Annotated in this window: 54 protein-coding genes and 1 pseudogene (2 of these 55 cut by a window edge); 23 read left to right on the top strand and 32 right to left on the bottom strand. The window is 65.8% G+C overall.

Annotated features, from left to right (window positions below):
* A protein-coding gene (locus tag V0Z78_RS00540; RefSeq protein ID WP_336342667.1) for a hypothetical protein crosses the window boundary here: on the bottom strand, positions 1–206 show its 5' portion. It extends 1,030 nt beyond the left edge of the window; 206 of the gene's 1,236 nt are visible here — the first part of the coding sequence; the start codon lies at positions 204–206; its stop codon lies beyond the left edge, outside the window.
* A gap of 323 nt (positions 207–529) precedes the next feature.
* On the opposite strand from V0Z78_RS00540, the gene V0Z78_RS00535 reads away from it, so the two are divergent.
* On the top strand, positions 530–1,810 hold the full coding sequence (locus V0Z78_RS00535; protein ID WP_336342666.1) for an O-acetylhomoserine aminocarboxypropyltransferase/cysteine synthase family protein: 1,281 nt from the start codon (positions 530–532) through the stop codon (positions 1,808–1,810).
* Positions 1,807–3,015: a homoserine O-acetyltransferase MetX gene (metX, locus tag V0Z78_RS00530; protein WP_336342665.1), complete on the top strand. Its 1,209-nt coding sequence runs from the start codon at positions 1,807–1,809 to the stop codon at positions 3,013–3,015. Before V0Z78_RS00535 ends, metX begins: the two co-directional genes overlap by 4 nt.
* Before the next feature lie 4 nt (positions 3,016–3,019).
* Here the strand turns inward: metX and V0Z78_RS00525 are convergent, their stop codons facing one another.
* The 5 genes from V0Z78_RS00525 to V0Z78_RS00505 form a co-directional block, all read right to left on the bottom strand.
* Complete coding sequence (locus tag V0Z78_RS00525; protein ID WP_336342664.1) at positions 3,020–3,178, bottom strand: hypothetical protein; 159 nt, start codon at positions 3,176–3,178, stop codon at positions 3,020–3,022.
* Positions 3,179–3,214: 36 nt separating this feature from the next.
* Positions 3,215–3,568 carry a hypothetical protein gene (locus V0Z78_RS00520; protein ID WP_336342663.1) on the bottom strand — a complete coding sequence of 118 codons (354 nt, stop codon included), beginning with the start codon at positions 3,566–3,568 and terminating at the stop codon, positions 3,215–3,217.
* Positions 3,569–3,652: 84 nt separating this feature from the next.
* The gene (gene serB, locus V0Z78_RS00515) at positions 3,653–4,333 is read right to left on the bottom strand and encodes a phosphoserine phosphatase SerB (RefSeq protein WP_336342662.1); all 681 of its coding nucleotides are present in this window, start codon (positions 4,331–4,333) and stop codon (positions 3,653–3,655) included.
* A 61-nt stretch (positions 4,334–4,394) separates the two neighbouring features.
* The gene (locus V0Z78_RS00510; RefSeq protein WP_336342661.1) at positions 4,395–4,769 is read right to left on the bottom strand and encodes a hypothetical protein; all 375 of its coding nucleotides are present in this window, start codon (positions 4,767–4,769) and stop codon (positions 4,395–4,397) included.
* A 97-nt stretch (positions 4,770–4,866) separates the two neighbouring features.
* A complete protein-coding gene (locus V0Z78_RS00505; protein WP_336342660.1) occupies positions 4,867–4,998 on the bottom strand; it encodes a hypothetical protein in 132 nt (43 codons plus the stop codon).
* A gap of 324 nt (positions 4,999–5,322) precedes the next feature.
* Between V0Z78_RS00505 and serA the strand changes: the two genes are divergently transcribed.
* A complete protein-coding gene (gene serA, locus V0Z78_RS00500) occupies positions 5,323–6,927 on the top strand; it encodes a phosphoglycerate dehydrogenase (RefSeq protein ID WP_336342659.1) in 1,605 nt (534 codons plus the stop codon).
* Positions 6,928–6,943: 16 nt separating this feature from the next.
* On the opposite strand, the gene thrC is transcribed toward serA, so the two are convergent.
* The 3 genes from thrC to V0Z78_RS00485 form a co-directional block, all read right to left on the bottom strand.
* Positions 6,944–8,200, bottom strand: coding sequence for a threonine synthase (gene thrC, locus V0Z78_RS00495; RefSeq protein ID WP_336342658.1), 1,257 nt, complete (start codon positions 8,198–8,200; stop codon positions 6,944–6,946).
* Positions 8,201–8,291: 91 nt separating this feature from the next.
* Positions 8,292–8,648, bottom strand: a complete 357-nt coding sequence (locus tag V0Z78_RS00490; protein ID WP_409338707.1) for a helix-turn-helix domain-containing protein — start codon at positions 8,646–8,648, stop codon at positions 8,292–8,294.
* 45 nt (positions 8,649–8,693) lie between these two features.
* Positions 8,694–8,945, bottom strand: a complete 252-nt coding sequence (locus tag V0Z78_RS00485; protein WP_336342656.1) for a hypothetical protein — start codon at positions 8,943–8,945, stop codon at positions 8,694–8,696.
* Between the two features lie 123 nt (positions 8,946–9,068).
* On the opposite strand from V0Z78_RS00485, the gene V0Z78_RS00480 reads away from it, so the two are divergent.
* Entirely contained in the window at positions 9,069–9,542 is a 474-nt protein-coding gene (locus V0Z78_RS00480) for a DUF6789 family protein (RefSeq protein ID WP_336342655.1), read from the top strand.
* Positions 9,543–9,788: 246 nt separating this feature from the next.
* On the top strand, positions 9,789–12,893 hold the full coding sequence (locus V0Z78_RS00475) for a nitric-oxide reductase large subunit (protein WP_336342654.1): 3,105 nt from the start codon (positions 9,789–9,791) through the stop codon (positions 12,891–12,893).
* Between the two features lie 76 nt (positions 12,894–12,969).
* Here V0Z78_RS00475 and argF read toward each other — a convergent pair whose 3' ends face one another.
* The 9 genes and pseudogenes from argF to V0Z78_RS00430 form a co-directional block, all read right to left on the bottom strand.
* Entirely contained in the window at positions 12,970–13,902 is a 933-nt protein-coding gene (argF, locus tag V0Z78_RS00470) for an ornithine carbamoyltransferase (RefSeq protein ID WP_336342653.1), read from the bottom strand.
* Positions 13,899–14,933, bottom strand: coding sequence for a [LysW]-lysine hydrolase (locus V0Z78_RS00465; protein WP_336342652.1), 1,035 nt, complete (start codon positions 14,931–14,933; stop codon positions 13,899–13,901). The genes argF and V0Z78_RS00465 overlap by 4 nt, the downstream gene beginning before the upstream one ends.
* Entirely contained in the window at positions 14,930–16,069 is a 1,140-nt protein-coding gene (locus tag V0Z78_RS00460) for an aspartate aminotransferase family protein (RefSeq protein WP_336342651.1), read from the bottom strand. Before V0Z78_RS00460 ends, V0Z78_RS00465 begins: the two co-directional genes overlap by 4 nt.
* Before the next feature lie 55 nt (positions 16,070–16,124).
* A pseudogene (locus V0Z78_RS00455) lies at positions 16,125–16,982 on the bottom strand (acetylglutamate/acetylaminoadipate kinase); the annotation flags it as partial.
* 61 nt (positions 16,983–17,043) lie between these two features.
* Positions 17,044–18,120 carry an N-acetyl-gamma-glutamyl-phosphate reductase gene (argC, locus tag V0Z78_RS00450; RefSeq protein ID WP_336342649.1) on the bottom strand — a complete coding sequence of 359 codons (1,077 nt, stop codon included), beginning with the start codon at positions 18,118–18,120 and terminating at the stop codon, positions 17,044–17,046.
* A complete protein-coding gene (gene lysX, locus V0Z78_RS00445) occupies positions 18,120–18,980 on the bottom strand; it encodes a lysine biosynthesis protein LysX (protein ID WP_336342648.1) in 861 nt (286 codons plus the stop codon). The genes argC and lysX overlap by 1 nt, the downstream gene beginning before the upstream one ends.
* Before the next feature lie 54 nt (positions 18,981–19,034).
* Positions 19,035–19,220, bottom strand: coding sequence for a lysine biosynthesis protein LysW (gene lysW, locus V0Z78_RS00440; RefSeq protein ID WP_332098624.1), 186 nt, complete (start codon positions 19,218–19,220; stop codon positions 19,035–19,037).
* 166 nt (positions 19,221–19,386) lie between these two features.
* On the bottom strand, positions 19,387–20,883 hold the full coding sequence (argH, locus tag V0Z78_RS00435; protein ID WP_336342647.1) for an argininosuccinate lyase: 1,497 nt from the start codon (positions 20,881–20,883) through the stop codon (positions 19,387–19,389).
* A 1-nt stretch (position 20,884) separates the two neighbouring features.
* On the bottom strand, positions 20,885–22,171 hold the full coding sequence (locus V0Z78_RS00430) for an argininosuccinate synthase (protein ID WP_336342646.1): 1,287 nt from the start codon (positions 22,169–22,171) through the stop codon (positions 20,885–20,887).
* Positions 22,172–22,509: 338 nt separating this feature from the next.
* Between V0Z78_RS00430 and V0Z78_RS00425 the strand changes: the two genes are divergently transcribed.
* Both V0Z78_RS00425 and V0Z78_RS00420 read left to right on the top strand, forming a co-directional pair.
* A complete protein-coding gene (locus tag V0Z78_RS00425; RefSeq protein ID WP_336342645.1) occupies positions 22,510–22,695 on the top strand; it encodes a DUF7554 family protein in 186 nt (61 codons plus the stop codon).
* Positions 22,695–23,204 (top strand): 2'-5' RNA ligase family protein, encoded by a 510-nt coding sequence (locus tag V0Z78_RS00420; protein WP_336342644.1) that lies wholly within the window; start codon positions 22,695–22,697, stop codon positions 23,202–23,204. Before V0Z78_RS00425 ends, V0Z78_RS00420 begins: the two co-directional genes overlap by 1 nt.
* On the opposite strand, the gene V0Z78_RS00415 is transcribed toward V0Z78_RS00420, so the two are convergent.
* Positions 23,201–25,360, bottom strand: coding sequence for an ATP-dependent DNA helicase (locus V0Z78_RS00415; protein WP_336342643.1), 2,160 nt, complete (start codon positions 25,358–25,360; stop codon positions 23,201–23,203). The genes V0Z78_RS00420 and V0Z78_RS00415 overlap by 4 nt on opposite strands.
* A 202-nt stretch (positions 25,361–25,562) precedes the next feature.
* On the bottom strand, positions 25,563–26,522 hold the full coding sequence (locus V0Z78_RS00410; RefSeq protein ID WP_336342642.1) for a cation diffusion facilitator family transporter: 960 nt from the start codon (positions 26,520–26,522) through the stop codon (positions 25,563–25,565).
* Between the two features lie 239 nt (positions 26,523–26,761).
* On the opposite strand from V0Z78_RS00410, the gene V0Z78_RS00405 reads away from it, so the two are divergent.
* On the top strand, positions 26,762–27,265 hold the full coding sequence (locus V0Z78_RS00405; RefSeq protein WP_336342641.1) for a metallophosphoesterase: 504 nt from the start codon (positions 26,762–26,764) through the stop codon (positions 27,263–27,265).
* A gap of 52 nt (positions 27,266–27,317) precedes the next feature.
* On the opposite strand, the gene V0Z78_RS00400 is transcribed toward V0Z78_RS00405, so the two are convergent.
* Complete coding sequence (locus V0Z78_RS00400) at positions 27,318–27,752, bottom strand: DUF2267 domain-containing protein (protein WP_336342640.1); 435 nt, start codon at positions 27,750–27,752, stop codon at positions 27,318–27,320.
* A 113-nt stretch (positions 27,753–27,865) separates the two neighbouring features.
* Between V0Z78_RS00400 and V0Z78_RS00395 the strand changes: the two genes are divergently transcribed.
* Positions 27,866–27,997: a DUF7859 family protein gene (locus tag V0Z78_RS00395; protein WP_336342639.1), complete on the top strand. Its 132-nt coding sequence runs from the start codon at positions 27,866–27,868 to the stop codon at positions 27,995–27,997.
* Here the strand turns inward: V0Z78_RS00395 and V0Z78_RS00390 are convergent.
* A complete protein-coding gene (locus V0Z78_RS00390) occupies positions 27,994–29,022 on the bottom strand; it encodes a threonine aldolase family protein (RefSeq protein ID WP_336342638.1) in 1,029 nt (342 codons plus the stop codon). The genes V0Z78_RS00395 and V0Z78_RS00390 overlap by 4 nt on opposite strands.
* Positions 29,023–29,108: 86 nt before the next feature.
* On the opposite strand from V0Z78_RS00390, the gene V0Z78_RS00385 reads away from it, so the two are divergent.
* Together V0Z78_RS00385 and V0Z78_RS00380 are read left to right on the top strand one after the other, a co-directional pair.
* Positions 29,109–30,197, top strand: coding sequence for an aminopeptidase (locus V0Z78_RS00385; protein WP_336342637.1), 1,089 nt, complete (start codon positions 29,109–29,111; stop codon positions 30,195–30,197).
* 508 nt (positions 30,198–30,705) lie between these two features.
* Entirely contained in the window at positions 30,706–31,845 is a 1,140-nt protein-coding gene (locus V0Z78_RS00380; protein ID WP_336342636.1) for a hypothetical protein, read from the top strand.
* Positions 31,846–32,028: 183 nt separating this feature from the next.
* Here the strand turns inward: V0Z78_RS00380 and V0Z78_RS00375 are convergent, their stop codons facing one another.
* Positions 32,029–32,436: a hypothetical protein gene (locus V0Z78_RS00375; protein ID WP_336342635.1), complete on the bottom strand. Its 408-nt coding sequence runs from the start codon at positions 32,434–32,436 to the stop codon at positions 32,029–32,031.
* A gap of 82 nt (positions 32,437–32,518) precedes the next feature.
* Here V0Z78_RS00375 and V0Z78_RS00370 point away from each other — a divergent pair, with 82 nt between their 5' ends.
* Entirely contained in the window at positions 32,519–33,367 is an 849-nt protein-coding gene (locus tag V0Z78_RS00370; RefSeq protein WP_336342634.1) for a ribose-phosphate diphosphokinase, read from the top strand.
* Here V0Z78_RS00370 and V0Z78_RS00365 read toward each other — a convergent pair.
* The 4 genes from V0Z78_RS00365 to V0Z78_RS00350 all read right to left on the bottom strand — a co-directional run bounded on the left by V0Z78_RS00365 (position 33,330) and on the right by V0Z78_RS00350 (position 39,581).
* On the bottom strand, positions 33,330–35,261 hold the full coding sequence (locus tag V0Z78_RS00365; protein WP_336342633.1) for a peptidase: 1,932 nt from the start codon (positions 35,259–35,261) through the stop codon (positions 33,330–33,332). The two genes, V0Z78_RS00370 and V0Z78_RS00365, sit on opposite strands and share 38 nt — an antisense overlap.
* A gap of 47 nt (positions 35,262–35,308) precedes the next feature.
* Positions 35,309–38,506: an isoleucine--tRNA ligase gene (gene ileS / locus V0Z78_RS00360; protein ID WP_336342632.1), complete on the bottom strand. Its 3,198-nt coding sequence runs from the start codon at positions 38,504–38,506 to the stop codon at positions 35,309–35,311.
* Positions 38,507–38,862: 356 nt separating this feature from the next.
* On the bottom strand, positions 38,863–39,093 hold the full coding sequence (locus tag V0Z78_RS00355) for a hypothetical protein (protein ID WP_336342631.1): 231 nt from the start codon (positions 39,091–39,093) through the stop codon (positions 38,863–38,865).
* The gene (locus tag V0Z78_RS00350) at positions 39,090–39,581 is read right to left on the bottom strand and encodes a redoxin domain-containing protein (protein WP_336342630.1); all 492 of its coding nucleotides are present in this window, start codon (positions 39,579–39,581) and stop codon (positions 39,090–39,092) included. The genes V0Z78_RS00355 and V0Z78_RS00350 overlap by 4 nt, the downstream gene beginning before the upstream one ends.
* A gap of 42 nt (positions 39,582–39,623) precedes the next feature.
* On the opposite strand from V0Z78_RS00350, the gene V0Z78_RS00345 reads away from it, so the two are divergent.
* The 4 genes from V0Z78_RS00345 to V0Z78_RS00330 all read left to right on the top strand — a co-directional run bounded on the left by V0Z78_RS00345 (position 39,624) and on the right by V0Z78_RS00330 (position 42,477).
* Complete coding sequence (locus tag V0Z78_RS00345) at positions 39,624–40,340, top strand: uracil-DNA glycosylase (RefSeq protein WP_409338706.1); 717 nt, start codon at positions 39,624–39,626, stop codon at positions 40,338–40,340.
* Between the two features lie 32 nt (positions 40,341–40,372).
* The gene (locus V0Z78_RS00340; protein WP_336342628.1) at positions 40,373–40,819 is read left to right on the top strand and encodes an HIT family protein; all 447 of its coding nucleotides are present in this window, start codon (positions 40,373–40,375) and stop codon (positions 40,817–40,819) included.
* 112 nt (positions 40,820–40,931) lie between these two features.
* Positions 40,932–41,468 carry a hypothetical protein gene (locus V0Z78_RS00335; protein WP_336342627.1) on the top strand — a complete coding sequence of 179 codons (537 nt, stop codon included), beginning with the start codon at positions 40,932–40,934 and terminating at the stop codon, positions 41,466–41,468.
* Positions 41,469–41,916: 448 nt separating this feature from the next.
* Positions 41,917–42,477 (top strand): hypothetical protein, encoded by a 561-nt coding sequence (locus V0Z78_RS00330; protein ID WP_336342626.1) that lies wholly within the window; start codon positions 41,917–41,919, stop codon positions 42,475–42,477.
* Positions 42,478–42,619: 142 nt separating this feature from the next.
* On the opposite strand, the gene V0Z78_RS00325 is transcribed toward V0Z78_RS00330, so the two are convergent.
* A complete protein-coding gene (locus V0Z78_RS00325; protein WP_336342625.1) occupies positions 42,620–43,783 on the bottom strand; it encodes a minichromosome maintenance protein MCM in 1,164 nt (387 codons plus the stop codon).
* 88 nt (positions 43,784–43,871) lie between these two features.
* Positions 43,872–45,974, bottom strand: a complete 2,103-nt coding sequence (locus V0Z78_RS00320) for a minichromosome maintenance protein MCM (RefSeq protein WP_336342624.1) — start codon at positions 45,972–45,974, stop codon at positions 43,872–43,874.
* Between the two features lie 325 nt (positions 45,975–46,299).
* Between V0Z78_RS00320 and thsB the strand changes: the two genes are divergently transcribed.
* On the top strand, positions 46,300–47,964 hold the full coding sequence (thsB, locus tag V0Z78_RS00315; RefSeq protein WP_409338655.1) for a thermosome subunit beta: 1,665 nt from the start codon (positions 46,300–46,302) through the stop codon (positions 47,962–47,964).
* A 207-nt stretch (positions 47,965–48,171) separates the two neighbouring features.
* Here thsB and V0Z78_RS00310 read toward each other — a convergent pair whose 3' ends face one another.
* Positions 48,172–48,822, bottom strand: coding sequence for a helix-turn-helix domain-containing protein (locus V0Z78_RS00310; protein WP_336342623.1), 651 nt, complete (start codon positions 48,820–48,822; stop codon positions 48,172–48,174).
* A gap of 205 nt (positions 48,823–49,027) precedes the next feature.
* Between V0Z78_RS00310 and V0Z78_RS00305 the strand changes: the two genes are divergently transcribed.
* From V0Z78_RS00305 to V0Z78_RS00290, 4 genes are all read left to right on the top strand, one after another.
* Positions 49,028–49,375 carry a hypothetical protein gene (locus V0Z78_RS00305; protein WP_336342622.1) on the top strand — a complete coding sequence of 116 codons (348 nt, stop codon included), beginning with the start codon at positions 49,028–49,030 and terminating at the stop codon, positions 49,373–49,375.
* A gap of 109 nt (positions 49,376–49,484) precedes the next feature.
* On the top strand, positions 49,485–49,913 hold the full coding sequence (locus tag V0Z78_RS00300) for a Rieske (2Fe-2S) protein (RefSeq protein ID WP_336342621.1): 429 nt from the start codon (positions 49,485–49,487) through the stop codon (positions 49,911–49,913).
* Between the two features lie 104 nt (positions 49,914–50,017).
* Complete coding sequence (locus tag V0Z78_RS00295) at positions 50,018–50,182, top strand: hypothetical protein (protein WP_336342620.1); 165 nt, start codon at positions 50,018–50,020, stop codon at positions 50,180–50,182.
* A gap of 73 nt (positions 50,183–50,255) precedes the next feature.
* A complete protein-coding gene (locus V0Z78_RS00290) occupies positions 50,256–51,245 on the top strand; it encodes an ornithine cyclodeaminase family protein (RefSeq protein ID WP_336345148.1) in 990 nt (329 codons plus the stop codon).
* Here V0Z78_RS00290 and V0Z78_RS00285 read toward each other — a convergent pair.
* Together V0Z78_RS00285 and leuS are read right to left on the bottom strand one after the other, a co-directional pair.
* A complete protein-coding gene (locus tag V0Z78_RS00285) occupies positions 51,238–51,450 on the bottom strand; it encodes a DUF7535 family protein (RefSeq protein ID WP_336342619.1) in 213 nt (70 codons plus the stop codon). The two genes, V0Z78_RS00290 and V0Z78_RS00285, sit on opposite strands and share 8 nt — an antisense overlap.
* A 44-nt stretch (positions 51,451–51,494) precedes the next feature.
* Positions 51,495–54,332, bottom strand: a complete 2,838-nt coding sequence (gene leuS / locus V0Z78_RS00280) for a leucine--tRNA ligase (protein ID WP_336342618.1) — start codon at positions 54,330–54,332, stop codon at positions 51,495–51,497.
* A gap of 226 nt (positions 54,333–54,558) precedes the next feature.
* Between leuS and V0Z78_RS00275 the strand changes: the two genes are divergently transcribed.
* Positions 54,559–55,710: an ABC transporter substrate-binding protein gene (locus tag V0Z78_RS00275; RefSeq protein WP_336342617.1), complete on the top strand. Its 1,152-nt coding sequence runs from the start codon at positions 54,559–54,561 to the stop codon at positions 55,708–55,710.
* Positions 55,707–55,860: the start of an ABC transporter permease gene (locus tag V0Z78_RS00270; protein ID WP_336342616.1), read on the top strand. Its footprint extends 680 nt past the window's final position; only the first 154 of its 834 coding nucleotides appear in the window; its start codon is at positions 55,707–55,709; its stop codon lies off the right edge, out of view. The genes V0Z78_RS00275 and V0Z78_RS00270 overlap by 4 nt, the downstream gene beginning before the upstream one ends.

Below are 55,860 nucleotides of genomic sequence, written 5' to 3'. Positions count from 1 at the left end.
GGGAGCGTCTCGCCGTCACAGTCGACCGACCGGGGAACGACCTCCTCGTCGTCGAGTTGCGTCTCGGCGACCTTTCGGTCGACGAAGACTACGACGCAGTCCTCGTCCGTCTTCCGTCCGTCCACTCGCTTCTTACCGACGCCGGTGCCGACGACGTGGGGTAGCGACTCGAGCCGGTCGCGAACCGATTCGGGGATCTCTACCATACCCTCCGTAGGGCGGAGCGGCCTTTAGTTCACAGTCACGAAAAGTTGATGTTTCGTTCATCGCGGCCCGTTTCGCCGTCGGGATCGGTGGACGGTCCGTCCCGGACCCTGGACGGCTCCAGCGGTACCGAGGGCTGTGAGTGGTAGTCTCGCCGGGGCAGGCCGAACGCCACGAGGTCGCCGACCGGAGCCATCGGCGGGCCCGGTTTGCTTGCTCGCCCTCGTCCGCTCGAGCTCCGGCCGTGTGTCAACGACGTCCGTCATGATGCGAATCTTGCCGTTATTGCTGGTTATAACTGAACGCGGTGATATGCGTCCTACACATGAGTGAGTGGGGACCGAGGACGCACAGCGTCCACGCCGGCGCACACGCCGATCCGACCACGAGAGCGCGTGCGACGCCGATCTACCAGACCACGTCGTACGCCTTCGAGAACGCGGACCACGCTGCCGACCTCTACGCGCTGAAGGCCGAGGGTGACATCTACTCGCGGATCAGCAACCCCACCGTTCGAGCCCTCGAGGAGCGCCTCGCCGCGCTCGAGGGCGGGGAGGAGGCCGTCGCCACCGCCTCGGGAATGGCGGCGTTCGACGCCGCGACGTTCCTGCTCGCCGCACCCGGCGACAACGTCGTCACCTCCTCGTCGATCTACGGCGGTACGACCGCCTACCTCAACCACGTCGCCGGCCGTCGCGGGATCGAGCCCCGGTTCGTCGACACGCTCGACTACGAGGAGTACGAGGAAACGATCGACGACGAGACGGCGTTCGTCCACTGCGAGACGATCGGCAACCCGTCGCTCGTCACGCCGGACCTCGAACGGATCGGCGAGATCGCCCACGCGAACGGCGTCCCGCTGTTCGTCGACAACACCTTCGCTACGCCCTACCTCTGTCGACCGCTCGAACGCGGCGCCGACCTGGTCTGGGAGTCGACGACCAAGTGGCTCCACGGCTCGGGAACGACGGTCGGCGGCGCGCTGATCGACGGCGGCAGCTTCGACTGGGAGGGCTACGAGGAGCTCTCGGGGCCGAACCCGGCCTACCACGACACCGATTTCAGTCGCGACTTCCCCGAGGCGCCCTTCGCCGCCGCGGTTCGGTTCCGATCGTTACGCGCGCTCGGCGCCCAACAGGCCCCCTTCGACGCCTGGCAGACCCTGCAGGGACTGGAGTCGTTCCCGCTGCGGATGGAGCGCCACTGCGAGAACGCCGCGATCGTCGCGGAGTACCTCGCCGAACACCCCGACGTGGCGTGGGTCACGTATCCGGGCCTCGAGAGCCACGAGACCCACGACCAGGCGAGGGAGTACCTCGACGGCGGCTTCGGCGGCATGATCGCGTTCGGCCTCGAGAACGGCTACGAGGGCGGAAAGCGCGTCTGCGAGGCGGTCGAACTGGTCAGCTTCCTCGCCAACATCGGTGACGCCAAGTCGCTGATCATCCACCCCGCCTCGACCACTCACGGACAGCTCTCCGAGGAGGAACGTCGCGCGAGCGGCGTCACGCCCGACCTGATCCGGCTGTCGGTCGGCATCGAGGACCCCGAGGACATCGTGGTCGACCTCGACCGGGCGATCGAGCACGCGACGGAGGCGGTATGACCGAGGCGGTCCGTGACGTCGCGGAGCTCGGCGAGTTCCGCTTCGAGTGTGGCGAGTCGATTCCGAATCTCGAGCTCGCCTACGAGACCTACGGCGAGTTCGACGGCGATAACGCGGTGCTGGTCTGTCACGCGCTCACCGGCAGCGCCCACCTCACCGGGCATCGCCGCGACGACACGGCCGGACAGGCCGCCGCGTGGTGGAGCGACATCGTCGGTCCGGGCAAGGCGATCGACACCGCCGACTACTACGTCGTCTGCGCGAACGTCCCGGGGTCGTGCTACGGCTCCTCGGGCCCGTCCAGCGAGAACCCCGAGACCGGCGAGCCCTACGGCACGGAGTTCCCGCCGGTGACCGTCGCCGACTGGACCCGCGCCCAGCGTCGGCTGCTCGACGAACTCGGCGTCGGCCGGCTCCACGCGGTCGTCGGCGGGTCGGTCGGCGGGATGAACGTCCTCGACTGGGCGATGCGCTACCCGGACGACGTCCGCCGGGTCGCGCCCGTCGCCACCGCCGCCCGGCTCGACGCGCAGTGTCTCGGTTTCGACGCCGTCGCCCGCCGGGCGATCACCACCGACCCGAACTGGCAGGGCGGCGACTACTACGGCGGCCCCGAGCCCGACGACGGCCTCGCGCTCGCGCGCCAACTCGGCCACATGATGTACCTCTCGAAGGCGTCGATGGCCCGGAAGTTCGACCGCCGCTCTGCGGGACGGGACGCCCACCGAGAGGCGTTCCCCGCCGACCCCGCCGCGGACTTCTTCCCGTACCGCGACGTCGAGTCGTACCTCGACTACCAGGCGCGGAAGTTCGTCGACCGGTTCGACGCCAACAGCTACCTCTACCTCACGCGGGCGATGGACAACTACGACCTCTCGGCGGGCCACGAGTCCGACGCCGACGCGCTCGCGGCGTTCGCGGGCGAGGCGCTCCTAATGAGTTTCACCGGCGACTGGCACTTCACCGTCGAACAGTCGGAAACCCTCGCACGGGCGTTTCGCGCGGGCGACGGCGACGTCGCCCACCACGTCGTCGAGTCGGACCACGGCCACGACGCCTTCCTCGTCGAGCCCGAGAAGGTCGGCCCGCCGCTCGCGGACTTCCTCGACGAGGGACTGGCGGGACGAGCGATCACCGACACCGCGGAGGACGACGGCGTGGACGTCGACTTCGCGCCGGTCCACGCGAGCCTCTTTCCCCGGTAGCGACTCAGTTCTCGGTCGGCTCGCCGGTCAGCTTCGACAGCTTCCCCTTGAGTGCCGCGTACGCGCCCATACCGGTCCCGGCGGCGAACGAGAGGATCGCCGTCAGGACGAGTAGTGCAAGATCGGGGTGACCGACGCCCGTGTGAAGCAGTGTAGGAGTCATGAACGGTAGAACCGACGGACGAGGGGGACTACTGCGTTACGGTTCGTACACGTATCGGCCGCCGACGTCGCGTCGGACGAGCCTACGCCGACACCATCGATGCAGGTCGTCGGCGAACAGCGCCGTGCGGCCCCGTCGGTTCGATACCGTTTCCGACGAGGGCGGCGAGCGCAACAGCCCGATCAGCAGCCACATCAGCGCCGCCGCCGACCCCACCGCCGAGAGACCCATACCAAGCGACGCGAACGTCGCGCCGTAGATGAGCCCGATCACCATCGAGGGCACGCTGGTCGCGAGCGGCACCCGTGCGTCGGAGTCGCGAAGCGTCGGCGCCAGGAAGACGATCGAGAGCGCGCTGCCGATCAGAAAGACGAGGTCCTGCCAGATCATACCCCCGTTCGCCGTCGAGCGGGCATATACTTTCATCCACAACAACTCGAAAATTTCGGGCGTCGGGCGAGCCACGGGGAAGGGTTACGCGAGGATTCCCCGATCCTCGAACAGCTTCCGGAGTTCCGCCATGTCCTCGACTACGTCGTCGCAGTGGGGCTCGACGGCGGGCTTCGGGAGGAAACCGACGGCGAGTCCCGCGACCTGCAGCATCGGGAGGTCGTTCGCGCCGTCGCCGACGGCGACGGTCTCGGCCATCACGATGCCCTGTGCGTCGGCCAAGTCCGCGAGCGCGTCGTCCTTGGTCCCCTCGATCAGCGGGCCCTCGACCGCGCCGGTCAGCGCTCGCGGACGTCGCCCGCTCGACTCCGAGGCCCCCTGGGCCTCGCTCTCCTCGAGGGGCAGGCGGTTCGCGATGATCGAGTCGACGGCCACGTCCTCGCGCTCGAGCGCCCGCTCGACGCCGCGCTTGAACCCGCCGGTGAGGACGGCGGTGTGGACGCCCGCCTCGTTGAGCGCCTCGATCAGTTCGGCCGTGCCCGGTCTGAGTCGGACCTCGCCGTAGGCGGCCTCCGCCTCCTCCTCGCCCAGTCCTTCCAGTAGCGAGGCCCGTTCGCGCAGGCTCTCGGCGTATCCGATCTCGTCGTTCATCGCGCGCTCGGTGATCTCGGCCATCTCGTCGGCGACGCCGAGGCGCTCGCCGAGCAGCACGGTCATCTCCGAATCCGAGAGCGTCCCGTCGAAGTCGAACGCGACAAGGGTCATTGGCCGGGGTTCGAACCCGGGGGGTTTGAAGGCTGCCCTCTCGGTCCGGATCTCGCCGGCGTCAGTGCCAGCGCGGCCGCATGGCGGTGACCGGCGCGAGCACGAGCTCGTGGGCCATGTACTGGCGGGCGAGGAACTCGGCGATCTCCCGAGAGGTCGGTCCGGCGGTGAGACTGAGATCGACCGGCTCGCCGTCGACGAGCGCGGGTTTGGCCTTCGCCGTCCACTCGTCCTCGTACTGGCGCTTGCAGACGACGAGCTGTCCGGTCTCCCCGTTGCGCCACTTCGTCCGATCGCGGGTGCGCTCGACGCGTCGCCACTCGCTCGGCTCCTCGTCCCGGTTTCCATCGCCGCTCGTAAACAGCCGACCGAGCCGGCCGAGCGTCCTGCTTACCACGTCGCTTCCGGGGATCGATCCCAACTTCGGGACGGCCATAGTAGCCACCAGCAGGTGCCTGAGACACTTGTCAGTTCCGCCCCGTCAGCTGGCGGACGGCTCCTCGCCGGCAACGGACCGGCGGCCGTCTCGCGGCTCACGCGTCGCGGACCAGCACGACGGCATACGTATCGCCCTCGCTTCGCAACGTCGACTCGACCGTCCACGGCGTCTCGAACGCTTCCAGCACCCGTTCACCCGCCGTCAGCAGGTCGATCCACGGACCCACGCAGCCGTCGTACTCGACGCGGAACCGCCGGTAGGCGAGTCCGGATCCGACCGGACGCGAGCGAGCTCCAGTCGTCGTACCCGGCGAAGTATCCCTCCAGGTGTGCCCCGTCCACCCGTCCGTCGTCACGGCGGTAGATCGGGTGCTCGACGAGCCGTTCCCTGTGGAAGTCCTCGACCATCCGACCGAAGGCGTCGGCCATACCGTCGAACTAGCGCTCCCGCGCCATCGATCCGTAACGAGCATCGGTACCGATTCCCGTCCCGAGGGGCCAGCGCTGCCGATGACACAAGCGTTAACCTCGACGGGTGGAACCTCTCGGACATGAGGATTCTGGTCACGGACCCCATCGCGGATGCGGGGCTCGAACGGCTGCGCGAGAGCGGCCACGAGGTCGTCACGGACTACGAGCTCGACGGCGACCCGCTCGTGGACGCGATCGGCGACGTCAACGGGCTGATCGTCCGATCGGGCACCCAAGTCACCGAGGAGGTCCTCGCGGCGGGCGAGGACCTGATCATCGTCGGCCGGGCGGGCATCGGCGTCGACAACATCGACATCGACGCCGCGACCGAACACGGCGTGATCGTCGCTAACGCCCCCGAGGGCAACGTCCGGGCCGCCGCCGAACACACCGTGGCGATGACGTTCGCGTCGGCGCGCTCGATCCCGCAGGCCCACGCCCGGCTCAAGGCCGGCGAGTGGGCGAAGGGCGACTTCCTCGGCACCGAGGTCAACGACAAGACGCTGGGGATCGTCGGTCTCGGCCGCGTCGGCCAGGAGGTCGCGAAACGCCTGCGCAGCTTGGGGATGGATCTCGTCGCCTACGATCCGTACATCTCCGAGGACCGCGCGGACCGGTTGGGTGCGGAGCTCGTCGAGTTCGAGGCGTGTCTCGACCGGGCGGACTTCCTCACCGTCCACACGCCGCTGACGCCCGAGACGGAGGACCTCATCAGCGACGACGAGCTCGCCCGGCTCGAGGGCGGCTACCTCGTCAACTGCGCTCGCGGTGGCGTCGTCGACGAGGCGGCGCTCGCACGCGCGGTCGAGGACGGCACGCTCGCGGGCGCGGCGATCGACGTCTTCGCGGAGGAGCCGGTCTCGCCCGACAACCCCCTGCTCGACGTCGAGGACGTGATCGTTACGCCGCATCTGGGCGCCTCGACCGAGGCCGCCCAGGAGAACGTCGCGGTCAGTACGGCGGAACAGGTGCTCGCGGCGTTCAACGAGGAGCCCGTACTGAACGCGCTGAACGCCCCCTCGATCGACGAGAGCGCCTTCCCCCGCGTGCGGCCGTACATCGAGATCGCAGAGACCGCGGGGACGATCGCCACCCAGCTGCTCGACGGGCGGATCGAGAGCGTCGACGTCCGCTACGAGGGCGAGATCGCCGAGGAGGAGATCGACCTCGTGACTGCGAGCGCGCTGAAGGGCGTCTTCTCGCCGCTCGAGTGGCAGGTCAACGCGGTCAACGCCCCGCAGATCGCGGAGGATCGCGGGGTCGAGGTGACCGAGACCAAGACCCACCAGTCCGAGGACTTCCGCAGTGCCATCACCGTCAGCGTCGGCGACGGCGAGGAGACCCTCGACGTGATGGGGACGCTGTTCGCCGGCGACGACCCCCGCATCGTTCGGATCGACGGCTTCCGGGTCGACGCCATCCCGCACGGCCACATGCTGATCTCGCGAAACTACGACGAGCCCGGCGTGATCGGGCTGGTGGCGACCACGCTCGGCGACAACGACGTCAACATCGCGGGGATGTTCAACGCCCGCGAGTCGATCGGCGGGGAGGCGATCACCGTCTACGACCTCGACGAGAAGGTTCCCGAGGAGGTGATCGATCGGCTCGAGGCCGACGAACGGATCATCGAGGCCCGATACATCACGCTCGACGGCGCCGACGCGGTACGGCGAACGCTGTAGCTCGGCCGACAGGTCCTCACTCCGCGAGGTGTTCCAGCACGGCGTCGGTGTCGCCGGCGACCGGCTCGGGGTCCGCGCCGGCCGCCGCCGCGGCGTCGGGGTCCTTCAGCAGGTGGCCGGTCGTGAGACAGACGACGTCCTCCTCGCTTCCGACGACGCCCTCCTCTCGGAGCTTTCGCAGACCTGCCACCGACGCCGCCGAGGCGGGCTCGACGCCGACGCCCTCCTCCGCGAGCGAGCGCTGGGCGTCGGTGATCTCCTCGTCGCTCACGGCGACGGCGGTGCCGCCGGTCTCGCGAATTCCGGGGAGGGCCTTCGGGGCGTTGACCGGGTTACCGATGCGGATCGCGGTCGCGCGGGTCTCGACCGTCTCCCAGCGCTCGACCGCTTCCCGATCGTCCTCGATCGCCTCGACCATCGGCGCGGCCCCCTCGGCCTGCACGCCCGTCAGCTTGGGAACCTGTTCGGTCTCCATCGCCCCCGCCGCGACGAGCTCGCGAAACGCCTTGAACAGCGCCGCGGTGTTGCCCGCGTTACCCACCGGCAGACAGATACGGTCGGGAAACCGGCCGTAGTCGTCCTCGAACGCCTCGAGGATCTCGAGGCCGATCGTCTTCTGGCCCTCGAGACGGAACGGGTTGAGCGAGTTGAGCAGGTACGCCTCGCCCCGGTTCGCCAGGTTCTGGACGATGTCGAGACACGTATCGAAGTTGTCGTCGACCTCGAGGATGCGCGCGCCGTGGAGGCTCGCCTGGGCGACCTTGCCGGCGGCCACCTTGCCCGCGGGCAACAGCACGAGCGTTTCCATGCCCGCACGCGCCCCGTAGGCAGCGAGCGCGGCGCTGGTGTTGCCCGTCGAGGCACAGGCGAGGCGCTCGACCCCCAGCCGGCGCGCGACGCCGACGCCGACGGTCATGCCCCGGTCCTTGAAGCTCCCCGTCGGGTTCATCCCCTCGTGTTTCACCCGCAGCGACTCGACGCCGAGTTCCTCCTCAAGCCGGGGCACCTCGTAGAGCGGGGTGTCGCCCTCGTCGATCGTCACCTCGCGCTCGACCGGGAGCGCGTCGGCGTAGCGCCAGACGCCCCGGCCCGAGAAGTCCGTGAAGTCGGGGAGATCGGCGTAACGAACCTCGAGCAGCCCGCCCGCGTCGCTCCGGTATCTGATCCCCTCGAACGGCGCGTACTGCTCGCCGGTCTCGATGCACTCGAGCCAGACGCCGTCCTCGGCGACCGCGGGCTCCTCGGGCGCCGGCGCGTCGAGTTCCATGCTCATCGTCGGGTGAGAGACGCCGGGCGGCCAAAAGGAAGCGGGTTCGCGACCGACTGCGCCTCGTGACCGCCGGCACGACTCGAGGAAACCGCGACTACCGTGCCGAGCCGAACTCGTCGATCCGCTCGTGGACCTGCGCGCTCCACTCCTCGACGGCCTCGTGCATCCGTTCTCTGGCCTCCGGCAGCGGGACGGCGGTGTACTGGTAGACGTAGCCGCCGGCATCGAGCAGGCGACGCTCGCGTTCCGCGAGCCCCTTCTCGACGAGCGTTCCGAGCGACCGGTTGACGTTGCTCCGGTCGCGCTCGAGGTCCTCCGCGAGTTCGGCGACGGTGCTCCCCGGCGCGTCGAGCAGCGCGAGGTAGGTTCGGCTCTCGTGCTTCTGGACGTCGAACACGCACTCCAGTACGTGTTGGAACTCCAGTTCGTCGGCGATCATGAGCTCCTCCATCCGTTCGTTCGGTGCCGGCATGTTCGTCCCTTCGGGCTGGAGCGACTAATCCTCGCTCCCCTCGGAGCGCACGTAGCCCTGACTCTCCAGACACGTCCGGATTCCCGACTCGGTGTCGTGGGTGTGGAGCGTCGTCGGCGTGTCGCAGTAGTAGACGTCGCCGCGGCGCCGGAGGGCGACCTGCTTCTCGGTGCCGACGACCTCGACGGTGATCAGGACCCGGCGACCAGAGTCGAGGGCGTCGACGACGTCGTCCGCGGTCAGCTCACCCGGCTTCGCGCGGATCGCTTCGACCATTGTCGGTGTCAGGACCGCGAGCGACATAAGCCGTCCCGTACGCTCGTATAGCCCTTCTGGTGTACTGCACGGGCGACGCACGAGTGACAAACCGGTTTATCGTGATACGTCGTATCAAACCACATGGTATCAGAGACCACCACACACGAACCCACAAGCACGGAATCACGGACCACGCTCGTTCCCTGGCAGGCCGGACTGGTCGGCGGGCTGGCCGGCGGCCTCGTCTTCGGCGCGATGCTGTCGGCGATGATGACGCCCGTGATCGAGGTGGCGATCCCCGCCCTGTACGGGATCGAGGGCCCCGCGGGGCTGGCCGGCTGGATCATCCACATGTCGAACAGCGCAGTCCTGGGCGTCGTCTTCGGAGGGCTCGCCGGTCGCGCCGGTCTCGAGGGAACGGGACGAGCCGCCGGGGCCGGCCTCGTCTACGGGGCCGTCCTCTGGGTCGTCCTCGCGGCGATCGTCATGCCGATCTGGCTCGGCGCCGTCGGCTTCCCCGGCGCGCCGCCGCTGCCGAACTTCAGTCCCATGAGCCTCGTGGGCCACGCGGTCTACGGACTCGTGCTCGGCGTCGTCTACGCGGCCGTCCGTTGAGCGTCCACGGATCGCGCAAGCGCCTTCACGCTCGTCGGACGCGCGGTCGAGAACCGTCGTCCGTCTCATCGCTTTGGTCGAAGACCTCCAACGAGACGTGCGACCGAAGAAGTGCCGCGGTGAGAATCGGGGATCGTGAGCGGAACGCGAACGGTCGACGGGAGCCTCGATCGACACTGGATTTAACAGGTGTGAACGAACACCACGATACTGTTCCGAGGAGACTACCGACAGGTGTGAGTTCCCATGGAAATCACGCACGCCCTTGCGGATACGGACCTCATCGACGAACGACGTCGGCGCGCGAGCGACTACGTGGCGGATCGTCTCGAGACCGGCGCTGAGGCCGTCGAAGACCTCTCGACGCGGGTTCGCGACGAGGTACGCGAACGCGCGTTCGGGCCCGATGACGGCGCCGTAGGCGCCCTCGTCGGCGATTTCGACGACCTGTTCGGGGAACTGATCGGGAGACGCTACCCCGAGCTCCGCGCGGACGGGCTCTCCGATCGTGCGTTCGAGGCGTTCCTGCGACGATACGATCTGGACGGAACTCGTCTGAACGACCGGACGCGCGAGGTGATTCGAGACGAGCTAGCCGCAGAGGACGTCGATCCGAATCGGTTGCTCGAACGGGTCGGTGACGAGCGTTCGAGGGACTCGGAACCGCGAGCCGACGTGGATCCTTCGATCGATCACGTCCTCAGCGACGTTCGGTCCCGACTCCGGGCGGAACTCGACGTCGAAGACGACCGGCCCCTCGGCCGAACGCTCGACGAGCTCCTCCAGCGGGACGCCGTGGAAGTCGCTCACGGAATCGAACGCGCTCTGGAGGAGGGGCTACCCCGTTCGAGGAGGAGGTTGACCGAGACGGGGAGCGAGAGTGCCGGTCGTTCGACCGCCGCGATGGCGCTCGCGGCGATGGCTCTCCTCTCGGAGAACGGGACGATCGAACGGTCCTTGGGTGGGATACTCCCGGAGCTAGCGTCCGCTCTGGCGGACGGAGCGGACGGAGGTCCGCCGATCGGACGCGTTCTCCTCGAACTGCTGTCCACTCTCCCACTGGAGACCGGAACGGGCGATCTCGACCTCGCGTCGCTTCGCTCCGCGCTGGACTCCGAGCGGACGGGAGCACGGGCGCTCGTCGTGCTGTTCGTCGCCAACCTCGTCGCGATGACGCTCGGGGCGTGGGCGTCCCGCGAGCGCGCCCCGCCGATTCCCGACGAGATCCGGGGGCCGAACGGGGAGCGGGTCGTCACCGCAGAGCAGGTGCGCGCGGGCAAGAAGGCGTTCCAGGCGAACGGCCTCATGAACCACGGGTCGATCCTCGGGAACGGATCGTACTTCGGGGTCGATCTCACCGCGGACGCCCTGGCGCTGAAGGCCGAGTTCATGCGCGAGTACTACGCCCGACGGCGCGGGGCCGAGTCCTTCGAGGCGCTCGACGCCGACGGGCGGGCCGCCGTCGAGGACCGCGTCGAACGGGAACTCGACGCCGACGCCCCCCGGGGATCGATCGCCCGGTATTCGGCGGCCGAGGTCTACGCCCACCGCCGGATCCGCGATCGGTACGTCGACCGGTACTACGGGGGCGCTCCCGAACGGGGGATTCCCCAGAACTTCGTCGAGTCGCCCGATCAGGCGGCACGGATCGCCGACTTCGCGCTCTGGACGGCGTGGATGTCCCACACCGACCGTCCGGGGTCCGATCACTCCTACACGAACGACTGGCCGTACGTGCCCGGAACCGGGAACCGGCCGACCGGTCAGGTGCTCGTCTGGAGCACGATCAGCGTCGTGTTGCTCGTCGCCGGCGGCGGCATCGGCGTGTGGGCCTACCACGCGTTCGACTTCGCCGAACCGGCGACCGAGGCGGTCGACGTGCCCTCGCCCGACGAGGTGTCGATCACGCCGAGCCAGTACGCCGCGGCGTGGTACGTCCCCGTCGCGGGCGCGCTGTTCGTCGTCCAGGCGCTCGTCGGAGCGCTGCTCGCCCACTACTACGTCGAGCGCACCGGCCTCTTCGGCATCGGCGACGCGCTCGGCATCGACGTCGTCTCGCTGGTGCCCTTCTCCGTCGGCCGCACCTGGCACGTCAACCTCGCGGTGCTCTGGATCACGACGCTGTGGCTCGCTGGCGGCCTCTTCCTTCCGGGACTGTTCGCAGAGCGGGACCCGCCCTGGCAGGCCGCGGGCGCGACCGCCCTTTTGGGAGCGCTCGTGATCGCGACGGTCGGCGCGTTCGCCGGCGTCTGGCTCGGAATCCAGGGCGCGTTCGGCACGCCCGAGGAGGGCGAACTCTGGTGGTGGCTCGGCTCAGAGGGCCTCGAGTACCTCGAGACCGGCCGGTTCTGGAAGCTGCTGTTGCTGGGCGCGCTCGGCGGCTGGACGGGTCTCGTCCTCCGTAGCGTCAGGCGATTGGACGAGACCCCGACCGGCCTGAGTCACTTCATGATGTACGCGGGTGGGTCGATCGCGCTCATGTTCGGCGCGAGCATGCTCTACACGCCGGAGACGAACATGGCAGTGACGGAGTTCTGGCGCTGGTGGGTCGTCCACATGTGGGTCGAGGGCGTCTTCGAGTTCTTCGTCACCGCCGTGATCTCGGTCGCGCTGGTGTCGATGGATCTCGTCGAGCGGGCCGACGCCGAGAAGGCGATCCTCTTCGAGGTGTTCACCATCATGGCGGCAGGAATCGTCGGCGTCTCGCATCACTACTGGTGGGTCGGGTTGCCCGACCTCTGGGTCCCGATCGGGACGACCTTCTCGACGCTCGAGTTCGTCCCCCTGGTGTTCGTCCTCTACCGGAGCCTCGGGGAGTACCGGTCGCTGAAGGCCCAGGGCGAGGCGTTCCCCTACACGCTGCCGCTCCTGTTCATCATCGGCAGTAGCGTCTGGAACTTCGTCGGCGGCGGCGTCCTGGGCTTTTTCGTCAATCTGCCGGTGATCAACTACTACGAACACGGGACCTACCTGACCGTCGCACACGCTCACACGGCGACGTTCGGAGCGTTCGGACTGCTCGCGCTCGGCCTCGGCGCCTACGTCCTGCGGATGGTCACGCCCGAGGCGGTCTGGAATCCGACCTGGTTCCGCGGGGCGTTCTGGCTCACTAACGCCGGGCTCACGATCATGACCGTCGCGTCGCTGCTCCCGGTCGGGTTCCTGCAGCTGCGGACCGCCTACACCGACGGCTACGACGCGGCTCGAAGCCTCGAGTTCTACGAGCAGTCGCACGTTCAGACGCTGCTGTGGACGCGAACGCTCGGTGACACGCCGATGATCCTCGGGGCGTTCGCGTTCACCCTCGGGGCGGTTCGCCACCTCTACGCGGCGCGACGCTCGGTCGCTTGACCGTAGTCGCGGTCCGCCGAACGGACCCCGAATCGCCTTCGGGGATCCCCGGATACGTATTCCTCGTTTCGACGCCTCACCGATCGAGCAGCCACGCGAGCAACGCCTTCTGGGCGTGGAGCCGGTTCTCCGCCTGGTCGAAGACGAGCGATCGCTCGCCCTCGAGCACGTCCTCGGAGATCTCCTCGCCGCGGTGGGCGGGTAGACAGTGCATCACCGCCGCGTCGGGCGCGTTCGTGAGTAGCCTCTCGTCGAGCCGAAAACCCTCGAAGTCTCCCAGCCGGAGGTCGCGTTCGTCCTCCTGGCCCATGCTGATCCAGACGTCGGTGTAGACGACGTCCGCCCCCTCGACCGCCGCTGCTGGGTCGGTAGTGATCGTCGGCGCGGTGCCCAGGTCGGCAGCTCGGTCGATCACGTCCTCGTCGATCCCGTAGCCCGAGGGCGTCGCGATCGTCAGGTCGATCCCCGCGAGCGCACAACCGATCGCGAACGACTGGCACACGTTGTTGCCGTCGCCGACCCACGCCGCCGAGACGCCGTCGAGCGCGTTCGACGAACTCCCGTCCGTCGTGGCGGCGTACTCGCGGATCGTCAGCAGGTCAGCGAGCGTCTGGCAGGGGTGGGCGTCGTCGGTCAGTCCGTTCACGACCGGGACGCTCGCGTAGCGCGCGAGCTCCTCGACGTTCTCGTGGCTGAACACGCGGGCGACGACGGCGTCGACGTAGCGCGAGAGGGTACGCGCGGTGTCCTTCAGCGGCTCGCCCCGACCCAGTTGGATGTCGTCCGCACCGAGGAAGATCGCGTGGCCGCCGAACTGCGTCATCCCCGTCTCGAAGGAGACGCGGGTTCGCGTGCTCGGCTTCTGGAAGAGCATTCCCAGCGTTCGCCGCTCCAGATCGGGATGCGGGACGCCTTCCCGTTGTTTCTCCTTGTACTCGACCGCCAGATCGAGCACCGTCTCCAGCTCGTTTGCGCTCAGGTCGTCGACGTCGAGGTAGTGTCGTGTCATGGTCTGATCCGTTCGCCCACCGCCTCCAGGACCGCGATCGAGCGGTCGAACTCCGCGAGGTTGAGACGTTCGTCGGGGGCGTGATCCAGGTCGGAGTCGCCCGGGCCATAGGTGACCATCGGGCACTCCCACGCCGACGCGTAGACGTTCATGTCGCTCGTTCCCGTCTTGCGAAGGAGGCGAGGGTCACCGCCCGTCTGGCGGATCGCGACCCGGAACGCTCGTGCGAGGTCGGTTCGCGGGCTCTCCATCACTGGCGGGATCGGCCGCCCCCAGTTCACCGTCCCCTCCTCCAGCCGGCCGTCCGCGATCTCTCGAACCTCGTCGGGCGTCGTGTCGGGAGGGATGCGGAACTGCCCGTCGAGCGTCGCGGAGACCGAGAGCCCGTCGGGGTCTGTCCCGCCCTCGATCTTGACCGGTTTCGTCGTGACTCGCTCGAACACCGGCCCCCACTCCTCGTCCTCGTCGGGTGCGAACGCCTCCTCGACCCGGTTCCACCACCGGACCGCGTGCTGGATGGCGTTGGGCTCCGGCCGGGAGGTGTGGCCCGACTCCGAGGTGGCGACGTACGTGCCCGAGAGCATGCCCCGGTAGCCCAGCGTGATTCCGTCCCAGCCGCTCGGCTCGCCGTTGACGAGTGCGTCGGGCGCCTCGCGCTCCTCGATGAGGTGCCACGCGCCCCGGGAGTCGGTCTCCTCGCGGACGACGCCGACGAAGCTCACACCCGTCTCGACGGCCGCGACCGCCATCGCCGCAAGCGGGCCGGTCGCGTCGACGCTGCCGCGGCCCCAGAGGACGCCGTCCTCGGTGCGGACGGGGATCTCTCCGGGAACGGTGTCGACGTGGGAGGTCAAGAGGAGACGGTCGTCGGCCGGGGCACGGACGTTGCCCACCTCGTCGAGCCACGCCTCCCGGTCGTGTTCCTCGAAGAAGGCGACGAGACGCTCGGCGGCCTCGCGCTCCTCGCCCGACGGCGAGTCGATCGAGACCAGATCGACCAGCAGCCCGCGTCCGACGCTCGCGTCGCTCATCGTTCGGCCGTCGTGCTCACGACGTCGCCGATCGCGCCGACGACCCGATCGACGTGCTCCTCCTCGATCACGAGCGGAGGCAGCAGTCGCAGGACCGACCGGCCCGCGGGCAGCGCGAGCACCCGGTGGTTCAACGCGAGCTCCTTCAGCAGTCGGTTCGACCCGCGTTTCACCTCGACGCCGGTCATCAGCCCGCGCCCGCGGACGTCGCGGATGGGCAGGTCCGCGGCCTCGAGCTCCTCGTGGAGGTACGTCCCCATCTCGGCCGCGTGTGTGGGCAGTTCCTCTTCGACGAGTACGTCGAGCGTCGCGTTCGCCGCCGCACAGACGACGGGATTTCCACTAAAGGTCGAACCGTGGGGCCCGGCGTTCTCCGCGATCCAGTCGCGACAGAGCGTCGCCCCCACCGGGAGGCCGCTCGCGAGCCCCTTCGCGCTCGTGAGGACGTCGGGCACTACGCCGTCGTGTTCGCACGCCCAGAACTCGCCGGTGCGTCCCAGCCCGGTCTGGATCTCGTCGAAGACGAGCGCCGCGCCGGTCTCGTCACACTGCTCGCGCGCGGCCTCGAGGTAGCCCTCCGGCGCGGGGTTGATCCCGCCCTCGCCCTGGATCGGCTCGACGATCACCGCCGCGGTCTCCTCGTCGACCGCCTCCGCGAGCGCCTCGCTGTCGCCGTACGGTACGGCTTCGAAGGCCCCCGCCAGGGGCTCGAACGGTTTCTTGTACTTCTGTTTCCAGGTCGCGGCGAGCGCGCCCATCGTCCGGCCGTGAAAGCCCCGGCGGGTAGCGACGATTTTCTTCCTACCCGTCGCGCTGCGGGCGAACTTCAGCGCCGCCTCGTTGGCCTCCGTCCCCGAGTTACAGAGCCAGACGTTTTCTATGCCATCCGGCGCGACCGCTGCCAGCTTCTCGTAGCAGGCGTCGCGGGCGTCGTTGGGATAGGAAGCCTGGACGAACATCAGCCGTTCCAACTGTGCCGTCGCGGCCTCGACGACGCGGGGGTGGCAGTGGCCGACCGCCGCCACCGCGTAGCTCGCGCCGAAGTCGAGGTACTCCGTCTCGTTGTCGGCGTAGAGATAGGGCCCCTCGCCGCGCTCGATGCGGATCGGCTTCTCGGAGAAGACGAACCCGCTCACGGCCGTCCACCCCCGAGCGTCGTTCGGTCGTCGCCCGCCGAGAGCGCGTCGTCGATCATGCCTCGACCTCCTCGCTCTCCTCGGCGAGCGCGCCCGGCGTAAAGCGGGTGCCGCGGCCGTCGAGCGCCGCGAGGATCGGCTCCTCGCCGTTCGCGTCCGAGACGATCACCTCGCGCGCGCCGCCCGAGAGCGCCTCCTTCGCGGCCATCACCTTCTTCGTCATGAACCCCTCCGCGGCGGCCTCGACTCGCTCGAGATCGGCGGGCGTCTCGGCCGCGTCGATCAGCGTCGACTCGTCGTCGGGGTCCTCGTAGACGCCCTCGACGTCGGTGAGCACCACGAGCGATGCACCCAGCGCGCCCGCGACCGCCGCCGCCGATCGGTCGGCGTCAGCGTTGACGGGAACGCCGTCGTCCGCGAGCATCGGCACGCTCACGACCGGCGTGTAGCCGTCGACGAGCAGCGTCTCCAGCAGGCCGGCGTTCACGTCCGTGATCTTTCCCGAGTGGTCGCCGCGCTTGATCCTCTTGCGGCCGTCCTCGACCACCCGAACCGCGGACTTTCGCGGACCGGTGAGGAGGCCGCCATCGACGCCCGAGAGTCCGAGGGCGTCGACGCCGACGCCCCGAAGCGCCGCGACCAGGTCGGTGTTCACCTGTCCCGCCATCGCCATCGTGAACGCATCCATCGTCGCCTCGTCGGTGAACCGACCCGTGACGCCGCCGGGCGTCGTGACGTACTCCGGTTCGGTACCGAGGCGTTCCAGAAGGTCATCGACCGCGGTCGAGCCGCCGTGGACGACGACGACCCGTTCGCCCTCCTCGGTCAGCCGTGCGACGTCCGCGAGCGCCCCCTCGGGGTTCACCGCTCGCGCGCCGCCGATCTTCACCACCACCGTCATGCCGCTGCCTCCTGCGATCTCATGGGATTGCTATCGAACGGAGGGAAATGAAGCTTCGTGAAGCCGATCCGGGTCATGGAGCGCCCACGGGGTGGAGTCCCTGGAACTCGAGGCCCGCGGTCTCCTCGAAGCCGAGCGCGACGTTGGCGGCGTGGACCGCTTGGCCCGCCGAGCCCTTCATCATGTTGTCGATCGCCGAGAAGACCACGAGCCTCCCGTTGGCCGGATCGAGCTCGAAACCGACGTCGCCGTAGTTGGTCCCGGCGACCGCCTTCGGTTCGGGGTAGCGGTAGACGCCGCTTCCGCCGGAAGCGATCCGCATGAACGGCTCCTCGGCGTAGCTTCCCCGATAGGCCTTCCAGAGCTCGCCCTTCGAGACCGGCTCGTTCGGGAAGACGTGACACGTGGCCGAGGCCCCGCGGATCATGTCGACCGCGTGGGCGGTGAACGACACCGAGAGTCCGAGCTCCTGCTCGATCTCCGCCTCGTGGCGGTGACCAGTCGGCGCGTACGGCCGGACGATCCCCGAACGTTCGGGGTGTGAGGAGGCCTCGCCGCCGCCGGCGCCCCCCTCCGAGGAGCCGACCTTCACGTCGACGACGACCTGCTCGCTCCCGTCGAGGATGCCGGCCTCGAACAGCGGATAGAGCCCGAGGATCGTCGCGGTCGCGTTACAGCCGCCCGCGGCGATCAGTTCCGCGCCGGGAAGTTCCTCGCGGGTGAGTTCGGGGAGGGCGTACACCGATTCCTCGAGGTGTTCGGGTGCGTCGTGGCCGTCGTACCACTGCTCGTACTGTTCTTTGCTATCGAGCCGGAAGTCCGCCGAGAGGTCGACGACCGTGTCGGCGGCGTCGCGGAAGGCGTCGATGCGCTCCATCGAGACGCCGTGGGGCGTCGCCGCGAACAGGACGTCGACCGATTCGAGCGCCGCGGGATCCGAGAAGCGAAGCTCGCTGCCTCGGAGGTTGGGGTGGACCGCTCCAATGGTCTTGTTCTCGTAGGACCGGCTGGTCGCCTGAGCCACCTCGAAGTTCGGGTGGCCCTCGAGCAGCCGCAGGAGCTCGCCCCCGGTGAAGCCGCTCCCGCCGATTACCGTGGCCGAGAGCGTCTCGCTCGACCGTGCGTCCGCGTCGGTCTCCCCCACCGCCATCAGGGCGTCACCTCGACGGGGACCTGGCCCTCGAGCCAGTCGACCACCGCCGCGGGGACGTCCCTGTCGACGACCTCGTTGAGCGCCTTGAACTCGACGGTGTGGTTCACCTCGTGGACGGTGTAGCCGTCCTCGGTCTCCATCAGGTCGATGCCGAGCAGGCCGCCGCCAACGGCGTCGCTCGCGCGCTCGACCAGATCCAGCGCGCGCTCGTCGGGCTCGAACTGCCGAGTCTCGGCGCCCTTCGCGGCGTTGGTGAGCCAGTGTTCCGAGGAGCGCGCCATCGCGGCGATCGGCTCGCCGTCCGCGGCGAGCACGCGGATGTCCCGATCGGGTTTGGCGACGAACTCCTGGATGTAGAACACCTTGTGCTCGTAGTGGCCGAGCGTCTCCTTGTGTTCGAGGATCGCCTCGGCCGCGCTTCGGGTCTCGATCTTCGCCATCAGCCGGCCCCACGAACCCATGACGGGCTTCAGTACGCAGGGGTAGCCGAACCGCTCGATGCTCTCGAGGGCGGCCTCGGTGGTGAACGCCACGTCCGTATCCGGCGTCGGCACGCCCGCGCTCGCGAGCGCGAGGCTGTTCTTCACCTTGTCGGCGCAGGTCTCGGCGGTCTCGGGGGCGTTGACGACCGGTAGCCCGTACGCCTCGCAGAAGCGCGTGACGTAGAGGCTGCGGCTGGTCGCCAGACACCGATCGAGCACGACGTCGACGTCATCGAAGACCGCCGGCGGCTCGTGGACGTTGAACTGCTGTTTTCGTACGTCGATCTTCGTGATCTCGTGGCCGCGCTCACGAAGCTCGTTCAACAGGAGCTTCTCGTCCTTACGAATCCGGGAGTAGAGAATGCCTACGTTCATGGGTTCCGGCTACCGGTCTGCTTTCCGCACTGTACGGTAACGACCGCGGCCACCTCACTCACCCCAGTCCTCTTCTAGCTCGGGCGCCTCCTCGAGCTCGACGGGGTCGGTGGAGACGACCTCGAGTTCGGCCCCGGTGACCGGGCTGTCGATTATCTCGCCGACCTCGACGTCGGCCGGGATCTCGATCTCTTCGCCGGTGAGCGGGTCCTCTGCCGTGATGGTGTCTTGGTTCGCCATCGTATCTCCCCATTCCACATCGGCCATCATAAACCCGTCGAATTTATCAAAATATTAATACATCTGCACCCCCTCCTAAGCGGGCCACAACCGGTTAAATCGCGTATCCCAACGAACGTGTCAAGCTCGGGTAGTGTGTTGATGCCCCGGACGGGGCGGTAGTCGTTCAGACAAACGTACGCACCTCCTCGGCGAGCGCGTCGTCCGCGCGGATGATCGCTCCCTCGAGCTCGTCGACCGCCTCTCCGTCGGCCGCGATTCCGCCTCGTACCGCCTCGAGCCGGTCGCGAACCGCGTCGGGGGCTGGTCCGCCGCGCGAGTCGCGGCTCGCGACGCTCTCGACGGGATCGAGCGCCTCCTCGATCGCCTTCCGGGAGACGTAGGCGTCGAGGGGCTCGTCGAGCAGTTCCTCCGCTGCGGCCTCGAGCGCCGCGTAGTCGCTGCCGGCCTCGGAGGCGCGGGCGACCAGTTCGTGGGCCGTCCTGAAGGGAAGTCCCTCCATCGCGAGCGCGTCCGCGACGCCCGTCGCCGTCGAGAAGCCCTCGGCCGCCGCCGCCGCCAGCGAGGACTCGTCCCACTCGGCGGTCGCGACCGCGCCGGCCGCGACGTCGGTCGCCTCGCTTACGGCGTCGACCGTCTCCCAGGCGTGGGGCGTCGCCCGCTGGAGGTCGCGGTTGTACGCACGCGGAAGCCCCTTCAGCGTCGAGAGCAGGCCGCTCGTTCCCGCGGACGCGTCGCCCGCGGTCGCACGCACCAGTTCGAGCGTGTCGGGGTTCTTCTTCTGGGGCATGATCGAGGAGGTCGAGGCGTAGTCGTCCGCGAGCTCGACGTGTCCCCTGTTGGCGAAGCCGATCAGGTCCTCCGCGAGTCCCGAGAGGGTGATCGCGAGGTTCGAGAGCGCTCCCGACGTCTCGAGGAGGAAGTCACGCGAGGAGACCGCGTCCATCGAGTTCCCGAGGACGCCGTCGGAGCCGTTCGACGCGTCCCCGTTCGTTCCGCTCGCGCGGGTGGCCCCGAACCCCAGAAGCGCTGCGGTCCGCTCGCGGTCGACGTCGAACGGCGTGCCCGCGAACGCGGCCGCCCCCAGGGGACAGCGATCGATTCGGCCGTACGCGTCGAGCAGTCGCTCCGTATCGCGCGCGACGGCCTGCTCGTAGGAGAGCAGGTAGTGGGCGACCGTCGTCGGCTGGGCCGGCTGGAGGTGGGTGTAGCCGGGCATGACGGTCTCGACGTGTTCGTTCGCCCGCTCGAGTAGCGTCTCGCGAAGGACGAGCGTCGCCCGAAGCGTCTCGAGGACGTCCTCGCGCAGCCGGTACCGGATGCAGGTCGCCACCTCGTCGTTTCGTGAGCGAGCGGTGTGCATCTTCCCGCCGACCGGTCCGATCCGCTCGATGACCGCGGTCTCGATCGACGCGTGGACGTCCTCGCCGTCGGGAAGCGCGTCGTAGCCCGCCTCCTCTACGCCGGAGAGCGCCGCGAGGATCTCGCCCGCCTCGTCGTCGGTGACGATCCCCCGCTCGGCGAGCATCACCACGTGTGCGCGATCGACGGCCAGATCGGCCTCGAAGATCCGCTCGTCGGCGTCCATCGAGGAGAGGAAGCCTCGGGCGGGGCCGCCGCTGAAGCGGTCGCGGCGCACGACGTCCGACGACTCCTCGTCCATCTCAGTTCTCCGTCTCGCTTCCGCCATCGGCGGCCGTCGGTACGTCCCTCGCCGCGACGTCCTCGGCGACCGCGTTCGAGAGGCGTTCCTGGAGGCCGTGGTACTTCGCGACGCCCGTGGCGTCCTCCTGGGCGATGCCGTCGACCGTCTCGGTGTTGAACGAGGCCGCGCTCGCCGAGTAGACGGCGTACTCGCTCTCGCGTCCGACCGGGCGGGCCGTCCCGCCCTCGAGCTTGATCGTCACCGTCCCGGTCACCTTCTCCTGGGTGGTATCGACGAAGCCGTCCAGCGCCTTCACGAGCGGCGCGAACAGCAGTCCCTCGTAGGCCTTCTCGGCCCACTCGTGGTCGACGCCCACCTTGAAGGAGCGCTCGTCCTTCGTGAGCACGAGGTCCTCGAGCGCCTCGTGGGCGTTGAGCAGCACCGTCGCCGCGGGGTGCTCGTAGTTCTCGCGGACTTTCAGTCCAAGCATGCGGTCCTCCATCAGGTCGGTGCGCCCGACGCCGTGGGCGCCCGCGACCTCGTTCAGCCGCTCGATCAGCTCCACGCTACCGAGTTCCTCACCAGCGTCGGACGCGTTCGCGTCCGACTGGCTCCCGGAGGCGTCGCTCCCGAGAACGTCGAGCGCGACCGGGACGCCCTCGTCGAACTCGATCTCGACGAGTTCGGTCTCGTTCGTCGGCTCGCTGGTCCAGTCGTAGATCTCCTCGGGCGGGACGTAGCTGGGCTCCTCGAGCTGGCCGCCCTCGACCGACCGGCTCCAGAGGTTCGTGTCGATCGACCAGACGCCCTCGTTGCCCGCTTCCACGGGTAGGTCCTTCTCGTCGGCGTACTCGATCTCCCACTCGCGGGTGAGGCCGAGTTCGCGCACGGGTGCGATGACCTCCATGTCCGAGCCGCGCCAGACGGCCTCGAAGCGCAGCTGGTCGTTGCCCTTGCCCGTACAGCCGTGGGCGAGCGCCGAACAGCCCTGTTCCTCCGCCACCTCGAGGATCGCCTGGGCGATCACGGGCCGGGCGAGCGCCGTTCCCAGCGGATAGCCCTGGTAGGTCGCGTTCGCCTTCACCGCGTCGAAACAGACGGAGGCGAACTCCTCCTTCGCGTCGACCACGTGGTTCTCCAGGCCGAGCGCCTCGGCGGTCTCCTCTGCCTCCCGGAACTCCTCCTCGGGTTGGCCGACGTCGACGGTGACGCCGATCACCTCGTCGTAGCCGTACTCCTCCTCGAGCAGCGGTACGCACACCGTCGTGTCGAGCCCGCCCGAGAACGCGAGTGCCACACGTTTCATTCTGGTTGGAGGAACCCGCTACGGGGACATAAATTCTTCTTTTTTAATCATGGAAAATACGCACAGAGGCGTCGCTAACCGGAGAAACAGGCGAATCGACTGGTGGATGAACATCGAGGGATCGGGGTGAGAGATGGGTATGGGCCTAGAAGAGGCCCGGTCGCGGTCGTCGGACGCGCGGCGCTGCGGGCCGCCGGGCGGCGGCGCTCGCGAGAACGAGAGCGTCGATGGACGCGAGCCGCCTCATTGGACGGTGAAACGATCGGTTCCTACTAAACACTTTTGACTCGCCAACGCTTCCCCGGAAGGTTTTTTACTTCAAATATTTACATGATATTATGTCACTAACGAACAGAACGGACGTCGAAACCCTCCTTCGGATCGTCCTCGTTCTGGTGCTCGTCCTGCTCGTCCTCGAACTCGTCGATAAGGTAGCGAGCTTCGCGTCGGGAGTGTTCAGTCGGTCGTTGATCGGCCTGCTGATCGTCGTGCTTATCCTGCTTTGGTACCTCGAGAGCCGGTAGTGCCGATCAGCCTCAACGTCCCGGTTCCGGGGCGGGTGAAGCGCCTCGCGAGCGAACTCGAACCCGACCTCTACGGGTTTGACCGCGTCCGCCGGCGCCACACGCTCGTGGTCAAACGCCTCGGCGAACGCACGCCGACCGAGTACGCCAGGCTCGTTCCCGAGGTCCGACGCGCGATCGAGGGGACGGCCCCCTTCGAGGTGCGGGTAACGGGAATCGAGACGTTCGAGCGACCGGCTCACGGTACCGAACCCGTCGTCTACCTCGCCGTCGAGGGTTCCGGACTGGAGACGCTCCACGACCGGCTCTGTGAGACGTTCGAGCCGGTCGAGGGGCTCGAGGGCGAGTCGTACGTCCCCCACGTCACGCTCGCCCGCGGAGGTTCGGCGGCGGCACGGGAACGGCTGTGCGAACGCGAGGTCGAGCCCGTTGTCTGGGCCGTGAACGGACTCGTCCTCTGGGACGCGACCCACGAGGAGTCCGCCGCTCGCTTCCCGTTGCCCGCTTAGTCCAGGCGGGGCTCGGGCGGGTCGCCGCCGTAAGCGTCGTGGTCGCCGTAGAAGTTGAGCATGGAGAACTGGAGCTTCTCGGGGGCGATGTCGATGAGTTCGCGGCGTTCCTCGGGGGGGAAGGCGCTCCGGACGCTGTACTTTCCCATCTCGCGTTCCGCGGTCTCCGTGTAGCGCTTGTCGACGAGCGCCCGAACGCCGAACTCCTCGGGCGAGCGGAGCACCCGCCCGAGCGCCTGTCGGGTCTTCCGGATCGTCGGGATCTCGACGGCGTACTCCCAGCCCGCATCCGCGTTCGAGTCGCCGTAGACCTGGTCGTAGGCGTCCTGGACCGCCTCCATCCGCTCGTCGAGGTGCGGGTAGGGGACGCCGACGACGAGGACGGTGTGAGCGTCGTCGGCGTCGAAGCTCACGCCCTCGGCGAGGGTACCCCACAGCGAGGTGAACAGCGCGGCATGCCCTTCGTCGACGAACTCGCGGCGGAGCTCCTCGGCGCGCGTCCCGGGTTCGTCGAGGAAACGCTCGGCCCGCGTCTCGATCCGGTCGTGGTACCGTTCGGCCTCGCGGTAGCTGGGGAAGAAGACGAGGGTGTTGCCCGGCGTCATGCGGATCGCGTCCTCGATGACGCGAGTGATCGTCCGCTGGACCGCCGGATCGTTCCGGTCGCTCGCGAACAGCGCGGGCGTCTCGACCGCGAACGTCCGTCTGTTCTCCTCGGGGAACTCGAGGTCGTAGGCCATCGTGATCGGCTCCTCGAGCCCGAGAACGTCCCCGAGCACGTCGAACGGCCGCAGCGTCGCGCTCATCAGCACGCTCGCGTGGACCTCCTCGAACAGCTCCCTCGCGACCTCGCGGGGAATGCAGGTGTAGAGCTCCGCGCGGCCGTACACCTCGTCGGTACCGGCATCTCGGCGGATCGAGGCGACGGGGTACTGGCCGAGCGCCGTCCCCTCCTCGAGCCACGACTCGACGAACGCGGCGGCCTGAAGCGTCCGACACTCGGCTCTCGTTTGCGCCTCGCCGTTGCGGTACGCCTCCTCGTACTGGTCGTCGAGCTCCTCGCCGAACTCCAGGGCCGCCTCCAGGTCGCGGTCGATCCCCCGGCCGGTGTACTCCTCGAGGAAGGCAAGCGTGAGGTCGTCGCGGCCCTCCTCGTTGGCGACGGGGACGTCCTCCCAGTTCTCGCCGATCCGTTCCTCCTCGCCGAACCCGAGGGCGTCCTCGTAGGTCGAGACGAGCGCTCCGCGGAACGCCGAGAGCACCGCGAAGGCGTCCTCGCCCCGCGGATCGTCGCTCTCCTCGCACTCGTCGAGCGCGCCGTCGAGCGTGTTCTCCGTCAGCGTCCGGGTGGCGTGATCGCGGGCGGCGTCCTCGACGTTGTGGGCCTCGTCGAAGACACAGATCACGTCCTTGGGGTCGCGATCCAGCCACCGGAAGAACTGCTTTCTGATCATCGGATCGAGCAGGTGGTGGTAGTTACAGACGACGAGGTCGACCCCCTCCATCCCTTCCTTCAGCAGCTCGTAGCCACAGAGCGTCTCGCGCTCGGCGTACTCGTAGACCTCGTCCGGCGTCCGGACGTCGGCGAAGAGCCACTCGTAGAACTCGTCGGTGTCCCTCGCGAGATTGTTGTAGTAGTGCTCGCAGGTGGGCTCCTCGCGGAGGTCGGCGACGTCCTCCTCGACGGACTCGAGCTCGTCCATCACGGCGCTTCGGGCCTCCGCCGCGCCCGACTCGCCGTCCTGGCTCGCCTCGAGGAGCTCGTCCTGTTTGCGTTCGAGTTGGGCCTTATCGACCTCCGAGTCGACCAGGTCGCGTGTCGTATCGCGAAGCACCTGACACTCCTCGTAGCCGACGTCGATGTGACACATCGAGGCCTTCCCCCGGAAGACGACCGCGCGGATGGGGTCCTCCCGGGTGATGGCGCGGGCCTCCTCGACGAACTGGCGCATCTGCTGGTGGACGTTCGTCGTGATCACGACCGTCTTGTCGGTCTCGCGGGCGTGCGCGAGCGCGGGCGCGAGCGCCGAGAGAGTCTTTCCCGTCCCACAGGCCCCCTCGAACAGCACGTCCTGGCCGCGGGCGAGCGCGTTTCCGATCCGCTCGATCGCCTCGCGCTGGTTGTCGTAGGGGGCGTCGTACGGAAAAAATCGCATGGACGCCGGGGTCGAAGCCGACTGAGTCACTACTCCTGACTTGCGCGCTTTCGGCTAAAAGCCTTCGTCCGCCCCGCCCGTCAGCCTCGCCGACGGGAACGGCTCCGAAAGCCGACGGGCTGCGGCGGAGGCCGCCCCGTTCGACGCAGGAACCCCGGCGGAGTGCAGCCGGTCGGCGGAGGCGGCTCCCCCGTGGCCGGGGTCAGACGGCGGACGCCGCTTCGGGTTCGATGTAGACTTTCCTCACCTGGGGTTCCCGCTCCTGTATCGCCGCCTCGATGGCGGAGATGCGCTGGTTGATCGTCTCGGCGTCGAGGTCCTCCTCGAAGGCGACGTCGACGGTGACGAGGATCCGCTCGACGCCGAAGTAGACCGTCCGGAAGTCCTTGAGCTCGCGGACGCCCTCCCAGTCGGCGACGAGCGACCGGAGCGGTCGCTCGTCCTCCTTCGGGAGGCTCTCGCCGACCAGCAGGCGCTTGTTCTGCCAGGCGAGCGCGAGCGCGAAGCCCATCAGCATGAGCCCGATGAGGAAGGAGGCGACGGCGTCGTAGACGGGGTTGCCGGTCACCCGCGAGAGGTAGACGCCGATCAGCGCGATGCCGGCCCCGCCCATCGCGATGGAGTCCTCCGTGAACGCGGTGAGCGTCGTCACGTCGCTGGTTTTCCGGAACGCCTCCCGGAGGCTCGTCCAGTCGTGCTTCTCCATCTGTTTCGAGAGCCCCTGGTAGGCCTTCCAGAGCGCCCAGACCTCGAAGACGATCGCCCCGATCAGTACGGCGTAGTTGACCCACACCGCCGGGATGGTGACGTTCAGGAGGGGGAGCGTGGCCGTCCCGGGCGTCACCGGGTGGGGGTGGACGATCGCCTGGTAGCCGTGTTTCGCCGACTCCCACCCCGCGATGCCGAACAGGAGGACGGCGACGAGAAACGCGTAGAAGAACTGTGACTTCCCGTAGCCGAAGGGGTGGGTCCGGTCGGCCTCCTGGCCGCTGTACCGGATGCCCAGGAGCAGAAACACCTGATTGCCCGTGTCGGAGACGGAGTGGTACGTCTCCGAGAGCATGGCAGCGCTGCCGGTGAGGGTGTAGCCGATGAACTTCAACACGGCGATCGCGCCGTTCGCGATCAGCGCGGCGATGACGACCGATTTGCTGCTTGCCATTACCCCAACACGGGACACCCGGAACGAAAGGAGTTCGGTATCCGGCCGTCACGCGTGTAGATCCGCCCTCGTAGTCGACGGCCGCCCGTAAGGCAGGACTAGGCGGCCGATCGTCGTATGACCCTCCGGACGTCCGTTCGCGGGAATCCGATGCCCTCGGGGACGACGTCGTCCGTAGTGCGGTTCCGTCCTAGCGCCGTGACGAAAGAGTGGTAGCCCGGGAGTGGCAACGTCGCCCCGTGATAGTCGTCTGTTCGGACACCCACAGCAACGGCAGCCACGAACTGACCGACCACATGCTCGATGCCATCAGCGAGGCGGACCGACTGATCCACGCCGGGGACTTCACGACCGTCTCGGCGCTCGAGGCGTTCCACGAGGAGGCCACGCGGCTCGAGGCCGTCTTCGGTAACGCCGACGATCCGTCCGTCCGCGACCGGCTGCCCCCCGCCCGGACCGTCGAGTGGGAGGGACTCCGCATCGCCGTGACCCACAGGCGCGACGGCGGGGGAACCGGCCTCGAGATGTTCGGGCGCGAACGCGGGGCCGACCTCGTGATCTCGGGCCACAGCCACCGCCCGTCGATCACTAGGGCTGACGACCTCGTCCTCCTGAATCCGGGGAGTCACGCACAGCCGCGGGGCAACCGGCCGGGATACGCGGAGCTCGAACCCGTCGAGGAGGGGGTCCGCTGTCGGCTACGCCAGCCCGACGGGACGCTCATCGAGGAGGCTACGCTGTAGTCGGGGCGACGAAAGGAGATCGAACGACGATACGCAGGGGAGCGACGACGCCTTACTCCTGGCCGGGGTGCTGTTCGACCTCCGCGAGTTCGAACAGGTCGTCGTAGTCGTTGGGGAGCTGATCGCGGATGTCCTCGATCTGGCCCTCGGTGACCGCCTCGTCGAGGACGTCGACCACGGCGCGGGCGTGCAGCGCCGCCGCCGAGAGGTCGTCGTCGTCGATGCCGTGTTCGTCGCCGAGGTTCTCGTCGCGTTCCGCGACCCGGGAGATGAACTCCTGGAACTCGAACGACTCGGTGGTGTCGGCGTGCTCCTCGAGGAACCGACCCAGCTCGTCGGGCAGCTGTGCCGCGAGGTTGGTCGCCTCGCCCTCCTGGATGCGCTCGCCGAGCGTCTGGAGGGTCGCTCTACTCGTGCTCAGCGCCGCACCACGGGAAGCCAGTTCGGCTCGATTCTGTACCTGACCGATGAAGGTGTCGTGATCCATGGCAACTCCGACTACCGCCGTGAACTCATAAGCGGTTACGGCAGCATTATCAAGCCCACTAACAACCTACGACGGTCGAAACCCTCTTGGCCTCCCCACGACACGTTCGGCGTATGCTCGTCGACCTCGACCCCGTCTACCTCGTTTTCATGGGGATCCTCCTGGTCTTCCTCGTCGGCTCGTATCTGTTCGTCAGGAAGGTACTGTCAGGGTTCCGACAGGGGTTCGAGGGCGGGCGCCGTTAGCCCGAGAGAACCGTCTCGACCGTCTCGATCGCCCGCTCGACGTCGTTGTCCGTAACGTCGCGGTGAGTGCAGAACCGGACGAGGTTCTCGTCGAACGGAACGCCGAGGACGCCCTCCGACTCGCAGACGTCGAGGAACTCCTCTGCGGTGTAGTCGGCTCCCCCCGTGCGGACGAGCACGACGTTCGTCTCGGGCTCCGGTGCCGAGAGCCCCTCGATCCCGTCGAGTCCCGCCGCCAGTCGGCTGGCGTTCTCGTGGTCCTCCGTGAGTCTGGCGCGGTTCTCCTCCTCGAGCGCGAGGAGTCCGGGTGCGCCGATCACGCCCGCCTGGCGCATCCCGCCACCGAGGAGTTTCCGGTTCCTGCGGGCGCGCTCGACGAACGCCTCGCTCCCGACGAGCATCGAACCGACCGGCGCGCCGAGCCCCTTCGAGAGCGAGAACATCGCCGAGTCGACCGGTTCGACGATCCGTGAGGCTGGGACGTCGAGGGCGGCCGCGGCGTTGAACAGCCGCGCCCCGTCGAGGTGGACCGGGACGTCGAGTTCGTGGGCCGCCTCCGCCGTCGCCTCGATCGTCTCCGGCGCGATCGCCGCGCCACCCTTGCTGTTGTGGGTGTTCTCGAGACAGAGCAGTCCCGTTCCGGGTCGGTGGAGGTCCTCCGCGACGTGGCCCTCGCGGACCTGTTCCGCAGTTATGACGCCGCGGCCGTCGCCGTCGACCGTCCGGACCTGGAGGCCCGAGAGCTGGGCCATCCCGCCCAGCTCCCACTTGACGACGTGGCTCTCGCGTTCACAGAGCACCTCCTGGCCGTGCTCGGTGTGGGTGCGCACCGCGACCTGGTTCGCCATCGTTCCCGTCGGGTGAAAGAGCGCGGCCTCCTTCCCGAGGAGCTCGGCCGCCCGGGTCTCGAGTTCGTTCACCGTGGGGTCCTCGCGGTAGACGTCGTCGCCCACCTCGGCGTTCGCGCTCGCCTCGCGCATCCGGTCGTCGGGTCTCGTTACCGTGTCGCTGCGCAGATCGATCATGAGCGCGGTAGCGCGGCGGCCGTCAAAGAGGTGGTGGATCCTCGCCATCCGCAAGCGGTTTGGACGGCGGCTTCCGATCCTCGGGTATGGATCCGCGAATTCGGGAGCACGCCGAGACCGTCGTCGACCACTCCACCGACGTCCAGGAGGGCGACAACGTCGTCATCAGCGCGCCGGCGGTCGCGAGCGACCTGGCGGTGGCGCTCCACGAGGTGATCGGCGATCGCGGCGCGAACCCGATCTATCTGAACGCCGACGACCGCGCCAAACGGGCGTTCCTCCGCTCGCGCGAGGAGTTCGACACGCCGAGCCACGAGCGGGCGCTGATGGAGCAGACCGACGTGTTCGTCCACCTGCGCTCCTCGGAGAACGCCACCGAGACCAGCGACGTCCAGCCCGAGACCACCGCCGCGTACTCCGTCGCCCAACAGCCCATCCGCGAGGAGCGCCTCTCCAAACGGTGGTGTCTCACGCAGTTTCCCGCGCCCGCGAACGCCCAGCTCGCGGGCATGAGCACCGAGGCCTACGAGAACTTCGTCTGGGACGCCGTCAACAAGGACTGGGACGAGCAGCGCGAACACCAGAAACAGCTGGTCGAGATCCTCGATCCCGCCGACGAGGTGCGGATCGTCTCGGGCGAGCACACCGACGTACGGATGAGCGTCGCGGGCAACCGCGCGATCAACGACTACGGCGAGAACAACCTTCCCGGCGGCGAGGTGTTCACCGCGCCGGTCGTCGAGAGCGTCGAGGGCTCGGTGCTGTTCGACAAGCCGCTCTACCACCAGGGCCGCGAGATCACCGACGTCCGCCTCGAGTTCGAGGGCGGCGAGGTGGTCGAGCACTCGGCCGCCCAGAACGAGGACCTCCTGACGGAAGTGCTCGAGACCGACGAGGGCGCGAGCCGGCTCGGCGAGCTCGGCATCGGCATGAACCGCGACATCGACCGATTCACGTACAACATGCTGTTCGACGAGAAGATGGGCGACACCGTCCACATGGCGGTCGGGATGGCCTACGACGAGTGCGTCGGCGAGGAGAACGCGGTCAACGACAGCGCCGTCCACGTCGACATGATCGTCGACATGGCGGAGGACTCCCGGATCGACGTCGACGGCGAGGTCGTCCAGCGCGACGGCACGTTCGTCTTCGAGAGCGGGTTCGAAACTAATTAGCACACACTGTACTACGGCAACTGTGCGACAACGGATGTGTTCTAGCTTATAAGTCAGCTTGGAAAGGTGGGCTGAGCGGGAAGAATACGTCGATAAATATATTGAACAGGTAACTTCAGTCATCTATCCGGTTTGTAGTCTCCAAGAAGACCATGAGTCAGACAGTCTTAGATAGTCGAGAGCCTCCAAGCATATGTCAGGTGAGGTGCTAATAGATAAGTGTAATTCTGTCCCGAGCAACCTAATCTTCCCAAAGTGCCGTTTCTCGGCTCTTAAAGCTTGATCTAGTAAGAATAAATACATCCAGTGGTGTATTTTACATCCCATTATCCTCCAAGGATAAAAAACTGGGCTCAAGTATAGAAATACGCCGAAACTTCCGGGCATTATTCGTTCATCTATAAGATAGATAAACAAAATTGGAAAATACTGTAAGGTAGCTGATCATAATAATTGATAGCGATTGCCAATGTTTATGCAAACTCGGTGGAGCCATTTATACTAAAGAATGAGTGAGAATAACACAGGAACTATGGAAAACTTTGACCCTGATCTCTTTTCAGAGCGAGTAGAAGCGCATATCAAAGAAGCACAGCAAGAAAGAAATAATACTAATAACGGATCTGACTCTTTCCGTCCCTATTTGCGGAAGCGAGTAATTTTGAGTGATCGAACCGCATATATGTTATCACCTGATGAACTTCGGTATCTGCCTAAGTTCCTATGTGACGTAACTCTACGCACACCGGATGCTGAAATCAACGCAGATCACTTCCAGTACTGGTCCTGGACTGGTTGTATGATGTCTATCCACAACTATATTCAGGTTAGCGGTGATAATGAAAGTAATAATGACGCCTCGTATGCTATGACACGATTTGATTCTGATATACTGAGAGATCTGAGCACTCTTCTACAGGTTAGTCTTATGGTAAAAAGAGCAGAATCGCTAATTGCTCAAGGGATGGATATACCGGCACATCTCGCCAAAGAGTGTAATCCTAGTTACAGTGCTGTCTTTATTGATTCGTTCAGAATTGTCATCAGAATGTCTACATCCATCTTAGAGGGGCTCCTACGCAGACGATGTAATGCCCTGAACAAGGATGGTTCTCTAAAGAGAAATTTTAAGAACCTAACCACTATCGAAAGGATGGAAGAAGCCGGGCAGGAAGTTTCTGATGATCTCAGAGAGGTAGTCGAGGAGCACAAAAGAATCGCTAGCTACGTCAACGGTGAGAGAGCCTACTTATGGGAAGCGTTGCCACTGTGGCATAACGAATACGCTAAGCCAGCAACAAAGAAAGCTCTTGATAGTATTGATAATTTTACTAAAGAGAAGAAGGATAACATGCGTAGCCTGCTCGGTAGTTACATGACCACGATCTCGAAGGAACTTGAGAAATATAACAATGAAAAAAGTCTCTTCTCATTCTTGAATGCAGTCCGCAACCCGACTGCTCATAACGAGCAGATATTTCATTCTCTGGGTAGTATTTTTGTCAACCTTTGTTGTATGGTCTTCTGGGATCAATTCCCAGACGCATTCTACGAAAACCACAAAAAGACATTCTTTAAATCCTTATCCGAACCAGGTGCATGGGGTCTATCTCCTGGATTCCGACCGATCGATTTTTACCCATTATAAAACAGTACGTGGGACTGAATCGAGGGCTATAGCAGCCTATCGTCGCTCGGTTGAGTCGTACGGCTCGGTGCCGGAGGACGTCGAGCGGAGGCTGGAGTCGCTCGGGTTCGCCACCGAAGTGCTCGGCGAGCGCCCCGCTGAGAGTTCTTTCTGAAGGGATTGAAGGAGCCGGCGTAAGCCCGATCAGCGCAGTTTTCGACCCTCGTGGACCAGATCCGCGAGCAGGTGTGCCACGAGCGTGATCGCGGTGAGCGTCGAGAGCAGCCGGCTGAACGGGCGGAGCGCGACCGTGAGAACGGTGCCGACGACCACGTGACTCGCGAGCCGTTCGAGCGTCATGCCCACGTCGGGGAACACCTCCTCCTGGCTGGTGAACGCCCAGATCGGGTGGGTGACCGCGCGTCGGAGGTGTTTCCAGTCGCCGGTCTTCAGCCGGGCGATGGCGAAGTGATCGAGATCGACGAAGACGCTGAACAGGACGCCGTAGGCCCACAGCGCGAGCGTCCCGGGGAGCGAGCGGCCGCGAGCGAGGAGGCCGAGCGCGAGCGCGCTCACGACCGCGCCGATCCTCGCGTGGTCCGAGGAGTGCATACCGGCCCTTCTTCGAGCAGGGGTTTCAGCCCGTCGGCTCGGAATCCGAAAACGGGTTCAACGCGGGCGGTGTCCCTCCGGTATGATCGTACCCGGCTCCACCTCACAGGCGCTCGCGGCCGAACTCGCGAGCGTGCTCGACGACCGTCTCGCCCCCGTCGAGTACGAGCGGTTCCCCGACGGCGAGCTGCTCGCCTCCGTTCCGGGAATCGAGACCGACCGCGCGACAGTCGTCGCCTCGACCGTCTCGAGCGACGCCCACGTCGAACTGCTGCAGCTTCAGGACGCGCTCCGCGAGGCCGGCGTGGAGGAGATCACGACCGTCATCCCCTACATGGGTTACGCCCGTCAGGACCGTGCCTTCGTGCCGGGCCAGCCGATCTCCGCGCGGGCCGCTGCACGCGCGCTGAGCGCCGGAACCGACCGCGTGCTCACGGTCGACCCCCACGAGGAGGCGATTCTGGAGTTCTTCGACGCGCCCGCGGAGTCGGTGACGGCCGCGGATCGGCTGGCCGAACCGCTTCCCGACCTGACCGACCCCGTCTTCCTCTCGCCCGACTCCGGCGCGGTCGGGCTCGCGGAGACCGTCCGCGACGCCCACGGCGCCGGCGAGACCGACTACTTCGAGAAGACACGCCGCTCGGGAAGCGAGGTCGAGATCGCTCCCAGCGACGTCGACGTCGCCGGTCGCGACGTCGTCGTCGTCGACGACATCATCGCCACCGGCTCGACGATGAGCGAGGCGATCACCGTCCTCCGAAACCGGGCCCCCGAGCGGGTGTTCGTGACCTGCGTCCACCCCATGCTCGCGGACAACGCCCGGACGAAGCTCGCCCGCGCGGGCGTCGATGCGGTCTACGGCACCGATACGATCGAGCGCGTCGAGAGCCGGGTCAGCGCCGCCCCCGCGGTCGCCGGGGCGCTTCGCTGAACAGGACCGCCGCGAACGCCGCGAGCGCGACCGGAACGCCGAAGCCGGACTGGGTCGAGACCAACGCAGGCTCGACGGTCACCATCGTCGATCGATCGCCGACGCGAAGCTCGTGTTCGCCCGCGGTCTCGAAGCGTGTCGCGAACTCGACCGTCCTCGTCTCCCCGGCGTCCAGTCGAACGCTCCGATTCCCGCGGACCCCCTCGGCATCGAGGAGCTCCAGGTCGGCCCGGCCCGGCACTGCCGCATCGTTCTCCACCGTGAGGACGAGGGTGACGACCTCGCCCGGAGCGGCGGTCGACGACGACGGCTCGACGCCGGTCACGGTCGGTTCGGCGGGCTCGACGACGCGGACGTCAACGCTCGCGTCGCCCGCCGAGAGCGTGTACGTCCCCGGTTCCTCGAACGTCCGGTCGATTCCGATCTCGGCGTGCTCGCCGGGTTCGAGACGACCCTCGATCGCTCGGTTCGTCCCGTCGGCCGCGACGGTCGTCGCGTACTCGCCGGGGGCGTCGCCGGCGTTCTCGACGGTCGCGGTCGTTTCGAGGCGCTCGCCCGGAACGAGGACGAGTTCCTCGTCGGAAGCCAGCGGACGCTCGCGGTACGGCCCGGAGACGCGGTACGCCACGGGGTCGTCCGTCAGCCGGTACTCCATCCGCGGTGCGGTCAGGTCGAACGCCTCGTGGTGGGTCCGCTCGTCCCACATCACCGGCCCGTCACGGGTCTCGGTGTGGGTCCAGGCGACCTCGCGGACCCCGGGACCGCCCGCCTCCTCGACCATCGCGAGGAACGCCGACTGAGTCACGATACCTTCGTGCTCGTTCATCGCCCGAAGGACGTCCTGGAGGTCGCGTTCGCCGCCGCTCGCCAGCCTGATCCGTCGGTCGAGGTCGGCGGCGACGAGCGCGCCCTTGTGGTAGTCGGGACCGCGGGTCCACGTCGTGGGATCGGCGAGGACGTCGTCGGCATGGGGGGAGCGTTCCCCGCTGGCGAGGCGGTCGCGGAACGCCTCGAACTCGACGTCGCCACGTTCGTACGTCAGCAGCGCCGCGTAGTACGTCGCGGATCCCTCCCGGAACCAGCGTACCTCCCGATCGGCCTCGTACGTCTGGCGGGTGTGAACGTACTCGTGTACCCAGACGTTGTCCGGATCGTCGAGGCGGCTGTCCTCGCGCACCCAGACGTCCGACGCGCCGAACTGCAGTCCCCGGACGCCCCACCCGTCGATCGACGGTGCGACGACGACGAACACCCGATCGCTCCGCCCGCCGACCCGCAGGCGTTCCGTGGCGTCCCCGATCGAGGCGTGGATCGCGTCCCGCGATTCCGTGGGTGACGCCGCCGAGGGGACGACGAGCGCCACCGTCTCGTGGCCCGTCTCCCTGACGTCGACTGTGTGATCGCCGAGAAACGCGGAGTCGGTACCGACCGCTCCCAGTTCGGCGGTGGTCGTCCGTTCGAGGACGACCCGCTCGGAGCCGACCCACCGCCAGCGGACTGAGGTCCTCGGCCGCTCGACCAGCGCCCACTCGCCCGTGTCGACGAACACGAGTCCTCCCTCCTCGAACGCCCGGTCCGTCGGGACGGCGTAGGTCAGCGTCGGCGTCCGCGTTTCGCCGTTCCACTCGTACTCCCCGCCCGCCGACTCGAACCCGTCAGTAGCAGTCACGGTCGCGTCATCGGGGACGGTCGTCCGAAGCTCGATCACCGACTCGGGCACGTCGAACCGGAGGACGACCTCGATCTCGCCGGGCTCCTCGGTCGCCACGAGCTCCTGTTCGAGCCGGAGCACCTCGCCTCCGATGCCCGCGCCCGTACCCGTGGCCGTCGCCGGAACGGCGACGACGAACGCCACTAGGCAGAACAGGGCGAGAGCGCCGGCCCGGCGGTTCATACCGCCTCGATTACTTACGAAAAGATATTACTTTTGGCTGATATGAATCAGGCCGACGCCTCGGCGAGCGATTCGATCGCGATCAGCATCGTGACGCCCTCGACGTCCCACTCGCGGCAGTGGCCGTCCTCGACGGTACCGAGCTCCGCGGCGCGGACCTCCTCCGCGATGAGCTCCTCGTGCTCGCGGGCCAGCTCGGCGACGCGGTCGTCCGCGATGTCGAGCTCGACGCGGATGGGTGCCTCGAGAGGGAGATCGAGCTCCTTTCGCATCTCCTGGATCCGCCGGATCACCTCGCGGGCGTAGCCCTCGCTCTCGATGTCCTCGGTCAGCGCGGTGTCGACGTAGACGACGCCCCGCTCGGTGCCCTCGATCCGGATCCGGGTTCCAGAGACCTCCTCGGGCGTCTCCTCGACGAACTCGACCATCTCCTCGCTCAGGTCGACCTCCTCGCCGAGCGCCTTCGCGACCGCGGCCTCGAGCGCCTCGATCGTGGGCTCCTCGACTCGGGCCTCGTTGAGCGCGCCCATCACCTCGCCGGCACGGTCTCCGAACTCGGGGCCGAGAACGCTCATGTCCGCACGGGCGCTGTAGGCGAGCTCCTCCCACTCCTCGTCGGGAGCGACCACTCGAACCTCGCGGGCGTTGAGCCGGTCCTCGAGCAGCTCCCGTCGGCGACCGACGGCCTCGGCCAGCCGGTCGTCGCCGGCGGCGACCACCACGCGAGAGACGGGCCAGCGGAGCTTGCGTTCGGCCCGCTGGCGGGCGTTCGATCCCGCCTCCTCGGCCGCCCGAACCAGTTCGACGTCGGTCTCGAGCTCCCCGTCGACCCAGTACTCGTCGACGGCGGGCCACTCGCGTACGTGGACGGTAGCGGCTTCGTCGTCGTCGGTGAGGGTACCGTGTATCTCCTCGGCGACGAACGGCGCGTAGGGAGCGAGCAGTCGAACGATTCGGGTGAGGACGTGATACAGCGTCGCGTACGCCGCGTTCTTCGAGGGGCTGTCCTCCTCCTTCCACATGCGCTCGCGGACGACCTGGACGTAGAACCGCGAGACGTCCTCGACGACGAACTCCATCAGCGCCGAGAGCGCCTGATCTTGGCGGAACTCGTCCCAGGACTCGCTCATCTCGCGGATCACGGTCTGGAGGCGCGCGAGGATCCACTCGTCGACGAGTTCGAGGTCCGAATCGACGCTCTCGAGATCGGTCTCGTCCGGATTGAACCCGTCCATGCGCATGTAGGGCAGCGGGAACCGAAAGACGTTCCAGAGGATGTTGAGGTTCCGCTCCATCGTCGCCATCTCGTCCCAGGAGAAGCGCATGTCCTCGCCCTGAGGGTTGACCGAGAGCAGGAACAGGCGCATCGCGTCGGCGCCGTGGCGCTGGATCGCCTCGTGGGGCTGGACGACGTTGCCCACCGACTTCGACATCTTGCGGCCCTCGTTGTCGTTGGCGAAGCCGTGCATCAGCACCTCCTCGTAGGGGATCTCGCCGACGGCGGCGGTTCCCATGCCCAGCTGGGACCAGAACCAGCCGCGGGTCTGGTCGTGGGCTTCCATGATGAGGTCCGCGGGCCAGAGCTCCTCGAACCCCTCCTCCTTCTCGGGGTAATCGAGGGTACCCCACGACGCGACCGAGGAGTCGAGCCAGACGTCGAAGACGTCCGGCACCCGCTCGTAGGTCGTTCCGTCCTCGGTGATCGTCAGGTCGTCGACGGTCGGGCGGTGGAGGTCGATGGTGGAGGGGTCGACCTCCTGATCGACCCGTTCTGCGAGTTCCTCGCGCGAGCCGACCACGATCGCCTCGTCCATCCCGCCCGACCAGTTCTCCGGCACCCAGATCGGGATCGGGATCCCCCAGTAGCGCTGGCGCGAGACGTTCCAGTCGGGCGCGTTCTCGACGAAGTCCCTGAACCGGTTGTCCCGCGCCCACTCGGGGTGCCACTCGCTGTCCTCGATGTTCTCGAGCAGTTCGTCCTTGACGTCGGTGATCGTGATGAACCACTGGTCGGTCGCCATCTGGAGGACGGGGGTGTCGCACCGCCAGCAGTGCCCGTAGGAGTGGCTCAGCGTCCCCGAGGCGACGAGTAGCCCCTTCTCCTCCAGGTCCGCCGTGATCTCCCCGTCGGCGTCCTTGACGAACTGCCCCTCGTAGGCGCCGCCCTCGCTGGTGTAGACGCCGTCGCCGCCGATCGGACAGAAGACCGGCAGATCGAGCTCCCGGCCGCGCTCGAAGTCCACCTCACCGTGGCCCGGCGCGGAGTGCACGAGGCCGGTGTCCTCGGCCTCGACGTAGTCGGCGTGGTACACCCGTCGAGTGCCCTCGACGTCGGGGTTCGCGGGCACCTCCTCGACGAGCGGGTGGTCGTACTCCCAGCCGAGCATCTCCGAACCCGAAAGCTCGTCCTCGATCTCGTAGTCGTCGTAGCGGCCCTTATCGAGGACGTTCTCGACGCAGCCCTCCGCGACGTAGAGGACGTCCTTCTCGCCGTCGCGACTCGCGCGGACTCGCTGGTAGGTCAGTCCCTCGTTCACCGCGACGAACTCGTTGGCGGGGATGGTCCAGGGCGTCGTCGTGTAGATGACGAGGCTCCCCTCGCGATCGGCGAGCGGGAACTCGACGTACACCGTCGGGTCCTCGACGTCCTCGTACTCGACCTCGTTGTTCGCGATCGCGGTCTCACACCGGGGACACTGGCTGATCGAGCGCTTCCCTCGATCGACCAGTCCCCGATCGGCGACCTGTGAGAACCCCCACCAGGCGGCCTCCATGTACTCGGGCGTCACCGTCTTGTAGGGGTTCTCCCAGTCCATCCAGACGCCGAAGGACTTGAAGTCCTCCTGGAGCCCCTCGAGCTGCTCGTCGGCGAACGACTGGCACTCGGCGATGAACGCCTCCATCCCGAACTCCTCGATGTCCTTCTTGTTCTCGAAGCCCAGTCGCTCCTCGACCTTCGTCTCGATCGGCAGCCCGTGCATGTCGTAGCCCGGGCGGTCGGTGACGTCGTAGCCCTGCATCCGGAGGTGGCGGATGTAGGCGTCCTTCAGCGTCTTGTTCCAGGTCGTCCCCATGTGGGCCGCGCCAGACGTGTAGGGCGGACCGTCGACGAAGAAGAACGTCTCCCCGTCCGCGTTGGCCTCCTTCGTTCGTTCGTAGGCGTCGACCTCGTCCCAGTAGTCGAACACCCGCTGTTCGACCGCCTCGGGGTCGTACTGGTCGGGTACCTCGGCGAACCTGCTCATGTTCCCACCAATCAACCCGGCAGGTAAAGGCGAATCGGTCGAAAGCCCTCACTCGGCGCTGGCGCGCCTCGCTCACGGGACGCTCCGCGTCCCGTTCGCCAGCGAGGTCGCGGAGCGACCTCGCGCTGCTCGCCCTTTTCATTTCTAAGAAAAGACCGCTCTGCGGTCTTTTCGGGTCCAGAAAATCGCGAAGCGATTCTCGAGACCACCAGGACCGCTTGCGAGCGATTCCGATCGGAATCGCTCGCTTCCGAAGCCAGCCTTTCCCCGTACCGTTCGCGCGGGCAGTGGGCGTACCGCCCGCGCTCACGCCGGCCACCGGGCCGCCCGCATGTAGATCTCACTCGTCGATCGCCTCAGTCCGCCGTGCTTGCAGTCTCTCCACTACCGCTTGCCTCGGCGAGCGGCGGTTCGCGTTCGACCACGATCCCAGCCTGACCGCTCGTCTCGTCGAAGACGAGGTGGGTGTGGGGGTACGGAATCTCGACGTCCGCGTCCTCGAACGCCTCCCAGAGCGTCTCGTGGACCCTCCCGGAGGCCGCCGGATCGATCGTCCGGATCACGATCGCGAGCCGTCGACCGGTCACCTCGCCCGTTCGACGGCCCCGCGGATCTCCTCGACGAGCCGTTCGAAATCGGGGTTCTCGCCCTCGCGGACCCAGCGGTAGGCGACGATGCCCTCGCAGTCGATCACGAACACCGAGCGCTCGGCGACGCGCATGACGTCGTAGAACCCCTCGCGGACGACGCCGTACGCCTCGATGGCGTCGTGCTCGTAGTCGCTCAACAGCGGGAAGTTCAGTCCCTCCCGTTGGATGAACGTGTTCTGGGCGAACGGCAGGTCGGTGCTGATCCCGTAGACCGACGCGTCGAGGTCGTTGAACGTCGCCATCGAGTCGCGAAACGTACAGAGCTCCTCGGTACAGCCGCTGGTGAACGCCGCCGGGAAGAACGCGAGAACGATCGGACCGTCTCCGAGACGTTCCGAGAGGGTGAACTCCTCGACGTCGTTGTACGCTCCGCCGCGTGCGATCGGAACCGTGAAGTCCGGCGCTCGATCCCCTTGCTCGACCATGAGCAGTGCTCGGCCCGACGACCCATAGCCTTCGGGGTCCGGATCCGACTCGACACGGCTTTCCTCGTCGCACCCTTTCCTTTCGTCGTGCCCGAGTACCCCGATTCACGCAACGTCCTCGAACCCGACTGCACCCGATGTCCCCACCTCGCCGAGAGCCGCGAGTGCATCTCGTGGGGGACCGGCCCGCTCGATTCCTCCGTCATCGTCGTCGGCGAGGCACCCGGCGCCGGGACCCCCCAGGCCGACCGGTGGAAGGGCGGCAACTGGACGGGGATGGCCTACACCGCCCGCCACTCCGGGAGGGTGATCCGCGACCTCATGGAGGACGTCGGCTACACCGACGCCTACTACACGAACGCGGTGAAGTGTTTTCCGCCCGACGTTCCCGCGAACGAAGCGAGTGGGAGCTCGTCGGAGCCGGGCTCCGACGGTGGGAAGGTATCGAACAGGGAGCCGACCGACGAGGAACTCTCGAACTGCCGCGTCCATCTCCGAACCGAGATCGAGCAGGTGCGTCCGGACGTCGTCGTCCCCACGGGTAAGCACGCCACCGAGACGCTGCTCGCGCTCGACGACCGCTCGCTCGACGGGTTCGTCGGCCACGTCCTCGAGACGATCGAGTGCGAGGCGCTCTCGGTTCCTCTCGTGCCGGTGCTTCACCCCTCCTATCAGAACATCTGGATCGCCCGACTCGGTTACACGCCCGAGGAGTACCGTGACGCGTTGCGTTCGCGACTCGACGCCATCGTGGGATAACCTTCTTTGTCGCGGCCGTCGACGGTGCCCGTATGTCAGTCGAACCCACGGACGAGGACTGTATCTTCTGTCGGATCGTCGCGGGCGAGATCCCCTCGCGGACCGTCCACGAGACCGAGAACGTCCTCGCCTTTCTCGACGCGAACCCGCTCGCGCCGGGCCACACCCTCGTGATCCCGAAGGCTCACCACGAGACGCTCGCCGACACCCCCGAGGAGCTCGCAAGCGAGGTGTTCTCGGTGCTCTACGGGCTCACGCCGATCGTCGAGGAAACGATCGACGCCGACGCCTCGAACGTCGCGTTCAACAACGGCGAGGCGGCCGGCCAGGAGATCCCCCACCTCCACGGCCACGTCATCCCCCGATTCGAGGACGACGGCGGCAACCCGATCCACGCGATCGTCGGCTCGCGACCCGATCTCTCCGACGACGAACTCGACGATATCGCCGAGAGGATCTCCGCAAACCACCAGACGTAGTCTGGTGATATCGCCGAACAGCCAACCTACGTACAGACATGATTGTATTTTTTCACGAAGTCGAAATAGTGATATTACCTCAAACTCTCTATCCACCGTGTGAGTGATACCCATGCCAGCTGAGATAGCTACCGAGGAGACGCTAGAACCAGACGTTGATCCGACTACCATTCGACACGGTATCAGTCATGACAATTTATCGACATATTGCCTGATATTGGACACTTTAGAAGAACAAAATGAATTTGTAGCAGAGTGGGAAACATCATGTACCCTTCGCAACTGGATAAACTCAGAAATATTTAATGCCGTTTCTTCTGGAGAGGCAACCGCCGTTTTTGAGCCGCCTGACGAAGAAAATTATCTCCTGCGTACCAATATAGATAATTTAATATCTAATCATGAAGAGAGTTTAGACGTATGCACTCATTTCCAAGTAGATGGATATGATATAGAAATATCATGGGAAGAACAGCAAAGATCCAATAACTTTACTGTTGTTGCAGAGGCATATAATTTCGACATATTCAAAGAATATTACGAAGAAACATCCAATAATGATGCAGATGTACTTGTGGATGTTCTGAGTACAGCAGAACAAGTTGTTTATTCAGAGCTAAATATCGGAGAAGAAAACTCGGAGTATTAATTATGTCTTGTTCTGACGATTGTACACGCGATGGTTTGCGTGTGAAAACATATTTGCGGCGAAAAGGTAGTAGTTGTAAACTAAATCACGGAGAGCAATACGAGCAAGTAGTCAAAATTGAAAGCTATAAGAATAGTAATAAGAGAATACACATAAATTTGGAATCAACACATAACGAAATTAATATCCAGAATAACAGTCGCACTGATCTTCTCATTAAGCCAGGAGGTAACTTGAAAGAGGTATTTATAATCAACCAATCATCACCTTCAGCTAATCAGTATAACGAGGATGTCACAATAGATATCCATCATAGCTCCATGAAGATATCAAATAACTATAGTGAAATTATATCTATAATACAGAATCCCATCTCGGGGAATCCTAGTCCTCTTATGGATATTATAAATGATTGGGGGGAATTGAACATATCCTATGAATTAACAGTATGATCGAACAAGCAGCATTCGAAATCACGCCATTGCTCCTCATACTCGTGTTAGGACTTTTAGGCCCTTCATTTCATGAGAAGTGGAGACGGGTCGTTTCGGTCTATGAAGATCATTTCAGGGAAGAATACATCACCTATACATTATATACGTATGATAGATATGTTATTGTATATTCTATAATGGTGACCGGCATTTATGGTATAATTCACACACTTATTCTAGGATGGGAAGCAGTCGGTGGTGTTCCACTGTATATCTATTTCATAATTGGAGTATTCTGGATAGGAATTATTGGCGGGTCGTATCAGTTCCAAGACGATTGGTTTCCGTTAGATGAAGACAGTGAAAAGAACCCAGAAACATATAGGAGCTATTATTATGAGAAGAACGAGTCAAATAATCTCCATAATATATACTCTAATCCGATTGTAAAGAGAATCCCACTATTAAAACGATGGGATAGCTTATTCTATCCTCGAAATTATCTTGTTTTCTTAGATTTGATACTGATTACTTTTATACTCTATTTCAAATATCTCTCCCGGACTACTATTTGAATCTGTGCTACTAACGTAGTATAATATAAGTAACATATGAAGGCCCCCAGCGGCGCCAGTTCGCCTGGCTGCGGACGTAACATCGGCGAACCCAGTGTCGCGGTCGGGATTCGGGAGGTAGCGATGGGGTCTCTCGACAGGTTTAGACCAGCCGGAGGTAATCTTCGATGGGTGAATAGGCATCGCCCTTATTCTTGAGCTTCTGGATTTCGTTTTCGGCCTTATTCCGCTCCAGGCCAGATTCCTCCGCCCGTTGATAGACCTTCTCTTCCGGAACACCGGGCTCGCCATCGTACTCTTCTTGAAGCTCGCGGATGATCTGTTTGATCCCCTTCACGCGGTCGCGCTGGGTCTTCGAGCGTCCCGTCTCGATCACGTCGACGTCGTACTCTTCTTCCTCAGGGACGGTGAGGATCCCGAGATCTTCGAATGCTTCCTCGATAAGTGAGGTAGCATACTCGATATGGTGTGGCTCGACCGTCTCGGAGCGCTCCAATCGCGCCGCTGCATCCACGAACCGCCGGAACGAGTGAAACTGGAGTTTCACAGGGGGCCGGTCATCATCCAGACGCTCCTGTAGCGAGACGAGGCGGGTGGTAAGTTCTTCCCGTACGTCCTCTGAAAAGGCTGGTGTGATCGAACGCACCCCGGAGAGATACTGCGTCGCCGCGTCGCGCGTCAACGGGTCGACGCCGTAGTTCACCCGCCCACTCTCATGGCTGGCCACGACGAGATCAAACTTCGAGAGCAGTTCGCCGGTGATCGGTAACTGGTCGGACAACGGCTCGTACTTGTCCCAATCGCCGTATCTGGGCGTATCCGTCAGCAGGTAGCTCGCATGATTCTCGAGGCGCTTGTGGACGTTGGATTTGGTGATGGTGTGCGTGCCCGATTCGAGCAGACCACTGAGTGCCCGTCTCGTCCGTTCGCCAAGGTCGCCTGCCCGATGGATGAAGTATCGGTCGTACTGGTCATCAAGGAGGATTCCCGGCTCAACTGATTGGCCGGATGCGTTCGCGATCAGCCCGCCATAGCTCGCCCCGGTTGCGTTGATCGTCGTACTCCCTGGCGAAATTGCGGTGAGTGTCTCAAGCAGTCCGGATTGGTTTGCCTCTGAGCCGACGAATAGGGCCATGTTGATCTCTCCCCGGATGTGGCGTTCGCCGTGAGTATATATACACCCGCCAGTCAACTGTAGCGCGAGTAATCGTTGAGCGTTCTCTGAGATGCCGTATTCGTTGAGAAGGACGAGAAGACGGCGGTGGTCGTCCTGTGTGTCGGCAGCATTGGACTCGTTCGAGGTCATGGCTCTGGTATATCTCTGATGCGCTTAAATTCTAACTATTTAAATATATCGTATAGAACGAAAGAAAACCGCGCCAACGGATCAGGTTTCAGACCACGCGCAGATGATCCGACCCTGGTGAGTAGATGTCGCCCCTGTTCTTGAGCTTCTGGATCTCGTGTTCGGCCTTGTCCTGTTCTATACCCGCCTCCTCTGCGCGCTCCATGACCTTCTCCTCGGGCGCACCGCGTTCGTCGTCGTACTCCTCCTGGAGCTCGCGGATGATCTGTTTGATCCCCTTCACCCGATCTCGCTGGGTCTTCGAGCGTCCCGTCTCGATCACGTCGACGTCGTACTCGCCCGTCTCGGGGTCGATACCGATGTCCTGCAGACAGGAACGCACGATCTCGATCACCCGTTCGGCGTCCTCGCTGTCGACGGTGTCCGAGAGTCGAACCCGCGCGCTCGCCTCCGCTAGTCGCACGAGCGCCTCGAGCTTTCGGGCCGTCACGGGAACGGGCGCGTCCTCGTCGGCCCCCTTCGAGCGGAGGTCGACGTAGAACTCCTGGATCTCCTCGCGGGCACCGTCGGTCATCCGGGGATAACAGGTCTGCTGGGCGTACGCGATGTACTTGCGCAGCAGTTCGGCGTCGATGTCGGGGGCGACCTGCTCGGTGACCGCGTCGACCTCCTCGCGGGTGACGTCCGGCGAGCTCAGGTTCGTCCGCTGGGTGTTGAGCTCGCCCGCGTAGTTGGTCTGGAGGATGTGCTGAGCGAGCTTGCGGTCCTCGTCGGGGTCGGGCTTGTCGGTGACCGTGAAGATCAGGTCGAACCGCGAAATGAGTGCGGGCTCGAGGTCGATCTGCTCGCCAATCGGTTCGTACTGGTCGAATCTTCCATATTTTGGGTTCGCCGCGCCGAGCAGCGAACACCGCGACTTGAGCGTAGCGTTGATTCCCGCCTTCGAGATCGAGATCGACTGCTGTTCGAGCGCCTCGTGCATCGCCGAACGGTCCTCGGGACGCATCTTGTCGAGCTCGTCGACCGCGGCGATCCCCTGGTCGGCGAGCACGAGCGCGCCCGCCTCGAGCGTCCACTGCTGGCCGTCGCCGAAGTCGTCGCGGACCGCGGCGGCCGTGAGCCCGGCCGAGGAGGAGCCCTTCCCGGAGGTGTAGACCGATCGGGGCGCGATGTTGCGGATGTACTGGAGCAGCTGTGACTTCCCGGTCCCGGGATCCCCGATCAACAGCATGTGGAGGTCGCCGCGGGTACGCGAGCCGTCGGGGAGGTGTTTCGTCACCCCGGAGAAGAGCTGGAGCGTCATCGCGAGCTTCGCCTGGCGGTGACCGTAGATCGAGGGCGCGAGGCTGTCGATCATCCGCTCGTAGATGCCGGGATCGTTCGAGAGCTCGATGATCGCTCGCTTGTCCTCGTCGGTGATGTCCATGTCCTCGAACTGCTCCTCCTCGATCTCGACCGAGACGCCCTCCATGTAGATGTCGAACATGGTGGATTTCTCGCGGTCGGAGCCCTGCTGTTCGAGGTGGAGCACGCCCGTGACGCGGGCGTGATCGCCCGGCGTGACCTCACCGGTGATGTCGTCCTCGATGTGGACGTCGAGGCTCTGTGGGGTCTCGCCGCCGCGCAGCCCCTCCGGGCTCTCCTGGATGCGGAGCTTCTGGGCGTCGACGAACTCCGACTGGTCGAAGTTGATCCTGAAGGGACCCTGGCGCTCACAGCCCTGGCACTGATGCGGTTCCTGGAAGTCGCCCCCGCCCTGGGGGATCCGCGTGAGGGTGCCACAGCGCTGGCACTCGAAGGCCGCCTGTTCGATCTTGGGGCGGACGTCGGTCGCCTTCCGGACGATCCCCCGGACCTCCACCAGCGTGTTGACGTGCTTCGAGCGGATCTCACGGATCTCCGTCGAGTCGGGGAGGTTCCGGACCCGGACGTGGGCCTGACCGAGACTGACGTCGACGGGGAGGTCGTAGAGACGGAGGGCCTCCTCGGCGTAGGGCTGCATCTGCTCGGGCTGGTTGCGGTAGTCGTCGGCGACGTCGGGGTCGAACCGATTCAGGTCGGTCCAGTCGAGAAAGAGCGAGCGCTGTTCGTTGGGATAGTGCTGTGCCAGCTCGCCGATCTCGTTCTGATAGTACGTGCGGTAGAACTCCTCGAAACGGCCGACGAGCTCCTGGTTCTCCGCGCTGGCCATACTATCCCCTGTAGTCGATCTTCGGGTATGAACCTTCGGACTACGCCGAGCGACCGAGACCGTTCCGTCGATGGGGGCGGGTTCCGCTCATCCGGGTCCGCTCGAAACGACGGTGCCGTCGGTACCGGCCGCACTTCTGCTATTCTACTTAAAGCCTGACGATCGTTCCGCGTTCGCCCCGAAGGACATTGCTACCGTCTCGCATGGACACGGACTGACGCACCGGGAAACCGGCGTCTCGGCGGATCGTCTCGTGACGTCGCAGTCGAAACGCCCGCCGGAAGCAGTGGTTTTATATAGAACCACAAACAACGACTCGGTGACTATGAGCCAGCGAATGCAACAGGGACAGCCCATGATCATCATGGGAGACGACGCCCAGCGCGTACAGGACCGAAACGCGCAGGACTACAACATCTCGGCGGCGCGTGCGGTCGCCGAGGCGGTCCGTTCGACGCTCGGACCCAAGGGAATGGACAAGATGCTCGTCGACTCGACGGGCGGCGTTACCATCACCAACGACGGGGTGACCATCCTGAAGGAGATGGACATCGACAACCCCACCGCGGAGATGATCATCGAGGTCGCCGAGACCCAGGAGAACGAGGCGGGTGACGGCACCACCACCGCCGTCGCCATCGCCGGCGAGCTCCTGAAGAACGCCGAGGACCTCCTCGAGCAGGAGATCCACCCGACCGCGATCATCAAGGGCTTCCACATGGCGAGCGAGCAGGCCCGACAGGAGGTCGACAACGTCGCGGAGAACGTCGACCCCAACGACGAGGAGCTCCTGAAGAAGGTGGCAGAGACCTCGATGACCGGCAAGGGCGCGGAGCTCAACAAGGAGCACCTCGCCCAGCTGATCGTCGACGCCGTGAGCCAGGTCACCGTCGAGACCGACGAGGGCGACAACGTCGTCGACCTCGAGTACCTCGAGATCGAGACCCAGACCGGCCGCTCGGCGGGCGAGAGCGAGCTGCTCGAGGGTGCAGTCATCGACAAGGACCCCGTCCACGACGACATGCCCACGTCCGTCGAGGACGCGAAGGTGCTGCTGGTCAACGAGCCGATCGAGGTCGAGGAGGCCAACGCCGACACGAACGTCAGCATCGACAGCCCCGACCAGCTCCAGCAGTTCCTCGACCAGGAGGAGAAACAGCTCAAACAGAAGGTCGAGCAGATCAAGGAGACCGGCGCCGACGTCGTCTTCTGTCAGAAGGGCATCGACGACCTCGCCCAGCACTACCTCGCGAAGGAGGGGATCCTCGCGGTCCGGCGCGCGAAGAAGTCCGACCTGGAGTTCCTCACTGAGGTGCTCGGCGCCTCGATCGTCAGCGACCTCGACAGCGCGACCGACGCCGACCTCGGCTACGGCGACGTCGTCCGTGACGACGCCGACGAGCTGTTCTACGTCACCGGCGAGGACGCCCACGGCGTCACGCTCCTGCTGCGTGGCTCGACCGAGCACGTCGTCGACGAGCTCGAACGCGGCATCAACGACGCCCTCGAAGTCGTCGCCCAGACCGTCTCCGACGGGCGCGTGCTCGCCGGCGGCGGCGCGATCGAGGTCGAGATCGCCTCGCGGCTTCGCGACTACGCCGACTCCGTCTCCGGTCGCGAGCAGCTCGCGGTCGAGGCGTTCGCCGACGCGCTCGAACTCGTCCCTCGCGTGCTCGCGGAGAACGCCGGTCTCGACAGCATCGACACGCTGGTCGACCTCCGCTCGGCCCACGAGTCTGGCGACCAGCGCGCCGGCCTGAACGTCTTCAGTGGCGACATCGTCGACACCTTCGACGCCGGCGTCGTCGAGCCCGCCCACGCGAAGGAGCAGGCGCTATCGAGCGCGACGGAGGCCGCGAACCTCGTGCTGAAGATCGACGACATCATCTCCGCCGGCGACCTCTCGACCGACAAGGAGGACGACCAGGGCGGCGCCCCCGGCGGCATGGGTGGCATGGGCGGCATGGGCGGCATGGGCGGCGCGATGTGAGATAGGCAGTAGCCAGATCTCACAGGCCGCCGTTGCCCCTCGTCCAGATCGTCGTATCGGTGCGTGAACGATCCCGTTTCTTTCGACGCCGAACGCGGAGCTCCGTGTTCTCGTGAACGGCGCGAACTACCGAACTCAACCCGTACTGGGCCATTACCGTGGTAGATCGCCTTCGCGTCATCTGATCCGCATCCTCGTTCGGGCTCCTCACGCCTCGGATTCGGAGAGCAACGTCGCAGAAACGAGGTTGGTGATCCCCCGACGCAGACGCTCCATCACCGCCTGACTGGAGACGTCGAAGTGATCCGCCAGGTCGCTCGTCCGACACCGACGCGGGACGTCGTAGTATCCCGCTCGGACGGCGTACACTACCGTCTCGCGCTGACGATCGGTCATGCCGAAGGTGGCGTCCGCCCTGGGCACGGTGGCGGTGTAGATCTTCACGACGGTGAACTCGATCCCGTCGTCCTCGCAGTAACGTTTGAACCGCGAGAGGTTCGCGTGCGCGGAGAACCGGACGTTGAACTCCCAGCCCTCGTGGTCGCCGGTGACGGTGAGGATCTGCCCCTCACACCGTCTGATTCCGTTGAACAGGTCGCCTTGGTTCACATCCCAGTCGAGCGCGACGAGCGCGCGGTCCTCGAGCACCTCTACGGCCGTCACGTCGGCCGAGGTCCGCTCGCCGACGGCGACGAGGGCGGCGTCGACGTCGGACGCTACCACCCAGAGGTACGGCCGTGATCGCTCGCCTCGATCGACGAGCGTCTCGAGTTCGACCGTGACCCCCTCCGGGATCGACAGTACGCGCCCGAGGGCGAACGCGTCGGCCGGAACGCGTACCTTGAGAATGACGACCATGGTATGCGTTACTACGCTGTCGGTGGGCAAAACGCGTTCTCTGGGTAGGACGGTTCGCGACCGTAACGTTCGTCGCCCTTCGCCGTCGTTGCGCTTCGGACGGTGACGAACGGACCACCGTCGGGGACGCCCGTAGAGGGCTCAGCGAGCGGTCCCTCCCATATCAAGTGCTACGGCTATGCTTCTGGCCGGCGTTACCCCACGTATGGCAATCATACACGGACAGACTCCGGCACAGACGATCGAACGCTCCCCTCGACAAATCGTCTACCCGGCCAAGGAAGCGGCGGTCATGGTGGGTTCCACCCCGGTGGCGCGCTACGCCTCCTGGGCGGACCATCGCAGCGCGATCCGGCGCTCGGCCGACGACGCTCGATCAGCCGCGCTGGCGCGTCGAGTTCCCCGCCAGGTCGTCGTCCCGACCAGGCAGGCTGCGGCCCTGGTGGGCGGCACCCCGGCAGTGCGCTACACCTCGTGGACGGACCACCGCAGCGCCATCAGGTCCTCGGCCGACGACGCCCGAGTCGCCGCGCTGGCGCGCCGAGCGTCGTAGCGACGCGAACCCATGACCGCGGGACGACCACCCCTCGAAGGAGCGAGACGCCCCCCCCCCACCAACGGCGGACCGGGTGGTCCGTCGACCGGATTCCCATGACTGACCTATGACACTGACGCTCGGCGACGCATCCGAAATTCCCAGAAACGGCCGACGGTTCTACACGGTGAACGGCGAGAGCATCGCGGTGCTCGACGTCGACGGGAAACTGTACGCGATACGAAACACCTGTCCGCACATGGGCGGGCCGGTGGGCGAGGGGAAGGTGTTCGGAAAGCCCTCGGCGAGCCAGCACGTCGCCTCCCGTTTCGCGAGTTTCACGCCCGACGACGGCACACTCCGGAGGCCGCGAGCGGACGAGGCGGCCGCACCCGCCATCAGTTGCCCGCTGCACGGGTGGGAGTTCGACCTCGCCGACGGCACGCCCCGCTTCCCCGCGAAACGAGGCTTGAAGACGTACCCGGTCTGGATCGAAGACGGACTCGTCAAACTCGATCCGGGGACCGAGGAGGAACCCCCGCTGGCGATGGCGTAGTCCGGATCGATCCCTTCACGTCGCCACGACGACGGACCGTTCTTCCCCGTCACGGTCGTCGATACCGGGCGTTGGTTTATCTCTCCCGGATGCGTAGTTCGCTCATGCAAAGCGAGCAGGAGATCCGCGATCGGCTAGTCGACCTTCGGGACCACGACGAGGAGTACGACGAATTCGAGGAGGGCGGCGAGGCCGTCGAGGCGGAGGAACGGGGCTACATCGAGGCGCTCGAGTGGGTGCTCGAGGAGGCCGACCGGGGTCCGGGATAGCGGGCCGATCGACGGCGCATCGACGGATCGGGGCTACAGGAGGAACTAAGTGGTGCTCGCGATAGTTGCCGGCATGAAGACGCTGCTTTTGAACGGCGACGACGTCGCGGAGAACGCGCCCCTCGCGGAGCTCGTCCCCGCCATCGAGGAGGCGTTCGCGGCCTACGAGCGCGGCGACGCCCAGATGCCCCCCAAGTCCTACATCGACCTGCCGCAGTACAACGGCGACTTCCGCTCGATGCCGGCCTACATGGACGCGGGCGACTGGGACGCCGCCGGCATCAAGTGGGTGAACGTCCACCCCGACAACCCGACCGATCACGACCTGCCCACCGTGCTGGGGACGATGGTCTACTCCGACCCCGAGACCGCGGTCCCGCTCGCGATCCTCGACGGCACCGAACTCACGATGCAGCGCACCGGCGCGGCGGCCGCCGTGGCGACCGACCACCTCGCCCGTCAGGACGCGAAGAGCCTGGGCATCGTCGGCGCGGGCGCACAGGCGTACACCCAGCTTGAGGCGATCGCCGAGGTCCGGCCCATCGAGCGCGTCGTGATCAGCGACCTCGACGAGGAGCGCGTCGAGCGGTTCGTCTCGCGGTTCGAGGATCGGTTCGACGTTTCCGGAGGGTCGATCGAGGAGGCCGCGAGCTGTGACGTGCTCTCGACGGTCACGCCGGTCGAGGACCCGATCGTCCCCCGGGAGGCGATCGGCGAGCACACCCACGTCAACGCCATGGGCGCCGACGCAGAGGGGAAACACGAGCTCGCCGACGACATCCTGCTCGACGCCAAACTGGTGATCGACGACCACGCCCAGACCACCCACTCGGGCGAGATCAACGTTCCATACGCCGAGGGAACGCTGATCGACGACGACATCCACGCCGCGATCGGCGAGATCGTCGTCGGCGACCGTCCCGGCCGAACGTCGGAGGACGGCCTCACCGTCTTCGACTCGACGGGGCTCGCGATCCAGGACGTCGCGGCCGCGCACGTCGTCTACGGCCACGCCGACGAGAACGACAACGGCTACCCGTTCGATCTGCTCGGACTCAGCTAGCCCGGCGGCGTTGGATCGCGCCGAAGACCTTCGTCAGCAGCCAGACGATGAGAACGAACGGCAACAGCGGCACCAGCAGGATCAACAGCAGCAGGAAGTAGGTGATGCCGATGACGTTCATCTCCTGGTCGGGCCGACCCTTGAAGCCCGGCGTCACCGTTCGCACCACCTGCTTGATCGTGGACTCGTCGTCCGATTCGCTCATGGTCGGGATACGACGTCCCGGGGGATAACGATTACCGATCTCTCTCACTCGATGTGGACGGCCGGCCGCAGCGGGACGGCGTTCCCGGCCCGATCGACGGCGTCGTCGGCCTCCTCCTCGGCGTAGACCCGTACGTCGGCGTCGAACTCCCGCTCGAAGAAGCCGGCAGCCTCCTCGTAGACCTCCTGCTCGTCGACCTCCTGGAGGCGTTCGAGCTCCTCGTCGGAGCGCCCGCGGACGACGCCGACGAGCTCGCCGACGAGGTCGTTGACCGCGTCGCCGCGCTCGCGCAGCTGTTCGTCCTGCATCACCTCGCCCATCACCTGTCCGACGTCGGGGCCGGTCTCGACCACCTGCTCGAACACGTCGCGTTTCCAGTCGGCGGCGACGTAGATCCGGATCGTCTCCGGGTCCTCGCCGGTGACGTCGACGATGTCGGCGACGTCGCCCGTCAGCGACTCGATCAGGCGCTCCTCGACCTCGATCGACCGATCCTCGAACTCGGGGTCGACCGCCGGCCACGGGGCGTCCTCCGCCGGCTCGCCGGAGAGCTCCTCGTGGAGCTCGTTCGCCAGGAAGGGGACGATCGGCGCGAGCAGACGGAGGCGCGTCTCGAGCACCCGTCGAAGCGTCCAGCGCGCGCCCGGCCGATCGAGTTCGGCACGACGCCGGTACCACTTCAGGTGTTCCTCGAACCCGTAGAACGCCGTCTGGCTCGCGCTTCGGGTCTCGAAGCGCTCCATCGCCTCGGTGGTCTCGCGGATCGTCCCCTGGAGTTTCGAGAGCAGCCAGCGGTCGATCCCCTCGAGTTCGCGTTCGCCCTCGCCGGACTCGATGACGTCCCCTGCGCGGTTCCAGAACCGATCGAGCTGGTTGCGGGTGGACTCGACCTGGTCGGCGCGCCAGTCGTAGTCCTGCCACGGCTCGGCCGAGTTGAGCAGGAAGAAACGCACCGTGTCGGCGCCGTAGCGCTCGATCGCCTCGCCCGGCAGCACGACGTGGCCCTTCGAGGAGGACATCTTCCGGCCCTCGAGCAGCCCCATCCCCATCGAGGTGATCCCCTGGGGCCAGTTCGCCTCGTCGAACAGCTCCGCGTGGTGGAAGAGGTAGAACGTGAGGTGGTTGGAGATGAGGTCGTTCGCCGAACACCGGTAGTCGACGGGGTACCAGTGGTCCCACTCTGTGCGGAGCTCTATGGCTCGTTCGTCGGGCTCGTCGACCGCGTCGGCGCCGTAGAACAGCGTATCGAAGAACGCCCGGTCGAGCTCCTCCGGCGGGATCTCGTCGAGCCGGTGGGCGATCGTGTAGTATGCCATGTAGATCGTCGAGTCCGATAAGGGTTCGATGACGAACTCGTCGTCCCACGGCAGTCGGGTTCCCAGCCCGTAGTTCCGGATGCAGGGCCACTCGTTGAGCCAGTCGATCGTGTGGTCGAACTGGCCGCGGGTGTTCTCCGGAATCGCGTCCATCCCGGCGACCGCGCGGTGAGCCTTCTCCTTCCAGTCGGCGTCGTCGTACCGGAGGAACCAGGTGTCCTGGTAGGCCACCTCGACCTCGCCGCCACAGCGACAGACGACCTCCTCGGTGAAGTCGTACATCCCGGCGAACGCCCCCGAGTCGGCGTGGTGGTCGCGGTAGCGATCGCGGACGTCCTCGATCACCTCGCCGGCGAACTCGCCGTACGCGTCGAGCAGCCGTCCCGCGTGGAACTCCCGGTTGTAGAGCTGCTGGGTCGCCTCCTTCAGTCGGGGGTCGTCGCTCGCCTCGATCCCGTGTTCCTCGACCGCGTCGCGCGCCGGAATCTCGCCGTAGCCCTCGACCTCTAGAATGGGAACCGGCTCGATCGCCTCGACTTCTTCCGAGCTGATCCCGTACGCCTGCAGCCGTTCGGGGTCGGCCTTCGCCTCCCGCAGCGCCAGGTAGTCGTCGGGGCTGTGGGCCGGCACCGACATCACGACGCCGGTGGCGTTGTCGCTGTCGACGAACCCGGCGGGGAGGACGGGAACCTCCTCGTCGGTGATCGGGTTTCTCACCCGCTCGCCGACCAGCCGTTCGCCCGACACCTCCTCACGGACCTCGATCGCGTGGTCCTGCAGGCGGAGCTTCTCGATCGCCTCCCGGGAGACGAACCACTCCTCGCCGTCGACGTCGGCGATCGCGTAGGTCGCCTCGGGGTCGACGAAGGCGTTCGTCACTCCTCGAACGGTCTCGGGACGCAGCGTCGCCATCGGCACCGTTCGACCGTCCCAGGCGAACCTGACGAGGGTGTACTCCTGGAACTCCGCGTCCTCGCCCTCCAGCAGGTCGTGGGCCGTCACGGGCTGGTCCTCGTTCGTACAGTAGTTCACCGGGTGGAGCCCCTTCTCCAGCAGCCCTCGCTCGTGGAGCGTCTCGTACTGCCAGGTGACGAACCGCTGGTAGCGCTCGTCGTTCGTGGTGAACTCGCGGCGCCAGTCGATCGACAGTCCCAGCCGCTTCATCCCCCGTTTGTAGTGGTTCTCGATGAAGTAGCGTGCGAACCCCATCGGCGTCTCCAGGTCGGCGAGCTCGTCCTCGGGGACGTTGTAGGTGTCCCGGAGCACCGAGAGCTGCTTCTCCTCGCCCTTCTTCAGGCGCTCGACGGCGCCGATGATCGGCGTGCCGGTGACGTGCCAGGCGATCGGAAACAGCACCTCGTCGCCCCGCTGTCGGCGATATCGAGCGTAGACGTCGGGGACGGTGTAGGTGCGCGCGTGCCCGATGTGCATCCCGCCGCTCGGGTACGGGTAGGGAACGGTGACGAACGTGGTCTCGTCGTCGCCCTCGGGATCGGCCTCGTATCGTCCCTGCTCCGCCCACCGCTCGCGCCACCGCTCCTCGAGCGCCTGCGGATCGTAGTCCATGGCGGTTCTTCAGTCGGGGGGCCTGAAAAGCACATCCATACCCGACAGCGGCCGAGGTTGCACCGTCCGCGTCGGTCGTTCTCCCGATGTCGATCATTGATATGGCGTTGCAACTGCAAGCCCATCCCTTGTACCCTTCCAACGCTTACCCTAGGATATATCATCGATATGAGCAAATGGGGAAATAATCAAACGTGAACACGAAAATCAACGGATTCGTTAACTAATGGACGGATCCGACGGGACACGCGGAACAGGCGGACGGAACGGGGGTACGGGGATCAGCAGACGGAGCCTTCTCGGTGCTTCGGGAGCGCTCGGAGCGAGCGCGCTCGCCGGCTGTACCGGCAGCGAGTACTTCGGCGGGGCGGCGGCGGGGTTCGACGAGCAGTCGCTCATCGTCGGCTACCAGCCCTTCTACACCGAGTCGTGGTCGGCGCTGGTGATCCGCCACGCCGGGCTCGCGGAGAAGTACCTGCCCGAGGAGTACTCGGTAGCGGCCTGGGAGGTCGCCCTTCAGGGGGCGGTGATCGGCAACAAGATGATCTCCGAACAGAACGACATCGGCTACACCGGCGACATGCCGACGATCACCGCGATCGCGAACGAGGAGACGGCGATCGACATGGTGGCCGTCGCCGGCTTCTCGGAGGGTCAGCAGTGCAACCTCTGTTTCGTCCCTCGTGACTCCGACATCGAGGAGGCCGCGGAGCTCGACGGACACGAGATCGGCGTCACGACGGGGACCTGCACCCACCGATTCCTCCTCGAGGCCATCCAGAACGAGGGCATCGACGTCGACCTCTCGGATCAGGGCATGGAGACGGTCGTGACGAACATCCGGGAGGGAAGTCTCGCCGCAGGTGCCGGCTGGGAGCCCGCCCCCTCGCGGTCGGTCATTCAGGAGGGCGCCGCCGAGTACCTCTTCACCGGAGCGGAGTACGACGCGAACGACGCCGCCGGTCTCCTCATGCTGGACTCGATGGTCGAGGACCACCCCGAGGCCGCCAAGGGATGGCTGAAGGCCGAACTCGAGGCTAAACACATCATGGCGACCGATCCCGAGCGGACGGTCGACCTGATCCAACAGGAGGGCCAGCTGCGCGATTACGAGCGCGAGACGCTCCACGCGGTCCTCTACGAGAACATCGACGCCAACCCCGAGATCGAACGGATGCTGTTCTACACCGACTTCGAGGCCGTCGACGAGGTCGAACGGTTGATGAAGCAGGAGGCACCGGAGTTCCTCTACGAGAACCAGGGGGTCATCTCGGGGATCCCGCCCGAGGAGCGTTACCGAACCGAGCCCCTGCGGGCGGCGATCGACGAGCTCGAGGACGAGGTCGACTGGGAGCCCCTCAGGGAGGCCGAACGATGAGCACGAGCACGATCGAACGGGTCCAGCGACGGTTCGACGACGGCGCCGTGCCGTTGCCCTCCAGACGGGTCCTCCAGGGGACGTCGATACTCCTGTTCTTCGTCCTCTGGTCCGTCGCCGTCCGCGTCGGCTTCCTCGGGTTCGACAAGT

Source organism: Halalkalicoccus sp. CG83 (assembly GCF_037081715.1).
In the GTDB taxonomy this organism is placed as follows: domain Archaea; phylum Halobacteriota; class Halobacteria; order Halobacteriales; family Halalkalicoccaceae; genus Halalkalicoccus; species Halalkalicoccus ordinarius.
The sequence above is the reverse complement of the archived record's forward strand: the minus strand, read 5'-3'. Positions and strand labels throughout refer to the sequence as shown.

Excerpts from the sequence above, each read along its gene's own strand:
- V0Z78_RS00535 (WP_336342666.1), top strand. The coding sequence starts at position 530 with ATGAGTGAGTGGGGACCGAGGACGCACAGCGTCCACGCCGGCGCACAC.
- metX (WP_336342665.1), top strand. The coding sequence starts at position 1,807 with ATGACCGAGGCGGTCCGTGACGTCGCGGAGCTCGGCGAGTTCCGCTTC.
- V0Z78_RS00525 (WP_336342664.1), bottom strand. The coding sequence starts at position 3,178 with ATGACTCCTACACTGCTTCACACGGGCGTCGGTCACCCCGATCTTGCA.
- V0Z78_RS00520 (WP_336342663.1), bottom strand. The coding sequence starts at position 3,568 with ATGATCTGGCAGGACCTCGTCTTTCTGATCGGCAGCGCGCTCTCGATC.
- serB (WP_336342662.1), bottom strand. The coding sequence starts at position 4,333 with ATGACCCTTGTCGCGTTCGACTTCGACGGGACGCTCTCGGATTCGGAG.
- V0Z78_RS00510 (WP_336342661.1), bottom strand. The coding sequence starts at position 4,769 with ATGGCCGTCCCGAAGTTGGGATCGATCCCCGGAAGCGACGTGGTAAGC.
- serA (WP_336342659.1), top strand. The coding sequence starts at position 5,323 with ATGAGGATTCTGGTCACGGACCCCATCGCGGATGCGGGGCTCGAACGG.
- thrC (WP_336342658.1), bottom strand. The coding sequence starts at position 8,200 with ATGAGCATGGAACTCGACGCGCCGGCGCCCGAGGAGCCCGCGGTCGCC.
- V0Z78_RS00490 (WP_409338707.1), bottom strand. The coding sequence starts at position 8,648 with ATGGAGGAGCTCATGATCGCCGACGAACTGGAGTTCCAACACGTACTG.
- V0Z78_RS00485 (WP_336342656.1), bottom strand. The coding sequence starts at position 8,945 with ATGGTCGAAGCGATCCGCGCGAAGCCGGGTGAGCTGACCGCGGACGAC.
- V0Z78_RS00480 (WP_336342655.1), top strand. The coding sequence starts at position 9,069 with ATGGTATCAGAGACCACCACACACGAACCCACAAGCACGGAATCACGG.
- V0Z78_RS00475 (WP_336342654.1), top strand. The coding sequence starts at position 9,789 with ATGGAAATCACGCACGCCCTTGCGGATACGGACCTCATCGACGAACGA.
- argF (WP_336342653.1), bottom strand. The coding sequence starts at position 13,902 with ATGACACGACACTACCTCGACGTCGACGACCTGAGCGCAAACGAGCTG.
- V0Z78_RS00465 (WP_336342652.1), bottom strand. The coding sequence starts at position 14,933 with ATGAGCGACGCGAGCGTCGGACGCGGGCTGCTGGTCGATCTGGTCTCG.
- argC (WP_336342649.1), bottom strand. The coding sequence starts at position 18,120 with ATGGCGGTGGGGGAGACCGACGCGGACGCACGGTCGAGCGAGACGCTC.
- lysX (WP_336342648.1), bottom strand. The coding sequence starts at position 18,980 with ATGAACGTAGGCATTCTCTACTCCCGGATTCGTAAGGACGAGAAGCTC.
- lysW (WP_332098624.1), bottom strand. The coding sequence starts at position 19,220 with ATGGCGAACCAAGACACCATCACGGCAGAGGACCCGCTCACCGGCGAA.
- argH (WP_336342647.1), bottom strand. The coding sequence starts at position 20,883 with ATGGACGAGGAGTCGTCGGACGTCGTGCGCCGCGACCGCTTCAGCGGC.
- V0Z78_RS00430 (WP_336342646.1), bottom strand. The coding sequence starts at position 22,171 with ATGAAACGTGTGGCACTCGCGTTCTCGGGCGGGCTCGACACGACGGTG.
- V0Z78_RS00425 (WP_336342645.1), top strand. The coding sequence starts at position 22,510 with ATGTCACTAACGAACAGAACGGACGTCGAAACCCTCCTTCGGATCGTC.
- V0Z78_RS00415 (WP_336342643.1), bottom strand. The coding sequence starts at position 25,360 with ATGCGATTTTTTCCGTACGACGCCCCCTACGACAACCAGCGCGAGGCG.
- V0Z78_RS00410 (WP_336342642.1), bottom strand. The coding sequence starts at position 26,522 with ATGGCAAGCAGCAAATCGGTCGTCATCGCCGCGCTGATCGCGAACGGC.
- V0Z78_RS00400 (WP_336342640.1), bottom strand. The coding sequence starts at position 27,752 with ATGGATCACGACACCTTCATCGGTCAGGTACAGAATCGAGCCGAACTG.
- V0Z78_RS00395 (WP_336342639.1), top strand. The coding sequence starts at position 27,866 with ATGCTCGTCGACCTCGACCCCGTCTACCTCGTTTTCATGGGGATCCTC.
- V0Z78_RS00390 (WP_336342638.1), bottom strand. The coding sequence starts at position 29,022 with ATGATCGATCTGCGCAGCGACACGGTAACGAGACCCGACGACCGGATG.
- V0Z78_RS00385 (WP_336342637.1), top strand. The coding sequence starts at position 29,109 with ATGGATCCGCGAATTCGGGAGCACGCCGAGACCGTCGTCGACCACTCC.
- V0Z78_RS00380 (WP_336342636.1), top strand. The coding sequence starts at position 30,706 with ATGAGTGAGAATAACACAGGAACTATGGAAAACTTTGACCCTGATCTC.
- V0Z78_RS00375 (WP_336342635.1), bottom strand. The coding sequence starts at position 32,436 with ATGCACTCCTCGGACCACGCGAGGATCGGCGCGGTCGTGAGCGCGCTC.
- V0Z78_RS00370 (WP_336342634.1), top strand. The coding sequence starts at position 32,519 with ATGATCGTACCCGGCTCCACCTCACAGGCGCTCGCGGCCGAACTCGCG.
- V0Z78_RS00365 (WP_336342633.1), bottom strand. The coding sequence starts at position 35,261 with ATGAACCGCCGGGCCGGCGCTCTCGCCCTGTTCTGCCTAGTGGCGTTC.
- ileS (WP_336342632.1), bottom strand. The coding sequence starts at position 38,506 with ATGAGCAGGTTCGCCGAGGTACCCGACCAGTACGACCCCGAGGCGGTC.
- V0Z78_RS00350 (WP_336342630.1), bottom strand. The coding sequence starts at position 39,581 with ATGGTCGAGCAAGGGGATCGAGCGCCGGACTTCACGGTTCCGATCGCA.
- V0Z78_RS00340 (WP_336342628.1), top strand. The coding sequence starts at position 40,373 with ATGTCAGTCGAACCCACGGACGAGGACTGTATCTTCTGTCGGATCGTC.
- V0Z78_RS00335 (WP_336342627.1), top strand. The coding sequence starts at position 40,932 with ATGCCAGCTGAGATAGCTACCGAGGAGACGCTAGAACCAGACGTTGAT.
- V0Z78_RS00330 (WP_336342626.1), top strand. The coding sequence starts at position 41,917 with ATGATCGAACAAGCAGCATTCGAAATCACGCCATTGCTCCTCATACTC.
- V0Z78_RS00325 (WP_336342625.1), bottom strand. The coding sequence starts at position 43,783 with ATGACCTCGAACGAGTCCAATGCTGCCGACACACAGGACGACCACCGC.
- V0Z78_RS00320 (WP_336342624.1), bottom strand. The coding sequence starts at position 45,974 with ATGGCCAGCGCGGAGAACCAGGAGCTCGTCGGCCGTTTCGAGGAGTTC.
- thsB (WP_409338655.1), top strand. The coding sequence starts at position 46,300 with ATGAGCCAGCGAATGCAACAGGGACAGCCCATGATCATCATGGGAGAC.
- V0Z78_RS00310 (WP_336342623.1), bottom strand. The coding sequence starts at position 48,822 with ATGGTCGTCATTCTCAAGGTACGCGTTCCGGCCGACGCGTTCGCCCTC.
- V0Z78_RS00305 (WP_336342622.1), top strand. The coding sequence starts at position 49,028 with ATGGCAATCATACACGGACAGACTCCGGCACAGACGATCGAACGCTCC.
- V0Z78_RS00300 (WP_336342621.1), top strand. The coding sequence starts at position 49,485 with ATGACACTGACGCTCGGCGACGCATCCGAAATTCCCAGAAACGGCCGA.
- V0Z78_RS00295 (WP_336342620.1), top strand. The coding sequence starts at position 50,018 with ATGCAAAGCGAGCAGGAGATCCGCGATCGGCTAGTCGACCTTCGGGAC.
- V0Z78_RS00290 (WP_336345148.1), top strand. The coding sequence starts at position 50,256 with ATGAAGACGCTGCTTTTGAACGGCGACGACGTCGCGGAGAACGCGCCC.
- V0Z78_RS00285 (WP_336342619.1), bottom strand. The coding sequence starts at position 51,450 with ATGAGCGAATCGGACGACGAGTCCACGATCAAGCAGGTGGTGCGAACG.
- leuS (WP_336342618.1), bottom strand. The coding sequence starts at position 54,332 with ATGGACTACGATCCGCAGGCGCTCGAGGAGCGGTGGCGCGAGCGGTGG.
- V0Z78_RS00275 (WP_336342617.1), top strand. The coding sequence starts at position 54,559 with ATGGACGGATCCGACGGGACACGCGGAACAGGCGGACGGAACGGGGGT.